Here is a 55,126-nt window from a genome sequence, read left to right as displayed (position 1 = left end):
CGGACGGGAAGGGGGAAGTAGCGTGGAGTCATGACGCTCGAGATCACGCGCATCGACCCGTTCGACACCGCGGAGGTGGACGCCTGGTGGGATGCCTATGCAGCCGCCGAACGTGCCGACCGCGGATCCGACATCCCGGTCTGGTCCCGCGAGGAGACGCGCAACGCGATGCAGCAGCAGTCCCAGACTCTCGAGCGACGCCCCCTCCTGCTGCGCGACGACGGCACTGTCGTCGGCGCAGCGGGCCTCGCACTCCCCCTCAAGGACAACACACACGTCGCGCACCTCGCCGTCCACGTGCCGCCGGCGCATCGACGGCGCGGAGTCGGCAGCACCGCCCTGGCCTTCCTCGAGGCAGAAGCCGCCGAGGCCGGACGCACCACCGCGCAGGGCGACACCTCGTGGCCGTACGAGCTCGGATCCGACGGCAAGGGCGCACCCGGTCGCGAGTTCGCCCGCCGCCACGGCTACGCGCTCGCGCTCGGGGACGTGCAGAACCGGCTCGCACTCCCGCTCGACCTCGAGGTGCTCGACCGGATCGACGCCGACATCGCTGCGGCGACCCGGGGCTACTCGGTCCGGAGCTGGATCGGACCGGTGCCGGTCGACGTCGTCGAAGGCTGGGCGATCCTCGACGCCTCGATCGATACCGAAGCCCCCAGCGGCGATCTCGACATCGCACCCGCGAAGCCCGACGTGGAGAGCATCCGCGAGCAGGAGGAGCTCCTCGTCCGGCAGAACCGTCTTCCGATCGGCACCGTCGCGCTGACGCCGGAGGGCCAGGTCGCCGCCTACACCCAGCTCGTCGTATCGGGCGACGACGGCAATGCGTACCAATGGGGCACGCTCGTGCGCCGGGCCGACCGCGGCCACCGCCTCGGCACGGCGGTGAAGATCGCGAACCTCCGCCTGTTGCAGCACCGAGCTCCTCACGCACCTGCCGTCTACACGTACAACGCGGAATCGAACGCACACATGCTCGCCGTGAACACGCTTCTCGGGTTCATTCCCACCGAGCGGATGGGCGAGCTGCAGAAACACCTGGCCTGACGTGCAGCGGGTGAGATCGGGCCTCACGCGCAAGAAGGCCTGCGATGCAGGCGCAAATTCCTAGAGAGGAGAAACTCGTCAGATCCCGTCTGAATCAAGGTTCTTGACCGCACCTTCGGCAATAAGTCTGACACAATCAAAGAAGTTCGCAGTGGATCGAAGGAGCATCGATGAACAACCTCTATCGACTCCCGCAGCCTGCATTCGATTCCGACCTCGTGCCGCTCCTCTTCGAAGTCGAGCGGCTCCGCGCCGACATCGGCACCGGCACGACTCACCGTGAGATCGTCACCGAACTGCATCTCCTCTTCGACACGGTGATGAGCGTGATCTCCGCGCGCATCGAAGGCAATCACACAACCGTGTACGAAGCCGTCGAGACCATCGGCGCGGCAGAAGCGCGATCATTCGATGATCACCTCGGCGAGATCTCCAACATCGTCGAGGCAGTGCGATACCTCGACACCCTCGATCCTTCCCTTCCGCTCACACATGGGCTCGTTCGAGATCTGCACGCACGCACCGTCGACGGGCTCATCAGAGAAGGGGATCCCACCCCGGGGGCCTACCGGGAGCAAGATGTGGCCATCTCCGGTTCGGGCCACGTGCCTCCATCCTGGGTGACGGTGCACGCCGAGATCTCAGACCTGCTCGCCTTCGCGAACCATGACCGTCCGATGCACGAGCAGATGATGCAGATCGCGCTCGCACATCACCGCTTCGTATGGATTCACCCGTTCCGCAATGGCAACGGACGCGTGTCCCGTCTCTTCACGTATGCGATGCTCCGCAAGACGGTATTCGCCACGCGCGGCTACAGCGCACTGAATCCGGCCGCGGTCTTCGGCAACGATCGGTCGGCCTACATCGCGGCCCTCGAATCCGCCGATGCGCTGGATGACGAGGGAACCGTCTCGTGGATCACTTTCTTCGCACGGGGCATCCGCGACGACCTCGCCCGACTCGTCCAGCTACAAGACCATGAGTTCGTCGAGGCGGCGCTCGTCGGCCCGGCGCTGACGCAGCTGACGCGGGACGGGGTCCTCAGCCGCGCCGATGAGACGGTGCTACGCGCGGTTCTCGCGGCCGGCGTCGTGAAGGCCGGCGATCTCGAATCGGTGATCCCCGGCACCGCCTCCCAACGCTCCCGGGTCATCCGCGCACTCCTCGATCGCGGGCTGCTCCGCCAGGCGCAAGACGGTCCCCGCTTCTATCTGCTCTCACTGAGCAGAGGACCACTCGCTTCACGCCTCATCCGCCGCCTCAACGAACTGGGGCATCTCCCCAAGATCCTGGAGAACGATTGACATGATCCCGCCGCTCTCAGACCTGCTCGACTCGGCCAGGGTCGTCGCCCTCCCGATGCACAGTCGCTTCCGCGGCGTCGACGTGCGGGAGGCACTGCTCTTCGAGGGGCCGGAGGGGTGGGCGGAGTTCTCACCGTTCGTGGAGTACGAAGACGCGGAGGCGGCCACATGGCTCGCGGCCGCGATCGACTTCGCATGGCGCGAGCAGCCGGAACCCCTACGGGATCGGATCGGCGTGAACGCCACGGTGCCCGCGATCGAGGCGTCGCGCGTGCCCGAGCTGCTGGCGCGATTCCCCGGATGCCGCACAGCGAAGGTCAAGGTCGCCGAGCCGGGGCAGACCCTCTCCGACGACGTGGCGCGCGTTCGCGCCGTGCGCGAGACGATGGGCCCCGAGGGCCGCATCAGGGTCGACGCGAACGGAGCCTGGAACGTCGACGAGGCCGAGCACGCCGTGCATGCGCTGGGCGAGTACGACCTGGAGTACGTGGAGCAGCCCTGCGCGACGGTGCCGGAGCTGGCGGATCTCCGCAGGCGCGTGAAGTACATGGGCATCCCGGTCGCCGCCGACGAGAGCGTGCGCAAGTCGTCCGATCCGCTCGCGGTCGCCCGTGCCGGCGCGGCCGACCTGCTCGTGATCAAGGCGCAGCCCCTCGGCGGCATCGCTCACGCGCTGCAGATCGTCACCGCCGCGGGGCTCCCCGTCGTGGTCTCGAGCGCCCTGGACACCGCGATCGGCCTGTCTCAGGGAGCCGCCCTCGCTGCGGCCCTCCCGACACTCGACTACGACTGCGGGCTCGGCACGGCGTCGCTGTTCCTCGACGACGTGGCCGACCTGCGCCCGGTCGACGGCTCGATCCCGGTCGGCCGCGTGACACCCGATGCGGAGGCACTCAGTCGTCTCGCCGCATCGGACGAACGACGCGAATGGTGGCTCGCGCGCCTCGCCCGCTGCCACTACGAGCTCTCGACCGCCGCACACTGAGGCCGACTGCCGCGGCGAGGACCCCGTCGCACGTCACCGCGGACGCCCGCCGAGCACCTCGGCGAGGTGGCGCGTGGCGAGGTCGGTGCTGCGCCGACCGTGGCCGCCTTCCGCGCCGAAGATCGTGAGGATCTCGGCGTCGTGCTCCCCATCGGCGCCGAACCAGTGCGGCGTGCGTGTATCGAACTCCGCGACCTCTCCGGCCTCGAGCATGATGTCGCGGTCACCCACGATGAGCCGGATGCGTCCGGTGAGCACATACATCCATGACGACCCCTCATGCGAGGTGAGCTTCGGCTCCGAGGCCTCGGAAGGCACGATGATCTTCCACGCATGCCTCTCGCCCGGCTGGCGTGTGAGCGCCACCACAGTGCGCCCGTTGACCCGCCGCGGGCGCAGCCGCACCCGCGGGTCGCCGGTCTCGGGAGCGCCCACGAGGTCGTCCAGCGACACCCGGTACATGCGCGCGAGCGGCAGGAGCAGCTCCAGGCTCGCGCGCCGCTGACCCGTCTCCAGGCGCGAGAGAGTGCTCTTCGAGATACCCGTGGCCGACGCGACCTCGGCGAGTGTCGTTCCTCGTCGAAGGCGCAGCGCCTGGAGCCTCGGACCGATCTGCTCCAGCGTCGCGTCGATGACCGCCTCGTGTTCGTCCATGGCCTCATCCCATCACCGCCATCCCGCTTTCGGCAACTCGTGTTGCTGTTCAGTGAAGACGCGATCGATGCTGAGGACATGACCGTGACCACGACTTCCCCCCTTCGCTCAGGCACGGCCGGGCTCGCTCTCAGCGTGCTGGTCGCGTCCCTCGGCACCAGCGCCGCCAACGTGGCGCTCCCCACGATCGCCCGAGACCTGGATGGCACCTTCTCCCAGACACAGTGGGTGGCGCTCGCGTACCTACTGGCGATGACAGCGACCAGCCTCACGGTGGGATACCTGGGCGACCTCCTCGGGCGAAGACGCATCCTGGGGATCGGCATCGTCATCTTCACCCTCGCTGCCGTGCTCTGCGCGCTCGCTCCGACGCTGGGGGTGCTGATCGGCGCCCGCGCTCTGCAGGGTGTCGGCGCTGCCGTGATGATGGCGCTCCCTCTCGCCCGTGCCCGCGACATGGTCGCGCCGGAGCGCCTCGGACGTGTCATGGGCCTGCTGGGGACGACGGCCGCAGTGGGCACCGCCTCAGGCCCCGCGCTCGGCGGCCTCCTGATCACGGTGGCGGGGTGGCCGGCGATCTTCGCAGCAATGGCGCCGCTCGGCGTGCTGGTCGCGGTTCTGACCGGCATGACAGATCGCGATACGTCCGCGGCGAGCGGGCCCCGACGCGGATTCGACATCGGCGGCGTGCTGCTGCTGACGGCGGCCGTCACCTTCTACACGCTCGGCGTGACCTCGCCCGGTGCCGACGGATCCTGGCCGACGATGCCGCTCCTCGGCGGCGCGATCGTCACTGCCGCTCTGTTCGCCCTCCGGGAGGCCCGCGCTTCCCATGCGCTCCTGCCGCCGGCTCTGCTCCGCAATCGCGACCTCTCGATCGGGGCCGTGCTCAACCTGATCGTGGGCACGGTCATGATGAGCACTCTCGTGGTCGGCCCGTTCTTCCTCGCGGGAGGGCTGCACCTCACTCCGGCCGCGATCGGGGCGACCATGGCCGCGGGACCGCTCGCCTCCATCTGCACCGGCGTGATCGCCGGCCGCGCGGTCGACCGGTTCGGTACGCGGCTCATGACCACGGCGGGGCTCTCGGCCATGGTCGTCGGAGCCCTCGCGCTCGCGTTGCTGCCCTCCTGGTGGGGGCTCATCGGATACATCACGGGCACTGTGCTGCTCGCCCCCGGGTACCAGCTGTTCCTGGCGGCGAACAACACCGGAGTCCTGAGTGCGACGCCGACAGAGCACCGCGGTGTGACGTCAGGATTGCTCGGCCTGTCCCGCAATCTCGGGCTCGTCACTGGCGCCTCCGTGCTCGCGGCACTCTTCGCCGCAGCCTCCGGCGCAGCAGAGATCGCGACCGCGTCTCCGGAGGCGCTCACCGCAGCACTGAAGGTGACGTTCCTCGTGACGGCTGCGCTCCTGGCCGGTGCCGCACTGCTCTCCCTCGCAGCGAGCCGTCAGACCTCGAGGGCCCGGGGAACGGCGACGCCGACTACGGCTCGATGAGCAGCTGCACCAGGCGGCCGAGCTCCTCGCCACCGGAGTGCCGAAGCTGCGCGTCGTCCTGGCCGGCCATCGCTCCTCGCACGGTCATGCCCTCCCAGATGATCATGAGCATGCGCGCGGCGATCTCGGCCGGGAGCCGCAGCCGCAGGAGACCCGCCGAGATGATGTCGTCGACGATCTGCGCGATGCTCGAGACCATCTCGCGCTCTTGGGCGAGATACGCCTCGCCGAACCTCGCGTCGCGCAGGGCACGGATGCGGATCTCGCTGAGCAGCATGACGCCGAGGCGGTCGTCTCCGCCGAGCTCCATGATCTGCTGCACGAGATCGATCGGATCGCACCCTTCGACGAGGGCACCGGCGGCGGTCAACTCCTCGACGCGGGTGCGCACCGCGTTCACGCGCACTTCGGAGACGCTGGCGGCGAGCATGAGGAACAGCTCGTCCTTGGACTCGAAGTTCGAGTAGAACGCGCCGCGGGTGAAGCCGGCTCGCTCGCAGACCGCTTCGACCGATGCTCCATCGAGCCCGACCTCGGCGAAGACCTGCGCCGCCGCTTCGAGCAGACGGGCACGCGTGTTCTCACGGCTGCGGGTTGCGGGTGTCGACATCGAAACCTCCTGACCCTTCACTCTCGCATGATTCACACCCTGCACACAGGCTTGGCCGGGCGGGTCACCTTACGATACATCTATGTATCGGATACACCTGTGTATCCACCCCGCACCCCTCGGAGGATCGCGTGTCCACACTCCTGTCCTCGCTCGGACGCTGGTCCTTCCGGCACCCGTGGCGAGTCCTCGTGTCCTGGCTGCTCGCGCTCGGCATCGCCGGCGCCGGGGCACTCGTGCTGGGAGCGGGAACAGACAACACGTTCTCCATCCCCGGAACCGAATCGCAGGCCGGTCTCGAGCAGCTCTCCCGTTCGTTCCCGCAGGTGAGCGGCACGAATGCGCAGTTCATCGTGGTCGCCGCCGACGGCGACAAGATCACGGATGACGACTACCGGGAACACATCGAGGACGCCGTCGACGAGCTGGGCGACCTCGACGGTGTGCTCGCCGCCACCTCGCCCTATGACGAGATGGTCAAGGGCATGATCAACGAGGACGACACGGCGGCCATCGTGCGCGTGCAGTTCGACGGCGAGGCCACCGACGTCTCGGACACGACGAAGGATGCGCTGCGCTCGGCCGTGAGCGACCTCGAGTCCGTGCTTCCTTCCGGCTCGCAGACCTCGCTCGGCGGCGACCTCTTCGCGATCTCGATCCCCGGCGTCACCCTCACCGAGGCGGTCGGGCTCCTCATCGCGCTCCTCGTGCTCATCGTCACGTTCCGTTCATTCGTGGTGGCCGGGCTCCCCCTGCTCACCGCGATCCTCGGCGTGGGCATCTCGATGGCCGGCATCTTCACCGCGACCGCCTTCGCCACCGTCTCCTCGACCACCCCGCTGCTGGCGCTCATGCTGGGACTCGCGGTCGGCATCGACTACGCGCTGTTCATCATGGCGCGACATCAGGACCAGGTGCGAGAGGGCGTGGATCCGGAGGAATCGGCATCCCGTGCCGTCGGTACCGCCGGATCGGCCGTCGTCTTCGCCGGCGTCACCGTGCTCATCGCACTGATCGGCCTCGGCTTCGCCGGCATCCCGTTCCTCACCACCATGGGTATCGCGGCCTCCGCCGCCGTCGCCGTCGCCGTCGCGATCGCCGTCACCCTGACCCCCGCTCTTCTCGGATTCATGAAGGGCAAGGTCGTCGGTCGCCCGAAGAAGGTCAAGGCGCCGAAGACGAAGAAGAGCGCGGCATCCGATGCCTCGGAGGAGCCGAAGCCCGTCACGGCCCCGGCGAAGGGCAGCGCCCGCTGGGTCGGCGGCGTCATGAAGCACCCGGTGCTGGTGTCGCTCGCCGTCGTCCTCGGACTCGGGATCGTGGCCGTGCCCGCGCTGAGCCTCGACCTCGCCCTCCCCAACGCCGGTGTGCTGCCGAAGGACGCCGAAGCCCGGCAGAACTACGACCTCGTCGGCGAGCAGTTCGGACCCGGGTTCAACGGTCCGCTGATCCTCACCGGCACGATCGTCACCTCCACCGACCCGCTCACTCTGATGGAAGACCTCGGCGACGCGGTCGCGAAGGTCCCCGGCGTGAAGGAGGTCGCCCTCGCGACGCCGAACGAGACCGCCGACACCGGCATCGTGCAGATCATCCCCGAGACCGCACCCGACGATCCGGCGACGGCCGACCTCGTGCGTGAGCTGCGCAGCCACCACGACGAGTGGCTCGACGAGTTCGGCATCGACCTCAAGGTCACCGGCTTCACCGCCGTCGGGATCGACATCTCCGACCAGCTCGGCAACGCGCTGCTGCCGTTCGGCATCTTCGTGATCGGCCTCTCGCTGATCCTGCTGACCATCGTGTTCCGCTCGCTGTGGGTGCCGATCACGGCTGCGGCCGGATACCTGCTCTCGATCGTCGCCGCCTTCGGCGTGGTCGGGGCGGTGTTCGAATGGGGATGGTTCGCCGACCTGCTGCACGTCGCCAAGGTCGGGCCGATCATCAGCTTCATGCCGATCATCCTGATGGGCGTGCTGTTCGGTCTGGCCATGGACTACCAGGTCTTCCTCGTCTCCCGCATGCGCGAGGACTTCGTGCACGACAAGGATGCGACGAGCCCGAACCGTGCCACCCGGCGGGCCGCCGCGCTCCGGGCCGTGCGCAGCGGTTTCACCGGCTCGGCGAAGGTCGTGACCGCAGCCGGGCTCATCATGTTCGCGGTGTTCGTCGCGTTCGTCCCCGAGGGCGACTCGTCGCTCAAGCCGATCGCGCTCGGCCTCGCCGCCGGCATCGCCTTCGACGCCTTCCTGGTGCGGATGACGCTGATCCCCGCGCTCATGGCGATCCTGGGCGAACGTGCCTGGGAGCTCCCGCGCTGGCTGGAGAAGGTCCTCCCCCGCGTCGACGTCGAGGGCGAGGCCGTCGAACGCGAACGACACCTGGCCGCATGGCCGGGCGACGGGTCGATCGTCGCCGCCGACGACCTCGAGATCAGCGCCGATGCGCCGCTCATCGAGGGTCTCTCGATGCGGATCCCCGAGGGCGGTGCCGTGATCGCGACCGGTGGCGACCTGCGCACCCGCCGGGCTTTGGCCCTGACGATCGCGGGACGCCTGACCCCCGCGGACGGCAAGCTGAGAGTCGCGGGGCACCTGCTCCCCGGACGCGCCGCCTGGGTACGCTCTCACGTCGGCTGCGTGCTGGTCGACGATGCGGATGCCGCGCTCGGCGACCTCACCGAAGCCCTGCGCGGAAAGTCGCAGATCGTCGTGATCGACGGGATCGACCGCCTGAGCGGCGGACAGCGCGACCAGGCGACGGCGATGCTGCGCGACGCCGCGGCCTCCCGCACGCTCGCGGTGTTCGCCACTGCCTCCGACGCCGATTCGGCACGGACCACCCTCGCCGAGGCCGGATGGCCCGACGCACAGACTCTCGACACGCGTGCTCCTCTCCGGAGCGCCGCAGAATCCACCGAGGTGACCGCATGACCCTCCCCATCGAGCGCGCGCGCTCCCGCAAGCCCATCACGTGGCTGACCATCCTCGGCGTGCTGCTGCTGCCGGCGGCGGTCGGCGGCATCCTGGTCGCGGCCCTGCAGAACCCGACGGAGCGCCTCGACTCCATGACCGCGGCCATCGTCAATCTCGACGAGCCTGTGACCATCGACGGGCAGATGACTCCGCTCGGGCGCCAGCTCGCCGCGGGTCTCGTGGAGGGGTCAGACGACCTCGACTCGAACCTCACCTGGGTGATCTCGAACAAGGACGACGCGGCCGACGGACTCGCCGACGGCTCCTACCAGGCCGTCATCACGATCCCCGAGGACTTCTCGACCGCCGCCACCTCGGCCGGCACCGCGATCTCTGACGGCGGAGGCAAGGCCGAGCAGGCCACCATCACGGTGACCACGCCGAAGGACGGACTCGTCGCCGACGACCTCATCACGGGTCAGCTCGCCGATGTCGCCGCGTCGACCATGGGCACGATGCTCTCCGAGGCGACGACCGAGAACATCCTGGTCGGCTTCACCACCATCGGCGACCAGATCGGCGACGCGGCAGACGGCGCGGTGAAGCTCGCGAGCGGGGCGCGGGATGCCGCCACCGGAGCCGCCGCGATCCCTGACGGCGCCACGAAGCTGGCCTCCGGGGCGGGCGAGCTCGGGACGGGTGCATCGTCGCTCGCCTCGGGCCTCGACACGATCGCGGGCAAGACGCGTGAGGCCGCGGCAGGTGCGGCGCAGATCGGATCCGGGCTGACGGCCGGCGGTGCCGCGCTGCAGCAGAACGGCCTCGTGCCGGATGCCCTGTCGGCCGGCGCCGATGGTTCTGCACAGCTCGCCGGCGGAGTCGCTACGGGCGTTTCCGAGTTGTCGAAAGGGCTCGATTCCCTCACGACGAACTGCTCCGCGGCAGCCACACAGGCATTCTGCGATCAGCTCGCCGCCCTTGCGACCTCGGCGGAGGGTCTCGTCGGTCCCGCCAACCAGTCTGCGGGCGCGGCCACGGGCACGGCTGCGGGTCTAACCGCATTTGACGCTCAGGCTTCGGTGGAACTCGCCGGGCAGTTGACGCAGGCCGGTGCGGGCGCCACCCAGCTGTCCTCCGGCCTCACTCAGCTCGCAGACCAGGGCATCGGCGCATCGGCCGCCGGAGCCCGTGGCCTCGCGTCCGGTGCGACCCAGCTCTCCAGCGGAGCGACCGCTCTCGCCGATGGTGCCACCGAGCTCACGACCGGGCTCGACACCCTGGCGACCGGTACGGGTGACCTCGCCGGCGGGCTGCGTACGGCATCCGATTCGCTCCCCTCGTTCAGCGACACCGAGTCGAAGTCTCTCGCCTCGGTGATCGCAGACCCGGTGTCGTCGAACTCGTCGATGAACACGATCTTCGGCCCGACCGCCATCCCGCTGCTCGCTGCGGTGGTGCTCTGGTTCGGCGGACTCGCGACCTTCGTGGTGATGCGCGCCCACACCGCTCGCACCCTCACCTCTCGCCGGTCGTCGGCCACGCTCACGCTGCGGCCATTCGCTCCCGCGGCACTGATCGGCGCGGGTCAGGGACTGCTGGTGTCGCTGATCGTGCAGGTCGTGGCCAGCTACGATGCCGGCACCTGGTGGGCCTTCGCAGGTACCGCCGTGCTCGCCGGTGTCGTGTTCGCCGCCGTGAACCAGGCGCTGGTCGCCCTGTTCGGCGGGATCGGACGCTGGATCTCGGCCCTGGTCGGAGTGCTCGCGGTCGCGACGGGTCTGGTCTCGACGGTGCCCGGCTGGCTCGCCGGTATCGGGGCCGCCCTCCCGACGGCTCCGGCCTTCGCGGGGTTGATCACCGCCAGCGGCTCGGCGGTCGCCGCTCTGGTCGTCTGGGGCGTGCTGTCTCTCGTGGCCACGACCCTCGCCGTGACGCTGCGGCGCACGACCTCGGCCAAGGCGGTCCTCGCCACGGCCTGACTCCTCGCCCCGCAGCGAAGACCATCCACGCCGGCCCGGCGCGTCGAAATATGACGAACCGGGCCGTTCGTGTGTCAGCCTCCGGTTTCGCACCCTCACAACGCGTCCTAGGCTCCTGACATGCGCCGGCCGTTCATGGACACCCCCGACCAACTCGCGAGCCTGGAGGGACAGCAGTACCTCGTGCTCCGGCCCACCGCGGCGGTCGGCACGGTCTATCGCGATGTCCAGGATGCCGCCGTCTCCCGCCTCGGCATCCCGGCACGGCGCCCGCACACCGGGCACGTCACACTGCGAGGGTTCTACGAGCCCGAGCGACGCGAGGCACTCACCGAGCTGATCCGCTCGTGGGCAGCGCAGCAGGGCCCGATCGAGATCATCGCCGAAGCCGTCGACGAGTTCCCCGTGCCCTGGCAGATCCTGATCGTGCGCCTCGCCCGCAGCCCCTCGCTCGTGTCGGCGTATTCGTCGCTGACCGCCGCACTGGATGCCACGGACTTCCGTCGTATCGGCGAGCTGCCTCTGGAGGATTGGACGTTCCACCTGTCGGTGCTCTACGGCAAGACCCTCGACGGAGCCGAGTGGTCGCGCTTCGCACAAGCCGAGTCACGACCCTTCGAGCCCGAGCCTTTCGAGAGGATCACCGAAGCCGAACTGGTCTGGTACCAGGACGGCATCGAGCACGCCGAGGTCATCCCGCTGCGCGGCTGACCCGAGTAAGCCGTCTCCGCGACGCTGGTGGCACCACGGGTCAGCTCAGCTCAGCTCAGCTCAGGCCGGAGTAGGCGTGCAGGCCCTTGAAGAAGACGTTCACGATCGTGAAGTTGAAGATCACGGCCGAGAAGCCGACGATCGCCAGCCACGCCGAGGGGTTGCCGCGCCAGCCGCGCGTCGCGCGAGCGTGGATGTATCCGGCGTAGATGACCCAGATCACGAAGGTCCAGGTCTCCTTCACGTCGAAGCCCCAGAAGCGGCTCCAGGCGTAGTAGGCCCAGATGGACCCGGCGATGAGCGTGAAGGTCCAGAGGATGAAGCCGATGATCGTGAACATGTACGCCAGGCTCTCCAGGCGCACCGCGTTCGGGAAGGTGCGGAGGAAGCCGGGACCGGTCTTCGTGGCGTTCTCGCCGAGGAGTCGCTCGCGGCGCGACTGCATGAGCTGGATCACCGAGAGCGCGAACGCGAGAGCGAAGAACGCGGTCGCGAGCGAGGCCACGAACACGTGGATGACGAGCCACACGCTCTTCAGCGGGTCCATCAGCGGTGAGACGTCGACGTAGAAGTTGGTCGCCCCGAGGCCGAGCAGCACCACGACGAGGCCCGTGATGAACGTGCCGAGGAACCGCAGGTCGATGCGGGTGAGCACGACGAGGAACACCGCGATGATGAGCAGCGTGCCCATCATGGCGAACTCGTACAGGTTGGCCCACGGGACTCGTCCGGCCGCGATGCCACGGGTGATCGCAGCGGCGAGGTGGAAGAGGAACCCGAGCACCGTGAGCGAGGTGCCGATCCGCGCCATCACGAACCGCTGCGGGGCGGAACCGGCACCGGACGTGCCTGCGGATGCGGCGACGCCCCCGCCACCTGCTCCGACGAGCACCGACTCGCGGACGTTCTGCGCGTCGGCTGTCGCCTGCGAGCGCCGTGCGAGATCGAAGGCGTAGGCAACGAAGGCCGCCGCGTAGATCGCGATCGCCGTCCAGAGCAGGACAGGCGAGATCACGTTGAGCTCGAGCATGGTGTCAGTCTACTTTCCGGGTGTCGGTTGCCGGGGCTTCCGGCTCGGCGGACTCGTCCGCGGTGTCATCGATCGTGGGGCGCGCCGTGGTGCCTCCGGCCGCGTCGAGCAGTCGGGCGTGCCCTGCGACGAGGTCTTCCACGGCTGCGGCGAGGGTCGGGTCCTCGCCTCGGGCGAGCGCGGCGTACTCGAGGGCGATCTCGCCGTCGTGCGCTGTGGCCTTGACCCACACACGGCGACGCGGCACGAACAGCGCGATCATGAGACCGCCGAGTGCGAGCAGCGCGAAACCGAGCACCCACACGCCGGACTCGTCGCGGTGGATCTGCAGCGAGGCGAAGCGCTTCACCGACTGGGAGGCGTCCGCTGCGCCGGCCGGAGACTCGTCCTCGAAGGTCACCGAGCCGAGGCCGTTCGGCAGCTGTGCGGTCTGCCCCGGTGCCAGCTCGATCGACTCGACGTCGGTGGTGCGGCCCGTGAGCTTGGTCATCCCCGTGGTGTCGAGCACGTAGACGGAACGCGGCACCCCCTCGTTGATCCCGAGGTCTCCGGTGTACACGTCGAGAGTGAGCGTCGGGTTCGTGAGGTCGCCGTAGGCGGAGAAGAACGCACCGCTCTCGAGCACGCCCGTGGTCGGGTAGAAGAACCCGACGAGTCCGACCTGCTCCGCAAGCCCGTCCGGCACCTTGAGCACACCGAGCGAGGTCATGTTGTTGTCCTGAGGAAGGAACGGCGTGCTGTTGGTGAACACCACGTTGCCCTCGGGGTCACGCACGGTCACGGTCGGCGCGTAGCCGTTGCCGAGGAGGAACACGTCGTCGTCGGCGACACCGAGGGGCTCGTTGACCTTGACGGAGCCGGTGCGCTCCTCGCCGTTCTCCTGCACCGTGACGTTGGCAGAGAAGTCTCCGGCCTGCCCGGAGCCGGGCTCACCGAACGGCTGGTACGTCACGTCGAAGGAGTCGAGGCGCATCGAGTACGGAGAGAACGCGTCGTCGCTTACGAAGCGTCCGCGGTTCATCGAGTCGTAGTCCAGGAGAGTGTTGGCGAAGGTCTCCCCCTCCACCAGCACGCGCTGACCGGTGTACGAGAACCCGCCGCCGATACCGACGGTGACCAGCACCCCCACGAGCGCGAGGTGGAAGAGCAGATTGCCGGTCTCGCGCCAGTAGCCGCGCTCCGCGGAGACCGAGAACGTGCAGCCGCGGTCGTAGCGCTCCACACGGTAGCCGAGAGCCTTGAGCTGTTTCGTGGCGACGTCGATCGATGCGGCGGCCTCGGCTTCGGCATCGCCGGTCTTCGTGCCGGAGTCTGCCGCAGGGTCCCGAGTGACCGCGCGGTAGTCCTCGAGCCGCTGCAGTCGCGCGGGGGTGCGCGGCGGGCGCGCACGCAGCGCCTTGGCGTGGTGCTTGATGCGCGGGATCACGCAACCGACGAGCGAGGCGAACAGCAGCAGGTAGATCGCCGAGAACCACGGCGACAGGTACACGTCGAACAGCTTCAGCGCGTCGAGCACCGGGAAGAGGTCGGGATTGTCGCGCTCCCACTGTGTGACGCCGTTCGGGTCGGCCATCCGCTGCGGGAAGATCGAGCCGGGGATCGCGGCGATCGCGAGCACGAGCAGCAGGATGAGCGCGGTGCGCATCGAGGTCAGCTGACGCCACCCCCAGCGCAGCCAGCCGACGAACCCGAGCCGCGGCTGGGTGATCGAGTCGTCGCCGTCGACGTGGTCCGACGGACGGAGCGGATCGCTGGAGTCGCTGTTCGCGGCGCCCTTGTTCTTGGTCATGGCCTTCTCAGTGCGGGGGTTCTTCTCGGGACGGGTGGGCTTGTCGGGACGGGAATCGGGTCGCGCGCCCACCTCCGGATCGTCAGAGCGGGAGGATGACACTGCCGATCACCGCCGTCAGTCTCGACATGATGTCGGTCCAGAGCCCGGTGACCATCAGCACGCCGAGGAGGAGAAGCATCACGCCACCGATGATGTTGACCACCCGGATGTGCCGACGCAGGAAACCGATCGCCTTCGTGGCCCAACCGAAGCCGAGGGCGACGAGCAGGAAGGGGATGCCGAGGCCGAGAGAGTAGGCGAGACCGAGGAAGCCCGCCCGCACAGGATCACCGGCGTTGAACGACAGCGCGAGGATCGCCGCGAGCGTCGGGCCCATGCAGGGAGCCCATCCGATGCCGAGCGCGATACCGAGGAGCGGGGCTCCGACGACGCCGACCTTCGAGTCGACGTGGAAGCGGAACTCCTTCTGCGCGAAACCGAAGAGCCCGAGGAACACCAGCCCCATCGCGATGATCACGACCCCCAGGATGCGCGTGATCAGGTCGCCCCACTGCAGCAGGAAGACCCCGGCCGTTCCGCCGAGCACGGTGTAGAGGATGAAGACGATCGTGAACCCGAGGATGAACAGCAGCACGCCCCCGACGAGTCGCCCTCGCGTCGCGGTCTCGGTCGTCTGCGTCGTCGTCCCGCCTTCCGCACCGGCAGCAGCGGTCGACCGAGGCGCGACGGCACCGCCGAGGAAGCCGAGGTAGCCGGGAACGAGGGGGAGCACGCACGGGGAGAGGAAAGAGACGAGTCCCGCGAGCATCGCGACCGGGATCGCGATCCAGAGGGCCCCGGAGCCGATGATCGCTTCGGGGTTCACAAGGCTCCCCTGATGGTCACGAGTCCTCCGCCAGGGCGTCCTTGACGAGCGTGGAGAGGATCGACTTGCCGTCGATCGGGCCGATGATGCGGGCAGCGACCCGGCCCTGCTTGTCGAGCACGAGGGTCGTCGGCGTCGCAGTGATCGGCGTGGCCTCCGCCTTCGCGAAGGCGAGCTTGGCCTGGGCGGTGTCGACATCGATCAGGCTGGGGTAGGTGACGCCGTACTCGTTCGCGAAGGCCACAGCGGTGTCTGCCTGGTCGCGGGTGTTGATGCCGACGAACGCGACGTCCTCATCGCTGAAGTCCTGCCACACCGCTTCCAGATCGGCGGCCTCGAGGCGGCACGGCGCACAGCCGGCGTACCAGAAGTTCACGACCGCGACCTGTCCGGCGATGTCGGCGCTGTCGAACTTCTCGCCCTCCTCGGTCACCCCGCTGAACACGACGGGTTCGCCGCGCTCGGAGACCGGGATCTCGACGATGGCACCGTCGGCGGCGACATAGCCCGTATTCTCGCCGTTCAGGAACGATTCGCTTACCGGATCGGGAGCGCAGGCGCTCAAGCCGATGGCGAGCACCGCAGCGAGCGCGGCACCGACCGCACGACGCGAACGCCGGGTGCGGGAGGAGCGGCCGCTGCGGATCTGACGGACCGTCGAATCGCTTGGCACGACTCCGAGTTTACGCAGAGGATCCTATGCGCGAGCCGGAAACGGGCGCCTCGCCGAGGGTCTCAGAAGCGTGCCAGAACGTCGTCCACACCCGCACGGAACCGCGGGCAGGTGGCGATGTCGTGCGCCCGGCAGCCCATCGCGTGCTCGGTCATCTCGCGGGATCGGCGCATCTCCTCCATACGCCGATCGATGTCGTCCAGATGCTGCTGCAGCACCTGGTGCCGCCCGGCGCTGCCGTCGTCGAGCAGCACCCCGATCTGTTCGAGCGTCATCCCCGCGGCCTTGCTGCGCTGGATCACGGCGATGCGCACGACCTCGTCTTCGCCGTAGCGCCGGCGCCCCGCGGAGTCTCGAGGCGGCCGGAGCAGACCCACCGATTCCCAGTGCCGCAGCACGTTCGTGGGCAGTTCGACGCGGGCGGCCACGTCGCCGACGGACCAGGGGTGCGCATCGCTTGACTTCATGTTGACATGAAGTCACAGACTGACGAGGAACGCAACAACGTCATCGGAAGGACCACCATGTACGACGCCATCGTGATCGGCGCAGGACCGGCAGGACTGCAGGCCGCTCTGACCCTCGGGCGGATGCACCGCTCCACGTTGCTCCTCGACTCGGGCGAGTACCGCAACGGCACCGTCCTGCACATGCACAACATGATCGGCGCGGACGGCACCGCCCCCGCCCAGCTCCGCGCGACCGCACGGGCAGAGCTCTCCGCCTACGACGACGTGGATATCCGCGACGCCGCAGCGATGAGCGTCTCGGGCGACGAGGACGCCTTCGTCGTCGGCATCTCCGATGGCTCCGTGGTCGAGGGGCGCCAGGTCATCCTCGCCACGGGCGTCGCCGACGACCTTCCCGACGTCCCCGGCCTGCAGGACCTGTGGGGCACACTCGCGTTCAGCTGCCCGTTCTGCGACGGACACGAGCACGCGGGAAGACCGATCGCCATCCTCGGCGCCGCACCTCGGGCCGCGCACCTCATCGGGCTGCTGGGCCGGATCGTCGGGGACATCACCGTGTTCCCCGTCGGGGAGATGTTCGCCGACGAAGACATCCAGATGCTCGAGGCTAAGGGCGTGCGGGTGAGCCCTGCCCCTGTCTCCTCCCTCGAGAAGGTCGACGGAGGCGTGCGCATCCGCACCCACCACGATGAGCGCGTGGTCGACGGCATCTTCGTCGCGGCGGGATCGATGCGCCAGCGGTCACCGTTGGCCGCGCAGCTCGACCTGCAGATGCTCGAGTCCGGCTGCATCGAGATCGACGAGTTCGGACGCACCTCGCTCCCCGGGGTCTTCGCCGCGGGCGATCTCGCCCACAGTGCGACCCTTCCCGGCCCGATGGCATCCGTGCTGCTGGCGGCCGCCGCCGGTCAGCTGGCCGCGGTCGGCATCATCCAGTCACTCCTGGCCGCCGAGCACTGAGCGGGGCGCGTCGCGAGGACCGGCTCAGACCGCGCCGACGTCCACGGCGCCGCCGGTCGCGGCGGGCTCGGCGTAGGCGACCTCTCGCCAGACGTCGCCGACGCGCTCGAACGAGGTGACACTCGACAGGGCGCAGCGACGCGTGCGCGGGTCGTGCTGCAAGGGCAGGCCCGCCACCCGGAGGTGGGTGATCCAGATCGGCGCCTGGTGCGAGACCATCACGACGTCGCCGTCCGGTGCCGCATCCCACGCTTCGTCCATGATGCCGAGCATCCGCTCCGCGATGGAGGAATACGGCTCACCCCAGCTGGGAACGGACGGCTGGCGCAGGTGCCACCAGTTCAGCGGGTTCATCAGGGAACGGCGCATCTGCGTCCCCTCGAACACGTTGGTCGGCTCGATCAGGCGGATGTCGACCTCGGGCACGAGGTCAAAGCGCTCCGCGAGCGGCTCGGCCGACTCCTGCGCACGCTCCAGCGGCGAGGAGTACAGCGCGCGCACGGGACGCTCGAGCGAGGCCACGTGGTCGGCCGCCGCTGCGGCCATCCCCCGGCCCGCCGTGCTCAGGTGGTAGTCGGGAAGACGACCGTAGAGCACGCGGGCCGGATTGTGCACCTCGCCGTGTCGGACGAGGTGCAACCGGGACGCCGTCATGTCACGCCTTGCTGTAGCGCGAATCCCCGAAGCCGAGGATCAGGTACCCGATGTACGGGAAGAGGAAAAGCAGGAAGAACGAGAAGAGCCCGCCCTTGTTGAAGCGCTCACCGAGCTTGAACGCGACGATGATCGCGAGGATCAGGTTCGCGACCGGGATGAGGTACAGCAGTGCGAACCAGCCGGACATTCCGGCGATCTTCACCAGGAAGACGAGGTTCACGATCGGGATGATCGCGAGGATGCCGGGGTATCCGGCCTTCGTGAACACCTTCCACAGCCCGATGGCGACGAGGATGTAGAAGACGAGCGCGATCAGGCCCGTAGTACCGGAGAAGATCGATGCGTAGAGATCGGCGATGCCGTTGTTGTCCACGGTGCATCCTTTCTGTGTAAGAGCTGTGTCGTGGCGATCCTACTGATATGCCGCCCCGGACGCCGCCGACGGGGCCGATGACCTCCCGACCGCCCCCGTAGAATGGGCGGGTTCCCCATTTCCCAGATCAGAAGGAATACTCCGTGCTTCGCACCCACTCGGCAGGCTCTCTGCGAGCCGAGCACATCGGTCAGACCGTCACCCTCTCGGGTTGGGTCGATCGCCGTCGTGACCACGGAGGAGTCGCTTTCATCGATCTGCGGGACGCCTCCGGCATCGCTCAGGTCGTCATCCGCGACGAGGAGATCGCGCACCCGCTGCGCAACGAATTCGTGCTGAAGGTGACCGGCGAAGTGTCGCTGCGCCCCGATGGCAACGCGAACCCGAACCTCCCCACCGGCGAGATCGAGCTCATCGCGACCGACGTCGAGGTGCTGAACGAGTCCGCTCCTCTCCCCTTCCAGGTCTCCACGGCGCTCGCCGACACCGAGACCGTGGGCGAGGAAGCCCGTCTCAAGTACCGCTACCTCGACCTGCGTCGTCCGGCCCCCGCATCCGCTCTGCGCCTGCGCTCGAACGTCTACAAGGCGATCCGCGACGTGCTGCACGCCGACGACTTCACCGAAGTCGAGACGCCCACCCTCACGCGCTCCACGCCCGAAGGCGCGCGCGACTTCCTGGTGCCGGCTCGCCTGAGCCCCGGCAGCTGGTACGCCCTGCCGCAGTCGCCGCAGCTGTTCAAGCAGCTGCTGATGGTCGGTGGCGTCGAGAAGTACTTCCAGATCGCCCGCTGCTACCGCGACGAGGACTTCCGCGCCGACCGTCAGCCGGAGTTCACGCAGCTCGACATCGAGATGAGCTTCGTCGACCAGGAAGACGTGATCACGCTCATGGAGTCGCTCATCGTGGCGATGTGGGCGACGATCGGTGTCGAGGTGGCCACGCCCCTGCCGCGCATGACCTACGCCGACGCCATGGCCAAGTACGGCTCCGACAAGCCCGACCTGCGCTTCGGACTCGAGCTCGTCGAGGCGACCGAGTACTTCAAGGACACCCCGTTCCGCGTCTTCCAGGCGGAGTACGTCGGCGCGGTGCGCATGCCCGGTGGCGCCTCGCAGCCCCGCAAGCAGCTCGACGCCTGGCAGGACTGGGCCAAGCAGCGCGGCGCCCGCGGCCTCGCCTACGTGCTGTTCAACGAGGACGGCACGCTCGGCGGCCCTGCCGCGAAGAACCTGTCCGAGGCCGAGCAGGCCGGACTCGCCGAGCTCGTCGGTGCCGAGACCGGCGACTGCGTCTTCTTCGCCGCCGGTTCCACCAAGGAGAGCCGTGCGCTGCTCGGTGCCGCGCGCGTCGAGATCGGCCGCCGCCTCGGCTACCTGAACCCCGATGAATTCGCCTTCACCTGGGTCGTCGACGCTCCGATGTTCGAGCCGGCAGCCGACGCCGTGGCCTCCGGTGACGTCGCCGTCGGCGCGGGCGCCTGGACGGCCGTGCACCACGCCTTCACCGGCCCCAAGCCCGAGTTCCAGGACACGTTCGACACCGACCCCGGATCCGCACTCGCCTACGCGTACGACATCGTGTGCAACGGCTCGGAGCTCGGTGGCGGCTCGATCCGCATCCACCGCGAAGACGTGCAGAAGCGCGTGTTCGAGGTCATGGGCATCAGCGACGAGCAGGCCGACGAGCAGTTCGGCTTCCTGCTCGACGCGTTCAAGTTCGGTGCCCCGCCCCACGGCGGGATCGCGCTCGGCATGGACCGCGTGCTGCAGCACCTGACCAAGACCGAGTCGATCCGCGAGGTCATCGCCTTCCCGAAGTCGGGCAACGGCTTCGACCCGCTCACCTCCGCTCCGGCGCCCATCACCGACGCGCAGCGCGCCGAGGCCGGCGTCGACTACGAGCCCGAGGACGACGAGGCCTGACGCCCACCGCCACGCGGACTCACGCCCGGGCCGCACGCAGTCCTCGGACTCGTGCGACCCGGGCGTTTTCGGTCGTTCAGCCGAGTGATGCGAAGGCGGGGAGGATGTTCTCGTTCCAGACGTCGACGCCGAGCTTGCCGATCAGGACGATCACGACCACGAGGAAGACGACCCGGATGAACGTGGTCCCGCGGGAGATCGCCATCCGCGACCCCAGGTAGCTGCCCGCGACGTTCGCGACGGCGAGGATGCCGCCGAGCAGCCACAGCACGGCACCGTGCGGGATGAACAGCATCAGTGCGCCCGCGTTCGTGGCGAGGTTGACGATCTTGGCCTTGGCGCTGGCCTGCAGGAAGTCGTAGCCGAGCAGTGCGACGAGCGTGATGACGAGGAAGGTACCCGTGCCCGGACCGATCATCCCGTCGTAGAAGCCGATGCCGAGTCCTGCCGCGCCCGCCATGATGTGGTGCTTGTGCCCGTGGAACCGCAGCTGGGTCGCCGCCCCCATCTGCGGCCGGAACGCGGTGAACAACGCCACCACGAGCAGGGCGATCACGATGATCGGCTTGAAGGCGGCCGGCGGCAGCACCGTCGCGACGGCCGCTCCCCCGAACGAGCCGATCAGTGCGACGATCGCCATCGGCACGGCGGTGCGGATGTCGGGTTTCGCGCGCCGATAGTAGGTGGCGCTGCTGGTCGCGGTGCCGAAGACCGAAGCGAGCTTGTTCGTCGCAAGGGCCTGCACCGGCGAGATACCGGGGATCAGCAGCAGCGCGGGCAGCTGTAGCAGTCCTCCCCCGCCGACGACGGCGTCGATCCAGCCGGCGCAGAACGCAGCGACGACGACGAGCAGGAGCATCCCCCACGTGAGCTGCTCCAGACCGAGCACGGCGCCGATATCCACCTCGCCATGATTCCAGAGAGTGGACGCCGCTCCGGCATCCGCTCCGTGCGCTGGCAGACTGGAGCCATGCTCGACGCCCTCCCGCTGCCCCACTCTTTCGAATCGCGCATCGGGACGGCGCTCCTGCGGCGTGCCACGGTCGATGACACGGATGCCGTGATCGCCCTGCTCGCCGACGACCCGATCAGCGCGGCCCGCGGCGATGTGGCCTCCGAGGAGGACCGACCGGCCTATCGACAGGGGCTCATCGAGATCCTGTCCGAACCGTCGAACGACCTGCTCGTCGTCGAGCTCGACGGCGCGATCGTCGGCACGCTGCAGCTCACCTCCATCCCCGGGATGGCACGTCGCGGCGCCCGACGGCTGCTGGTCGAGGCGGTCCGCGTACAGAGCAGCCTGCGCTCGTCGGGCATCGGCTCCGCCGTGATGCGCTGGGTGTCGGAGGCGGCGGCCCCTGCGGTCGGCGCGAGCATGGTGCAGCTCACCTCGGACGCCTCCCGCACCGACGCGCACCGTTTCTACGAGCGGCTGGGGTACGTCGGCTCGCACCGCGGCTTCAAGTACAGCGTCCCGCAGGGCTGAGACGCCGTAAGGAGGTCCCTGCCGGGCGCATCGCGCCGGGCGGGGACCTCCTCCATGCTCAGGCTGCGGTATAGCAACCCAGCGTGGCCCACTCGATGGTTCCACCGCCGAGTGCGTTGAGTTCGTAGTAGGTGGCGTATTTGAGTCCCGTGTAGACGCTCACGACGCCGGAGCCTGAGCGGACGTTGTTGAGCATCGTTCCGTGAATCCAGAGGTCCACGAACCGATATCCCGTAGAGGTTCCACCTGTGCGCTTCCACTGGAGCAGCACGTACTGGTCCCGCCCCGCGCACGTGTACGTGGGAGAGCCCGAGTTCCATACGACGGTCGCCGACCCGGCGCGCGCAGCGGCACTCGCTCCCGTCTGCGCAGCGGCAGTCGCTCCCGTCTGCGCCACCGCCGGCGATGACATCATGCTCGCGCACAGTGCGATAGCGATGGTGGCGATACCGAGTTTTGCCTTGTTCTTCATGCTGTACCACTCCTTCTCAGCCAGACCTGTTGAACCTTGCGCGATACATGCTATGGAGCGAGGGGGGGGACGCGATGTGGCCTCCGGAAGAACTGCATCTGAAGAATGAAGGTCCTGCCTGCCGGACCCGGTCGCTGCAGACTTCAGGGGAGGGAGGGTTCTCCCGCGGACTTCGACCGCTTCGATTTCGCAGCAGCCGACGACGAAGGGTTGAGGTTCGCCTCTCATACTGCACCGAGGTCAGAAACACGGCTGACCCCTCGCTCTTCCCCGGACCCTCGCCGAGCGCTAGCGTGAGGCCCGAGGGGCGGGGTTCCCTCCATCCGAGAGAGAAAGGACGCCTCATGGCAGGCAAGTTCGAGCTGTACACCGACAAGTCCGGCGAGTACCGGTTCCGTCTGAAGGCCGGCAACGGCGAGGTCATCGCGATCAGCGAGGGCTACTCGTCGAAGTCCGCCGCGCTGAACGGGATCGACTCCGTCCGCCGGAACGCCGCAGACGCCGAGGTCGTCGAAGCCGACTGACCTCCTTCCACGCTTCACGACGAGACCCCCTGTCGCAGATATCTGCGGCAGGGGGTCTCGTCGATCCCGGATCAGAGCACGCGCGAAAGGAAGTCCTTCGTGCGCGGGTGCTGCGGGTTGCCGAGAACCTCGCGCGGGTCGCCTTCCTCGACGATGTGTCCACCGTCCATGAAGATCAGGCGAGATCCGACCTCGCGCGCGAAGCCCATCTCGTGCGTGACGACGAGCATCGTCATCCCCTCATCGGCGAGCGAGCGCATGACCTGCAGCACCTCGCCGACCAGTTCGGGGTCGAGCGCCGATGTCGGCTCGTCGAACAGCATCATGTCGGGGTTCATGCACAGCGCACGCGCGATCGCCACACGCTGCTGCTGTCCTCCCGACAGATGCCCGGGGTAGGCATCGGCCTTCTCCGCCAGCCCGACGCGGGCGAGCATCTCCTTCGCGACCCTCGCCGCCTCAGCCTTCGAGCGCTTCTTCACGCGCTGCTGCGCGATCGTGAGGTTCCCCATCACATCGAGGTGCGGGAAGAGGTTGAAGCTCTGGAACACCATGCCGATGCGGGTGCGCACCCGGTCGATGTCGACGTCGGGGTCGGTGATGTCGATCCCCTCGATCAGCACCTTGCCGCCGGTCGGCTCCTCGAGCAGGTTCACCGACCGCAGCAGCGTCGACTTTCCCGAGCCCGAGGGTCCGATCACGCACACGACCTCGCCCTTGGTGACGGTGAGGTCGATGCCCTTGAGCACCTCGTTGTCGCCGAACGACTTCACGAGCCCCTGCACATCGATCGCGGGGGCGTGGACATCAATCAGATCGGTGATCATCGCTGCTTCGCCATCCGTCGTTCGAGCCACGCGCTGAAGCGCGTGAGCGGGATCGTCACGATCAGGTACAGGATCGCCGCCATGATCAGCGGCGTCGCGTTGGTGTTCTGCGTCGATGCATCACGGGCGAAGTTCGTCAGCTCCTTCGACCAGATGAAGGAACCAGCCACGAACAGCAGCGACGTGTCCTTCAGCAGCAGCACGAACTCGTTGGTCAGGGGCGGGATGATGATCCGGAACCCCTGCGGCACGATGATCCAGAACGTCGTCTTCATGGGCGACATGCCGAGCGAGCGCGCGGCCTCGGTCTGCCCCTTGGGAACGGCCTGGATACCGGCACGGATCGTCTCGGCCATGTACGCCGAAGCGACGAGGATGAGACCGATGAGTCCGAGCACGACCGGCCCACCGAGCTTCGTGCCGGGGACGCCCAGTGCGATCGGCAGGATGAAGGCGATGCCGAAGATCGTGAGGATCGCGGGAAGCCCGCGGAACAACTCGATCCACACCGTCGCGATCCACCGGAACGGCGCGATGGTCGACAGCTTCATCAGCGCCAGCACGACGCCGAGCAGCAGGCCGCCAGCGAAGGCCACGGCCGTGAACCACAGCGTGTTGACCAGGGCGGTCGTGATGATCCCGGGGAACATCTTCGCCGCGACCTCAGGATTGAAGAACAGCGGCCCGATCTTCGCCCAGTCGGTGCTCACGATCGCCCAGACGGCGATCGCGAGCAGCACGACGTAGACCGAGTACCGATACAGCTTGCTCTTGGTGGTACGCCTCAACGCCATCGTCGAGGTCCTCCCGTTCTACCGACGCCGCCGGTCACTTGGCCGCGAGGTACTTGTCGTAGATCTTCTGGTAGCCGCCGTCGTCCTGGAGCTCCTTGAGCGCCTTGTTGACGGCATCGCGCAGCTCGTCCTTCTCCCCCTTGGCGAAGGCGAAGCCGTACGACTCGTCGGTCGGGTACGTCTCGACGATCTTGTAGTCGGGGTCATCCTGCTCGTGCACGTAGTTGACGGGCTGGTCCTGCAGGATCGCGTCGATCTGACCCGCCTGCATGGCCGGCCACAGCTCACCGTCCGAGGGATACTGCACGAGCTGCGCGCCCGGAGCGTTCTCGCCCGCGTAGGTCTCGCCGGTCGTGCCCTGCTGCACACCGACGTTCTTGCCGTCGAGGTCGTCGATCGACTTGATGTCCGAGTCGGTACGCACGAGAAGCGACTGCAGCGAGTCGACGTACGGGTCGGAGAAGTCGAGGTTGGCCTTGCGCTCGTCGGTGATCGTCATCGCGGAGGCACCGATGTCGCACGTGCCGGCAGCAAGCGTGGTGCCCGACTGCAGGGCGTCGAAACCCACGTCCTGCACGGAGAGCTTCAGGTCGATCTTCTCGGCGATCGCGCCGAGCAGATCGATGTCGAATCCGGAATAGCCGGTCTCGCTGGACGGGTCCTCGACCTCGAACGGCGGGTAGGGAACATCTGAGCACACGGTGAGCGTTCCGGCCTCGACGAGACCGTACTTGTCGTCGGCGGCGGGAGCGTCACTGCTGCCCGCGTCGGATGATCCGGTGGCGCAGCCGGCGAGCGCGAGGGTGGCCGTCGCCACGAGGGCGAGACCGGCGATGAGGTTGCGACGAGGCATGTCGGCTCCTGTGAGTCGAGGGCACGAAGGCCCGCTGACGGATAGGAGTTCATCTAAACATGCGGCTCGTCGCGTGACCAATGGCATCGGCATAGACGCGCATTACGTTTGTGTTGCAAGTACGCCCCGGTCACGCGAAGAAACCGAATTCCGGGGCCGGCGCGACGCGGTCTCAGACCTCGAAGTCGACAGCGACGCGAGACGCGACCACGGTGCGGATGTACGCGGCCACCTCGGCGTGTGCGGGGTGCACCTGGTACTCCTCGATCGCCGCGATCGACGCGAAGTCCGCGACGAGCGTGACGTCCCAGTTCGCTTCCGGGTAGGCGACGTTCGCTCCCGCGGAGATGGAGAGGAGCTGCGGAACGACGCCGTCGAGGGCGTTCAGACGGCGAGCGACCTCAGCCGCCTGCGCACCGCGCTCTGCGACGTCTTCGGCGGCGAGCTTCCAGGTCACGACATGGCGGATGGTCACAGAGATTCCTTCGTTCCGGTCAGCGCGTCTGCGCGAAGAGAGTCCTCGAGCGCTTCGCGCAGCCGATCGGGCGCCACCCGCCAATGCGCGTGCAGCTCGCCGTCGATGAGCACGACCGGGATCTTCTCCCACCACAGCTCGTACAGCGCGGGGTCGTCCTGGATGGAGGCCTCGACGATCTCGATCTGCTCGGCCGCGGCATCGGGCAGCTCGGCGACGACGGCATCGATGACGTCGGAGGCGACGTCGCAGAGGTGACAGTCGGGCTTGCCGATCAGGGTCAGCGTGGTCACGCCGACGGCACCTCGACCTGGCGCCCCTGGGCGATCCACTCGCCGGTCCCGCCTTCGACGTTCGTGGCGTCGTAGCCGCGCGACTCCAGCGCCTCGACCACACGCGCCGACCGCCCACCCGCCTGGCAGATGACGTCGAACGCCTCCGCGGGGAGCTCTTCCAGCCGGTTGCCGATCTCGGACATCGGGATGTTGACGGCCCCGGGCACGTGGCCTGCGGCGAACTCGTCCACCTCCCGCACATCGATGAGCGGGATACCGGTGCGCTCGGCGAGCTCGGTGACGGTGATCGACTTCATGACATCCTCTCGGCGGGACGGAGATGCGGCCGGAGACACAAAGCGCCCGTCCGAAGACAGGCGCTCGTGTCTGGTCGCTTACTTCTTGTTGCGACGCTGGTGGCGAGTCTTACGAAGCAGCTTGCGGTGCTTCTTCTTCGCCATGCGCTTGCGGCGCTTCTTGATGACAGAACCCACGGAAACCTCACTAAGTCAGTGGCTGGGTGTCGCCGAAATCGGACACCCGGGTACGGGCACGGAAAATGCCTCGGGTCAGTCTAGCAAACCCGAAGGCATGGGCTGTCACGCATCCTTCGCCCGGGGCGACGGAGTTCGAGACAGCCGGCGACGTCAGCCGACGTCGGCGATCGGGCGCTGCAGCGCGTCGGCTACGGCAGACTCGGGCACGCGATAGCTGCGCCCGAAACGGACGGCCGGCAGCTCGCCCGCGTGAACGAGCCGATACACGGTCATCTTGGACACGCGCATCAGCTCTGCGACCTCAGCAACCGTGAGGAATCGGACGTCAGGAACTTCGGGCATCCCACGTACCCCTTTCTCGATGAGCACACTCTATGGGGTAGCTGGGACGCGTGTAAACCTCTGTGGCTCGTGTGATCAGTGGGACGACACCGCCGACGAGCGCGCTCCGCCGGGCAGCCGTCCCAGCACAGACATAGACGTTCTGCGGCATTCGCTCATCCCGCACTGCGATCGTGATCTCAGGGCTCGCGCCGGCACCGCCGAGTCCGCCCCGGGTGTGGGGACCCGCACCTCGCCCCTGACGACAAGCCCCCCTGTCGTCAGGGGCGAGTCGTTGCGGGTCTGCGCCAGCTGACGGGGAGGTCGCGCATCACGAGGGCACTGTCGATCTGCGCAGCCCCTCGCGGAAGCCCGTCGAAGAACGACGACCCGACCTCGTTCACGCGCCCCGCCTCCGCGACCCACCGCGTCGTCGACAGCTCCACCGCCTCCGCTCCTCTGCCGTCCCGCCGCGGCGACCAGCCGATCGAGCCCGCACGGTAGAACTGCGAGGCGTCGTCGACCGTCGGGAAGAGCGTGCTCTCCCATCCGTCGGTCACCTCGACGTCAGCGAACACGCTCGCGTCGGACGCCTCCATCCCGACCCGGAATCTGGCACCGGTCTCCTCGATCACGAACCGTGCGCGCCGCTGGATTCCCGGGAAGAACCTGCCGCCCCCGACGACCGGCACGATGTCGGAGGAGTGCCGTTCGATGACGTACACGCCCGTGTGCGTCGCCCCGCCCTCGTCCCACTCGACCGCGAATCGGTGCGCGGCGTTCTCCGTGGAGATGCCCCAGCGCGGACGCACCCAGCCGGGACGCAACTCCGTCAGCGCGATCAGGCACACTCCCCCGACGGCGCTCCCGTCGACGAGTTGGGGTCGAAAGGGGGCAGGGATGATCCCGCCCGCGACCGCGGGATCGACCCGATAGGTCAGCAGCAGACGGCGCCGCATCCGGCCACGGAGAGTGCGCAGGAGAAGGTTCATGCCTTCAATTTAACAGCTTCGCTAAATAGCTACAAGCCTTCAGCGAGAGGGGGCCGGCCACTCGGCCGTCAGGCTCCGAGCCGCTTGAGGGCGTTGGCGACGACGTGCTTCGCGGATGCCGCCGCACGTCCGACGACCTCGGCCGCATGGGTGGCGCTTTCGTTGAGCGGGATGCCCGGGTAGACGATGTCGGGAGCACCGTCGCCGAAAGCGTCGACCAGGAACGGCACCAGCCAGTCGTCCACGGCCTCCAGCGGCTCGACCGCGAGACTGTAGAAGCGGCGCTGGCCGTCTTCGCGCACGGTGACGAGCTCGGCGTCGCGCAGCACCTTCAGGTGCTTGGACACGGTGGGCTGGCTGATGCCCAGATCGGCGACGATCTGGCTGACGCTCGTGCCCGCCTCTCCTTCGGTCGTGCGCCGCAGCAGGAGCTGGAGGATGTCTCGCCTCGTACCGTCTGCGATCACGTCGAAGATGTCCGTCATGAGTTCAGGGTAGTCGTCCCCGGCACGGAGTACCATGACGAAGGCTCGGCGACAGGCGCCGTGCGGCCGCTGTGCGCGGCCGAAGGAGAAACCACAGGGGGCAGCGATGTCGGGCATCGTTTCGGCGTCGTCCCCGCGGCAGAGCCTCAAGAGCGCGGCCGGTTGGGTCAAGCACCTCGTCACCTCTTCGCCGTCACGCTTCGCGATCGTCATCTTCGCGCTGCTGATCCTGGTCTTCACCGTGCTGCTCTCCCTGCCGATCGCCTCCGCGAGCGGAACCGTGACGCCGCTGAGCGATGCCCTCTTCACCGCCGTCTCCACCATCTGCGTCACCGGACTCGCGACCGTCGACATGGCCAACTACTGGTCGCCGTTCGGTCATGTCGTGGTGTTCCTCGGCGTGAACATCGGCGCACTGGGTGTCCTCACCCTCGCCTCGCTCATGGGCATGCTGATCTCGAAGCGCCTCGGCCTGCGCGCCAAGCTGATGGCCGCCGGCGACACCAATCCGATGCGGGCGCACGGCGGCGTGGTCAACGAGAGCCAGACCGTGCGGCTCGGCGAGGTCGGCCAGCTGCTGACCACGGTCGCCGTGTCAGCGCTGATCATCGAGGCCTCGCTCGCGATACTCCTCTACCCCGCGCTCGTGATGGCCGAGGTCGACCCGATCGCGGCACTCTGGGAGGCTCCCTACTTCGCGGCGATGGCGTTCACGAACACCGGGTTCGCACCGAACGACGGCGGCGTCGCCGTGTTCGCCGACGACTACCTCGTGCTCTCGCTCCTCATGGTGGGCGTCTTCCTCGGCAGCATCGGCTTCCCCGTCATCTACACCCTCGCCAAGCACGTCTGGCATGTGAAGCGCTGGTCGCTGCACACCAAGCTCACGCTCGTCACCACCATCCTGCTGTTCATCCTGGGTGCCGCCGTGTTCGTGGTCCTCGAGTTCAACAACCCCAAGACGTTCGGGTCGATGGATGCCACCGACACCACGTTCCAGGCCTTCTTCCTCTCGGCGATGACCCGCTCCGGTGGCTTCAACGTCATCGAGATGGACGATCTGAACGGCTCATCCCTGCTCGCCGCGAGCATGCTGATGTTCGTCGGCGGCGGCTCCGCCTCGACCGCCGGCGGCATCAAGGTGACCACTCTCGCGGTGCTGGCGATCGCCGTGTGGTCCGAGGCCAAGGGGCGCCAGTCGGTCGAGGCCTTCGGCCGCCGCATCCCGAGCGATGTGCAGCGCGTCGCCCTCAGCGTCGTCGCATGGGGCGCGACCATCGTCGCCCTGTCGACGATCGTGATCGCCCAGATCACCAAGGCGGACATCAGCCATGTCCTGTTCGATGTCATCTCGGCGTTCGGCACTGTGGGGCTGTCGACAGGGCTCACCGCAGAGCTCCCCGATTCGGCGTCGTACGTCATGGCCGCGACCATCTTCATGGGCCGCGTTGGTACAGTGACTCTCGCCGCGGCAGTCGCCGCGACATCACGAACGCAGTACTACTCACTGCCCGCGGAAAGGCCGATCGTTGGTTGAAGTCCTCCGGGGCGACGCTCCCGTCCTCGTCATCGGCCTCGGCCGGTTCGGCGCCGCCTGCGCCGGAGAGCTCGACCGCCTCGACCGCGAGGTGCTCGCGATCGACGACAACCTCGAGCTCGTGCAGAAGTGGTCCGAGCGCGTCACGCACACCGTGCAGGCCGATGCGAAGAACATCGATGCCCTCCGGCAGATCGGCGCACAGGACTTCCAGGTCGCCGTCGTCGCGGTGGGTTCCTCGATCGAGGCATCGGTGCTGATCACGGCCAACCTCGTCGACCTGAAGGTGCCGCAGATCTGGGCCAAGGCCGTCTCGCAGTCGCACGGCAAGATCCTCGCCCGCGTCGGCGCCAACCACGTCATCTATCCCGAGCGCGAGGCCGGCGAGCGCGTGGCGCACCTCGTGAGCGGACGGATGCTCGACTTCATCCGCTTCGACGACGACTTCGTCCTCGCCAAGATGTACCCGCCGAAGTTCATCCGCGGTGTCGGTCTGAACGAGTCGGGCGTACGCTCGAAGTACAAGGTCACCGTCGTGGGCGTGAAGAGCCCCGGCAAGCCGTTCCGCTATGCCGAGGCGAACACGATCGTCACGAACCACGACCTCATCATCGTCTCGGGCACCAACAGCGACATCGAGCGCTTCGCCGGCCTCGATCGCTGACGCCGCCCCGGCTTCGTTTCCCGGCTCCCCCTCGCGGCGGATGTGCGGGGCCGCACAGCCGTGGTGGGATGGGATTCATGACCGACCCCACAGCGGCCCCTCCCGTCCTCGCCCTTCGCGGGCTTCGCAAGCAGTTCGGGCAGAAGGTCGCCGTCGACGGTCTCTCCCTCGATGTGCCCGCCGGATCCATGCTCGGCCTGCTCGGCCCGAACGGCGCCGGCAAGACCACGACGCTCGCGATGGCCACGGGCCTGCTGCGTCCGGATGCGGGAACCGCCTGGGTGCTCGGTGCGGACGTGTGGCAGAACCCCGCAGAGGCGAAAGCGCGCATGGGTGTGCTCCCCGACGGCATCCGCATGCTCGACCGGCTGACCGGCGCCGAGCTGCTGCGTTACACCGGGCTGCTGCGCGGAATGGCCGAGACGGAGGTCGTCTCGCGGACCGGTGATCTCCTCGATGCGCTGGGGCTCGCCGATGCGCGGGACACGCTCGTCGTCGACTACTCCGCCGGCATGCGCAAGAAGATCGGGCTCGCCTGCGCGCTGATCCACGCACCTCGACTGCTCATCCTCGACGAGCCGCTGGAGGCGGTCGACCCGGTATCGGGCGAGACGATCCGTCAGATCCTGCGCTCCTTCGTCGACGGCGGCGGCACGGTCGTGCTGTCCAGCCACGTGATGGAGCTCGTCGAGTCGATGTGCGACAGGGTCGCCATCGTCGCCGAAGGACGCCTGCTCGCGCACGGCCCGCTCGACGAGGTGCGCGCCGGCCTCTCGCTGCAGCAGCGATTCCTCACGCTCGTGGGGGCGCACGACCTCGGGACGGAGACGCTCGCATGGTTGCGCTCCTCGTAAGCCTGCGCTGGCGGCAGCTGCGTCATCAGCTGTCCCGCAATCCCTGGATGATCGTCACCCTCATCATCACCGGGATGATCGCCCTCGGCCTCCTGGCCGTTCTCACCGCCGGGCTCGTCGCTCTGCGATTCGCCGCGCCGGAGGGTGCCGTCACCGCCCTCGTGCTCACCGGGGCCGCGATCGTCATCGGATGGTGGATCGGCTCGATCCTGGTCAGCGCCGACGACTCACTCGCTCCCGAGCGCTTCGCGCTGCTGCCCGTGACCGCGCCCGCACTGCTGCCCGGATTCGTGATCGCAGGGGCCACGACCATCGGCGGCATCGGCACCACGGTCGCACTGCTGCTGATGCTGGTGGGCTGGTCGGTGAGCCTGCCGGCACTGTTCACCGCCCTCCTCATGATCCCCGTGGCCGTCGTCACCTGCGTGCTCGGTGCGCGCGTGGTGAGCGGCCTGCTCGCCGGCTGGCTCGCGCGTCGCAGCACGCGTGATCTGGTGCTGACTCTCGGTGTGCTGCTCGCCGCCTCGTCCGGGCTGATCCTCAACCTCGGGATCGGTGCGCTCACCACGGTGACCGACGTCGGCGGAGCCTTCTCCATGGTCGCGGACATCGTCGGATGGACACCGGTCGGCGCTGTGTTCGGGGTTTCCGCATCGGCCGCGCAGGGCGACGTCGTCACCGCGGCGCTTCGCCTGGTGATCGCCCTCGCGACTGTGTTCGTCCTATGGTTCGCGTCGCAGCGCCTTCTGGCCGCGCGTCTCGTCTCGCCGATCCAGAGCAGCGGTGGCGGACGAGTGCGCTCCGGTGGCCTGCTCGATCGGATGCTGCCGGCGAACTCGACGGGCGCGGTCGCTGCACGGTCTCTGCGCTACTTCCGCCGCGATCCGCGACAGCTCGTCAACATCGTGATGCTCCTGCTGCTGCCGGCGATCTTCATCGGTATCGCCCTCATGAACGGTCTGCAGGAGGAGGCGATCGGCTTCGCCCCCGCGATCACCCTGATCCCCGCGATCAACGCCCTGCTCACCGGAACGATCGTGCAGATGGCGATCGCCTACGACAACGACGCCGTCGCCATGCACATCCTTACCGGAGTCACCGGGGCCGCCGACCGCGCGGGGCGCCTGCTCGGCTTCGGACTGATCGCGGTACCGGTCACGGTCGCGCTGTGCGTGGCGACCTGCCTGCTCGCAGGACGGCCGGACCTGCTGCCCGGCAGCCTCGGTGCGTCGCTCGGCCTCACGGCGATCGCCGCCGGCGCCGGAGCGTGGGTGGGCAGTTTCCTCCCCGGGCGGGCACCGGCCCCGGAGGCGAACCCCTTCGGCCGCGGATCCTCCGGCGGAGCTCAGTCGCTGCTCGCGATGATCATCATCGGCCCGATCACGCTCGTGCTCGGTGCACCGGCGCTCGGATTCGCCATCGCAGCGATCTGGAATCCCGGGCTGGGGTGGATCAGCCTCGCCTGCGGCATCGTCTTCGGCGGTCTGGCGCTCTGGGGCGGAACCGTGCTCGGCGGGAAGATCCTGGATCGTCGCTGGCCCGAGGTGCTCGCCGACGTGTCCAGCGAGAGCTGACCGCGGCGGACCGGGTCAGGCGTCGATGTCGAGCACGATCTCGATCACCAGATCGCACCCTCGATCCGCAGTCGCATGGCTCAGGCTCCGGCGGCGAGCTCCCTGGCCCGTGCGAGTGCGGCGTCCGCAGCCTGGGCGAAAGTGCGATCGAGGTGCGCGTCCTGCAGCACGGCGATCGCCCGCTCGGTCGTTCCCTTCGGGCTCGTGACGCGACGGCGCAACTCTGCCGGCTCCTCGCCCGAGGCATCGAGCAGGGCTGTCGCCCCGATGAACGTCTGCTCGACCATGAGCCGCGCATCGGCATCGGCGAATCCCATGCCGACGGCGGCCTTCGTGAACTCCTCGATCAGCAGGTAGACGTAAGCGGGCCCTGAGCCCGAGATCGTCGACAACGCATCGATCTGAGACTCCGGCACCTCGACGACAGCCCCGACGGTCTCGAAGAGGCGGCGGACGAGAGCGAGATCCTCGGCCGGGATCGCAGCGCCGGCGGCGAGACCGGTGACGCCCTTGCGCACGGTCGACGGAGTGTTGGGCATCGAGCGGATGACTCGGGCTTCAGGACCGAGCACATCGGCGAAGGTCTGCAACGTGACGCCGGCGGCGACACTCACCACGATCGCGTCGGCGGCGAGGTGCGGGGCGATCTCGCGCAACAGATCGGGCACCATCGCCGGCTTCACGCCGACCAGCACGATCCGCGCTCCCGCGGCTGCCTCGACGTTGCCCTCCGGACGCTCGGCGAGGGCGACGCTCGTGACGCCGTCGAGGTCGGCGAACGCCTCCGCCTTCTCCGCAGTGCGGTTCGTCGCGGTGATCCCGCCGTCGATCCGGATGCCCGAGGCGACCACTCCGCGCAGGATCGCACCGCCCATCGAGCCGGCACCGAGGAAAGCGAGGGAAGGAAGCGAGTCAGCCATGTCGTCATCCTACGGCGGGCACTCCGACATCCTCAGGCGGGCGGTTCTAGACTCATCCCATGAGTGCATCCGGAGGCAACAAGGCCATCGTCGCGGCGTTCCTGGCGAACATGGGCATCGCCCTCGCGAAGTTCATCGCCTGGGCTCTCTCCGGATCCGCCTCGATGCTCGCCGAGGCCATCCACTCCGTCGCCGACTCGGGCAACCAGCTGCTGCTGATGCTGGGCGGACGCAAGGCCCGGCGCGAGGCCGACCGAGCGCACCCGTTCGGCTACGGCCGGGAGCGCTACGTGTACGCCTTCGTCGTCTCGATCATCCTCTTCTCGGTCGGTGGCCTCTTCGCGATCTACGAGGGCGTCGAGAAGCTCACGAACCCGCACGAGCTCGACAAGACATGGTGGTGGCTGCCGCTCGTGGTGCTCGTCGTCGCCATCGGACTCGAGTCGTTCTCGCTGCGCACCGCCATGCGCGAGAGCAACCTCGTGCGCGAGAAGGGCCAGTCGTGGGTGTCGTTCGTGCGCCGCTCGAAGGCACCGGAGCTTCCCGTCGTGCTGCTGGAGGACGTGGGCGCACTCACCGGCCTCACGTTCGCGCTGCTCGGCGTCGGCCTCACCCTCATCACCGGCAACCCGATGTTCGACGCGCTCGGCACCGTCATGATCGGTGTGCTGCTGGTGCTGATCGCGATCGTGCTGGGCGTGGAGACGAAGAGCCTCCTGGTCGGAGAAGGCGCCACCCAGGCCGACCACGACCGCATCGTGGACGCGATCAACGCGGGCGATGAGATCGAGAAGATCATCCACATGAAGACCCTCTACCTCGGCCCCGACGAGCTGATGGTCGCGGCGAAGATCGCCCTCAACGCCGACAAGCCGCTGCGCGAGGCCGCCGACGACATCGATGCGATCGAGGCGCGGATCCGCGAGGCCGTGCCGGTGGCACGGATCGTCTACATCGAGCCGGACGTCTACCGCCCCGCGATCGATCCCGAGCCCTCGACCGACGTCTTCGTGCTCAAGTCCTCGGACTGACCGCGGGAGCGCTCAGCGCCGCTGCTCGAAGAACGAGCGAAGGAGCGCCGTCGCCGCATCGGCCGCGACACCGCCGATGACCTCGGCACGGTAGGGCAGCCGCCGGTCGCGCAACACGTCGTACATCGAGCCCGCCGCGCCCGCCTTGTCGTCCCAGGCACCGAAAACCACGCGACCGATACGGGCCTGCAGGACCGCCCCGGCACACATGACGCACGGTTCGAGAGTCACCACGAGCGTGTGCCCCTCGAGATTCCAGGAGCCGACCACTGCCGCGGCACGTCGGAGCGCTTCGATCTCGGCGTGACCCGTCGGATCGTGGGTCTCCTCGCGAGTGTTGCGACCCTCGGCGATGATCCGCCCGTCGGGGTCGAGGACCACCGCGCCGACGGGGATCTCCGAGGCCGCCGCAGCCTCGGCCGCGAGCACGAGGGCGCGCGCCATCGCGAGGTCGTCGGCAGCGGTCATGCGTCGAGCCTACGACAGCCGCCGAGCGCGGCCGGAGCACCCGATGTCGTGCCTGGCCCCGCAGCGCATTACCCTGTATCCATGCGTGTTCACGTGGCCGACCACCCTCTCATCACCCACAAGCTCTCGGTGCTGCGCGACGCGCGCACGCCGTCGCCGGTCTTCCGGCAGCTCACAGAGGAGCTCGTCACGCTGCTCGCGTACGAGGCGACTCGCAACGTGAAGGTCAGCCCGATCGAGATCACGACCCCGGTGACGACCACGATGGGTGTGAAGATCTCGGAGCCCCGCCCGATCGTGGTGCCGATCCTGCGCGCCGGTCTCGGCATGCTCGAAGGCCTCGTGAAGCTGCTCCCGACGGCCGAAGTCGGCTTCCTCGGCATGGTGCGCGACGAGACGACGTTCGAGCCGACGACCTATGCCGAGCGCCTGCCCGACGATCTGAGCGATCGCCAGTGCTTCGCGATCGACCCGATGCTGGCTACCGGTGGCTCGCTCGCCGCGGCGATCCAGTTCCTGTTCGACCGCGGCGCGAAGGACGTGACCGCGATCTGCCTGCTCGGAACCCCCGAGGGCGTCGCCGCGATCGAGGCCATGGCGGGCGACCGCGACGTGACTCTCGTGCTCGGCGCACTCGACGAGCGCCTCGACGAGAAGGGCTACATCGTTCCCGGGCTCGGCGACGCCGGCGACAGGCTCTACGGCACCGTCTGATTCGGCTCTACGCCGCCGGATTCAGGCGGTACGCCCGTTCATCGCCGTAGTGGGTGAATCCGGCGCGGGCCAGGATGGGCGCCGATGTCGAGATGCGACCCTTCACGAGGGCCGTCTTCGCTCCCCAGGTGGCACTCCGGCGCAGTCGCTCCGCGAGCACCGCACGGTACGCCCCCCGACCGCGGTCCGTCGCAAGCGTGGATGCACCCCAGAGTCGGACGAATCCGTCGTCGATGGTGCACCCTCCGGTGCTGACAGCGCGGTCGCCGATCCGCGCGAGGACCCGGAACCCCTCGCGTGCCTCGAGTGCTGCGGTCACTTCGGCGAACTCGGCCCGCAGACCTTCCGCGTCGAGCGGTCGTTGCTGCCACACCGGCACGTTGACGGTGTCCACAGCGCGCACCTGCTCCAGCGTGCGCACGACCTCGACGGTCACATCCGCCGGCACGTCAACGGTTGCACCGTCGAGAGGGCGAGCGAATACCGCCACCGTGTCGATGTGTTCTGCGCCGCGCCGACGCAGTTCCTCCTCGAGGTCAGGGCGGTCGGCGGAGCTCGTCCAGATTGTGAATCGCTGCGCGCCCCACGCTCTCGTCCGCTCCAGCGCATGATCGACCACCTCCGCGGGGCTGAGACTCGATTCCACCTGGGAACCGCGCACCCCGCCGCCGAACCTCTCCGGATCACGCACGAGCAGCAGGTGCTCGCGCACATGCTCACTGTCGCGGGGGAACCAGACCCATGCGGCCGAGGCGGCCAGGATCTCGTCGACCGTGTGGGCGCTCATCCCGCTGCCCCGACGAGACGGGCGAAGGCGCTGAGGCGAGCCACACCCTCCGGCGTGTACGGCAGATCGTCCAGCAACGCGGGCGAATGGATCAGGTAGGCGACGACCTGAGCGCGGGAGATCGCCACGTTGAGTCGATTCTGCAACAGCAGGAATTCGGGCCCGCGTGGCGCATCCCGACCGCTCGATGCTGCCAGGGAGGTGATGGAGACGACGGCCTCCTTGCCCTGGAAGTTGTCGACGGTGCCCACCGGGACGTCGGGGAACCCGGCATCGGCGAGCGCATCGAGGACCAGCTGACGCTGCGCGTTGTAAGGGGTGACGACGATCATGTCGGACTGCGTGAGAGGCCGCTTCGAGGCGCCGGGGTCGTTGTCCGTGAAGGTGCGCCCGACCAGGTCGGCGACGAGTCGCACGACCTCCGCGGCCTCTTCGGGCGATTGGGTCGCATTGCCGCGATGACGAAGAGGCATGACATGAAGGCCCGGGTCGATGCCGTCGAGCGATCGGAGCTCCGTGCCAGGGGCCGAGGCGAGCTGTCCGGCATAGGCGAGCTTCGATACGGGCGCGGCGACGAAGGGATGCATCCGCCACGATCGCGCGAGGAAGTAGCCGTACTCGGGACGCACGACCGGATCGCCGTCCATCACCCAGCCGAGGGCGGATGTGTCCACCGGCTCGGGGTGGGCTCCCTGACTCACCTGCGGCAGCTGCTGCGGATCGCCGAGGAGGAGCAGCCGCTTCGCCCCGGCCGCGACAGCGATCGTCGAGGCGAGCGAGAACTGCCCCGCTTCATCGATCACGAGGAGGTCGAGTCCTGCCCGACCGACGCGCTGGGTGTTGCTGAAATCCCACGCCGTACCGCCGACGACGGCCCCCTCGCCGGCGTGCTCCGCGAGGAACGACGCCATGCCGCTCTTGGGGATCACGGTGTAGGGCGGATCCGCATCCGGGTCCTTCGGCGCCTTCGCCACCTGTGCCGGCGAGACGCCGTCGGCGACGACCCTTGCCAGGAGAGTCTCGATGATGGCATGCGACTGCGCGACGACACCCACCTTGAAGCCGTGCTCATTCACCAGGCGTGCGATCACCCGCGATCCTGTATAGGTCTTGCCTGTGCCGGGAGGACCCTGCACGGCGAGATAGCTGCGGTCGAGATCGAGCACACCGCGCACGATGGCATCGACGGTGTCATCGCCGGCCTCCGGCAGTGCGCGTCCCGACACCGTGCGTGGCGGGATACGGCGCAGGATGTCGGTCGCGGCGTCTTCCGGGAAACCGGGAGCGGCCAGGTGCACGGCGTCGGCCCACTCGTCGATGGCCCCCTGGAGCGAGACCACACGCGGGGGCGCCGCCGGTGTGAGCGCGAGCGGCAGCTCGTCCCAGGTCTGGCCCTGCACGGCCGTCTCGGTGACGAGGTAGCCGTCATCGAGCACCTCGGAGACCGTGACCGTGTGCGGCACATGGACCGCACGAGACGGCACCTCGGTGTCGAACGGAGCCGGGACCTCGTAGAGCGCGAACGGCTGAGCCCCCGGGCCGAGCGTCGTGCCGGGTGACACCTCGCCGCGGATCTCGATGTCGCGCGACATCACCCGTCGCCCCTCGCCGATGCTCCACTCCCGACGCACGACCGATGACGGACGGTCGATCCGCACCACGTCTCGCGTGCCGTCCCACATCGTCACCGTTTCGCGCAGCCGCTGGAAGTGCGACACCCAGAAGCTCTTCGCCTCGCGGGGGAAGTAGTCGATGGCCGCAGCGGCGATCCGGTGCACCAACCCGTCGTCGCCGGCCTCGACAGCACGTTCCGCGTCGGCGAGGAGCGCGACCGAGCGGGGCGACGGCTCGTAGATGATCTCGTCGGCATCGTCGGGCGGTGCGGGCGTCACGCCCTGCTGTCGGGCGATGTCGATGAGCCAGTTGCGCAACCGCCGCGTCGAGACGCAGTCGTAGCGGTTGTAGTCGGCGAGGTCGGCCAGGACGGCGTCTGCCTCGGCCCTCTCCCCCGCCGCCGCGAGCTCGCGGGCCGCGACGTACTGCACGATGGAATCGTCGCCCTTCTGCACGTCGCTGGTGCGCACGTCTTCGCCCATGTAGAGCGGTTCGAGCTTCTTGATCGAGTACGAGCGGGACCCGACCCGCACCGTCCGCAGCACGAGCGGGTAGAGGTCGACGAACACCCCCTCGCGCAGCAGCCGGTCGACCTCACCCTCGCGCACACCGTGCCTCGCAGCCATGGCCACCAGGTGCGAGGTCTCGTAAGGCGCATAGTGGTAGATGTGCATGCCGGGGTGTGCGAGCCTGCGTGCGTTCACGAAGTCGAGGAAGTCCTCGAGCGCGCGCTTCTCGTCGGCGAACGTGTGCGCCCACAAGGCCGAGTACTGGTCGGCGTTGTCCACCCAGCCGAACAGGTAGTCGATCCCCCAGTGGGCCTCGCCGTCGGGAGCAGGCTCGGTGTACAGCGGATCGCCCTCGAAGTCGAAGAAGATGTCGCCGTGACTGGGCAGCGGAAGAGTGTGGATCGCCTGCGCGTAGTGAACGTCGAACGTCGGCACCCCCTCGGCGTCTGCCTGCAACTGCAGACGGGCCTGTGCGCGAAGGGTCTCGAAGGTGTCGGCGTTCATGCCCGCCGGCGCCTCGACGGCCGCAGCCAGTGCGTCGATCGTCTCGAGGCCGGAGGCCCGCAACCGGGCCCGCTGCACCGGTCGCATCCGCGCGACCATGAGAAGGTCGCGGTGCGCGAGCACCTGCTCCTCGCAGGTGGCGCAGCGCCCGCAGGCCACGACCTGGAGGTCGCCGCGATCGTCGCCCCACGCCAGCGGAGCGCCCGTCGCACCGTCGGCGATACGCCGATCGGCGATGAGTGCGCGCAGCCGCGCGCGTCGCACCTGGAACAGCGGGAGGAGATCGTCGACGGCATGCGTGCTGAGCGTGCCGTCGCCGAGGATGAGGTCGACCTCATCGGCGCGCGGGATGCCGAGGCGATCGAGCTGGTCGACATATGCCGCGAGCTGCATGAGGGCGGTGACACGCGCCTTGCGCGCCAGCTTCGAGTCCTGCACCCGCCAGCGCCCGTCGTCGTCTCTACGGAGGAAATCGGCGAAGCCGACGAACTCCTCGGTTGCGAAAGCGGCCTGGAAGACGACCTGTACGTCTGAGCGCAGCGCGGTCACCGTCTCATCGATCGCCGCGGCCAGTGCTTCGGCGTCGACCGACGAGACCTTCTCGACACGGTGGACGTTCTCGTCACCGAGATCGTCGATGTAGTGGGCGAGCACGTTCTGCTCGTGCACATCGCCGAGCTGCGCCGCGCGCTTCAGCGTGGCGTCTTCCGGTTCTTCGACGGCCGGCACCCGCCCCAGCTTCGCGTCGATCGCCCGACACCATGCGAACTCGCATTCGGCGGCCGCCTTGAGGTCGCTCGCGCTCCAGATGACGCGCTGCGCCTGAGTGTCGATCCGCACGATGCTCCCGTTCTGTCGGATCCTTCGACACTATCCGCGGCATCCGACACGGGCGAACGCGTGCGCCTGTCGAGACGACCGGCGTCAGCGCCACCAGGTGTCGTCGGGAGTCACCGGAAGATGCCGCTTGTGCTGCGTCGCGAGGTACCTCGCCTCGATGCGGCCGGCGACCTCGGGGTCGACGTCGCGCCCTTCGAGGAAGTCGTCGATCTGCTCGTAGGTGAGTCCGAGCTCATCCTCATCGGCGCGCCCCGGTTGACCGTCGAGCAGGTCGGCGGTCGGCACCTTGAACGCCAGCCGATCCGGAGCGTCGAGGAACTGCAGCATCGAGCGCCCCTGCCGCTTGCTGAGCCCGGAGAGCGGGAGGATGTCGGCCGCGCCGTCGCCGAACTTCGTGTAGAAGCCGGTCACAGCCTCGGCGGCGTGGTCCGTGCCGATCACCAGCATCCCGTCATGGCCGGCGAGCGCGTACTGCGTGACCATGCGGACACGCGCCTTGATATTGCCCCGGTTGAAGTCGCTGATGTCGCTCGTGACCGCGAACTCGATGTCTTCCTCGACACCGTCGACGCCGTTCTGGATGTTGACCTCGACCGAGGAGTCGGGCGCGATGAAGTCGAGGGCGGCCTCGGCGTCTGCGGCATCGTGCTGCACACGGTAAGGCAGGCGCACGGCGAGGAACTTCGCCTCCCCTCCCTCCGCCCGCACCCGCTCGACGGCGAGCTGCGCGAGGCGTCCGGCCAGCGTCGAGTCCTGCCCACCGGAGATCCCGAGCACGTAGCCCTTCGCCCCGGTCGTTCGGAGGTAGTCGACGAGGAATCCGACCCGACGCTCGACCTCGGACTCGGGGTCGATCTCGGGCCTGACGCCGAGGTCTTCAGAGATCTGCTTCTGCAACGACATGTCATCCTCCGTCTTGTCCTCGAATCAGTATCGCCCTTCCGTGTTACACCCGGGTGACGCCGCGGCGTGCGCATGCTCCTGCCAGCGAAGACCTGAGAGAATGGGCCAGTGAAACTGCTGCTCGCTGCCCTCGAATCCGAACTGTCCGCATTCCCTGAGGAGCTCGACGGCTTCGACCGTCTCGTGAGCGGCCCCGGCAAGCTCCAGGCGACCTACGCCCTGACTCGCGCGCTCGACGCCAAGGTCTACGACGAGATCGTGGTCGTGGGCACGGCCGGCGCGATCGATCCCGACCTCGCGGCGACCGTCCACGAAGTCGGCACCGCGTTTCAGCATGACGTGACCGATCTCGACGGCATCTCGGGCCAGCACGTGTCGCTGCCAGCACGTGTCTCGACCGGGCGCGACGGCGTGCTGATCGCCACCGGTGACCACTTCGTCGAGGACGCCGAGGTCACCGCCGTGATCCGTCCCTCGGGCGCGGCCCTGGTCGACATGGAGACCTACGCCTACATCTGGGTCGCCGGACAGTTCGATGTCCCGATCCGCGTGTTCCGCGCGGTGTCCGATCAGGCCGAAGACGGGGCGTTGACGGATTGGCGTGAGGCCGTCGCGCGCTGCAGCGTGCAGTTGCGCGAATTCATCCGCAGCGAGTACGGCGTCTGAGAGCGCGGGGACGCCTGTCCCCGCGTTTCGACTCAGCCGGCCTGCACTCAGCCGTACACGACTCAGCGGGCCACGATTGACTCAGCGCGCCTGCCTCAGCGGGCCTCGATGATGCTGGGCCCGTTCGGCAGCGCTCGCACCGTGAGCTGAGCGGGAATCTGCTCCTGCATGGCCTCGACGTGGCTGATGATCCCGACCGTCCGGCCTCCCTGTCGCAGCTCGTCGAGCGTGCGCATCGCGACGTCGAGCGTGTCTCCATCGAGGGAGCCGAATCCCTCGTCGATGAAGAGGGTGTCCAGGCGGATCCCGCCCGCGCGTGCGGTGACAACCTCGGCCAGTCCCAGAGCGAGGGCGAGGGATGTGAGGAACGTCTCGCCCCCCGACAGCGACTGCGGCGGTCGGGTCTGACCGGTGAAGGCATCGGAGACCACGATCCCGAGACCGGACGCAGCACCTCGAGCCGCCAGTGCATCGGAGTGCTGCAGTTGGTAGCGGCCCGTCGACATGTCGTGCAACCGGCGGTTGGCCGCCTCGACGATCTCTTCGAGCTCGGCGGCGAGGACGAAGGTCTCGAGCGTCATCTTGCGGGTGTTCGCGCCTCTGCCCGCGATCGTGTCGGCCAGGTTCTGCAGCACCTCGAACTCCGCGGCGTCGTCGGCGGTGCGGGCATGCTCGGTCGAGGCCGACTCGATCAGGCCTCCGAGCCGTTCCGCTGTGCCGGCCGCCCTCGCCGCTTCGTCGACGGCCGCCGTCCAGGCGCCGCGGGCGGCGGCAGATGCCTGCTCAGCCGGCTCCAGGTCGATCGGATCCTCGGGCAGCGTACGCAGTTCGAGATCGAACAGGACGGCCCGTTCCTTCTCCCGCTGCACGGCATGCCGGGCGATCCTCGCGTCGAGGGCCTCCTGCTCCGCCATCGAACGCAGCGCCCCCTCGGCGGCGGCCACGTCGTCGAACACGGATTCTGCGAGCGCCGCGTCCCGCTCCGTCTCCGCCTCGACGAGCGCCTCGGCCCTGCGCGTGCGCTCCGTGATGGCCTGGATGAGCGCGTGCGCTGCGGCAATCCTCGACTCCGTGTCGGCGAGCCGGGCGGCGACGGTGTCGAATCCACCCCGCGCCTCGACGATCAGTTCGTGCGCCTCGGCGCTCCGCTGCCGCAGTAGAGCGTGCTGTTCTCGTGCTTCCGCAAGGGCTCGCGCATCCTCTTCCCGTTCGGCATCGAGCCGCTCGGCACGGGCGACGAGCTCGCCCAGCTGGATGTCGAGCGCCGTGAGGTCTTCCAGGGCCGCACGGGAGATCGAGAGCGCCGCAGCGGCGTCGGCGTACTCACTCTCGGCCTGTTCGATGTCCCGCCCGTCGGCGCGGGCGGTGGCGGCGGCCGACTCGGCGCGCAGCGTCGAGGAGGTCGACGCCAGCTGCCGCTCCTTCTGCGCCGCGGCATCTCGCGCTTCTTCCGCGAGGGCGATGTCCTCGAGCGAGACGGGGTCGGAATGCGTGGCCGGTGCCGGGTGATCGAGCGAGCCGCAGACAGGGCAGGGATGTTCCTGTCGGAGTGTCGATGCGAGCTCTCCGGCCATGCCGTCGGTTCGCCGTTGACGCAGCTGAGACAGGGCCGACTGCGCAGCCGCATGCAGCGCTGTGGCCTGCGTGAGCTCGAGGTCGAGTGCGCTCTCGGCGGCACGCAGCCGTTCCGCCTCCCGCGCGGCCTCTCGACGCACGTCTGCCGCCGCCAAGGCCGCCTGTCGGTCGTCCACACGGTCGGCGAGGCGCCGGGTCTCGTCTCGTCTCGTCGTCAGCGCGGCGATCTCGTCGGGAAGTGCGGTGCGCTTCGCGTCCGCGGCTTCGATGCGTAGAGTCGCTGCTTCGACCGCGGCCTCTGCCGATCGCACCTCGGCGTCGAGTGCCGGCGCCGCCTCTTCGAGTTCTCGCGCCCGCTGCCAGGCTCCGCTCTCCCGGGTGCGCTCCGCCGTCCACGCGTCCAGGTCGCCATCCACAGCGAGCCCGAGGGCCTCTCCTGCCGCACGGGCGCTCTGTTCGTCTCGGGATGCGCTCGCGAACGCCGTATGCGCGCGTGCCGCGGCGGCGATCGTCGAGCGGAGCGCTTCGGCGGCGCGCGCCGCGGTGAGCTCCGCACGGGCCTCCTCGATGACGGGCACCTCGGAGTCGAGGCGTTCGAGCGCAGCCCTGGCGCGGTCGCGCTCACGCTGCGCGCGCTGCTCCTCGCGCGTCGCAGCGAGCGCCTCATCGGCTGCCGCCGATTGCTTCTCCGCGTCGATGCGCTCCGATGCTCGGCGCTCTGCACGATAGTCGGCGCGGGCCTTCGCCCGTCGGAGGGCGCCGAGACGCTCATCGATTGACGACGACACGTGCGGAGCCTCGGGCTCTGTGTCATCGCCGTCTCCCGACAACCCATCGGCGGCCACAAGGCGCTCGGCCTCGTCGACACGGGCCTCGACGGTCGCGAGCCGAGTGCCGAGCGCCTGCTCCGCCTCCCGACGACGCTCATCGAACCGCGCCTGCACATCTTCGAAACGCTGCGTGCCGAACAGCCTGCGCAGCAGCGCCTGCCGGTCGCGGCTCCCCGCGAGCAGGAACTCCGAGAACCTGTTCTGCGCGAGCAGGATCACCTGTAGGAACTGCTCGCGGCTGAGCTGGAGGATCTCGTCGAGCTCGCCTGCGACATCGACCGCGCGTGCGGCGCGTCCGACCCACCCTGCATCCGTCCACTCGTCGAGGGCCACGGCCGACGCCTGCTTGGTCATGCCGCCGCCGCGCTTGGCCGGGCGCAGATACTCGGGCGAACGGGTCACCCGGAACCGGCCGGTGGGAGTGCTGAACTCGACGACCACCTCTGAGGGATCGTCGGGCTCGCAGTGGTCGCTCCGAAGGCGCTTCTCGCCGCCGTCGTATCGTGGCACTCCGCCGTAGAGACCGAAGCAGACGGCGTCGAGGATGCTGGATTTGCCCGCCCCGGTCCGTCCGGCGATCAGGAAGATGCCATCGTCGGCGAACGCGTCGAAGTCGACCGTCTGACGCGAGCGGAAGGGGCCGAAGCCCTCGACCTCCAGGCGATGAAGACGCATCTAGACGAGCGCCTCGGCGCGCACACGCTCGTCGAGGATCGCCCGGATCAGGTCGCGCTCGGCCACCGTCGGTCCCTGACCCGCCCGCACATGTTCGAGGAAGGCATCGATGCGGTCGGCATCGGTCACCGCGTTGCGCAGACGCTGCACGTAGGAGCGCTCGTCTGCTTCGGCCCTGACCTCGGGCTGATGTTGCACCATGGCGCAGTAGGGGTAGCTCTCGCGGAGGCGGCGCATCGGCTCGGTCTGCGGCACGGCGTCGGTGTACACGGCGCAGACCCAGTCGTCTGCGTGCGTGGCGACGCTCTCGGCGGAAAGGAGCTCGTCGAGCGGGCCGGTGAGCGTGACCAGGCGGCGCGGCACCGGCAGCTCGAGCCACTCGACCTCGGCGAGTCCATCGGCATCGACGTCGACGAGCCACGACCCGCGAGGCTTGTCCTGCTCTCCGAAGCTGTAGTGCAGAGGCGCCCCCGCGTAGCGGACCCGATCACTGAGCTTCTGACGCCCGTGGATGTGGCCGAGCGCCACGTAGTCAGGACCGTCGAACACACTCAGCGGTACGACATCGAGGCCGCCCTGACGCACCTCGCGCTCGAGCCCGACCGTCGCGTCGACACCGGCGGCGAAGCAATGGGCGATCGCCACCGAGCGCCCCTCGTGTCGCGCCATCCCGGCGCGCACGAGGTCCATCGCATGCGCCATGGTCTGCGCCTGCGTGCGCAGCTGACGCCCTGAGCCATCGCCCTCGGGCCAGTGCTGGCGCACGATCGCCGGCTCGAGATAGGGAATTCCGAAGAAGTGCACCGGCCCATGCGCATCGGCGACGGTGACGGGGACGCCGACCGCCAGCGGGTCGGTCAACACGTGGATGCCTTCGCGGAGCAGACGGGCCTGGAAGCCGAGCCGTGCGGCCGAGTCGTGGTTGCCGCTGGTGACGATGACACGGGCACCCGTCTCGTGCAGGGCCACCAGCGCATCGCCCAGCAGGGTGTAGGCGGCGCCGGACGGAGTGGCGGAATCGAACACGTCTCCCGCGATGACGACGACATCGACCGCGTTGTCGCGAACCTGTGCGGTGAGCGCTCCGAGAACCTCGGCGAGAGCGTCCATGGTCGAGTTGCCATGGAACGTCCGGCCGATGTGCCAGTCAGAGGTGTGCAGGATGCGCATACTCACACGGTACGAAGCCCCTCCGACATTCCGTCCGAGGCGTGCCGCAGCACACCCGGACGCCCCGGTGGAAGAAGAAGCGGAAGGTCCCCTGACCCACCCTCGTCACGATGATCGGCACGCGGTGATGCGAGATGCACTGTGCACCTTCACCTGTGCGGCGTGCGGGGCTGCGCGATGCGATATCGGGGCTGCCCTCCGCCCGACAGGTGCCGGCTTGCCCCGCCGGCTGGGGGTTGTGCCCGCTTCCTCGTGACTACCGACTTCCGCTCTCCTCCTCCAGATCGTTCGACCAGTTCGCCTGCTGGATCCGGTTGTCGAGCTCGCGCAGCTCCTGGGCCACGGCGTCGGCCTGCGAGCGCAGCTGCGCCACCGGGAGCGCCGCGACCTGCCGCAGCTCCGATCGCATCTGGCGCAGGAACTGGTCGTTGGACCCGGATGCCGCGGCCGCGGCATCGGTCAGCACGGAGTGCCGCAGACGCAGCACGTCGCGCGCGGCGAGCGCGTCGGTCATGGTGCCGTCGGCCCCCAGATCGAGACGTGCGTTGGTGGCGTTGATGCGCCGGATGAGGTCGCGAAGCTGCGTGAGCGCGGCATCCGCCTCCACGATCAGGGCGGCGGCATCCTCCGCCGGCTCCTCACCTTCCTGGTAGCGGGCGTTCGCGACGATGCGCGCCCGCAGCTGCTCGATGCGGCGCTGCAGGTCGGCGCGTGCGGTGAGGGCTTCGGCGAGTTTCATGACGTCATCCTCGCAGGGAGCGACCGTAACAGTTCGTCATACGACCGGAGAGTCAGCGGGTGCGGAGCAGACCGGCACGCTCCGGGTGGGCGGAGAACCAGTCGGCGACGTACCAGCAGACGGCGTCGACCTTGCGATCACCTCGCTCCTCGATGTCGGCCACAGCTCCCTCGACGACCTTCCCCGCATAGCCGTTGCCGCGGAAAGTCGGGACGGTGAACGCCCTGGTGAGCGCGATCGTCCGGCCATCGTCACGGTAGTCGAGCACGCTCACGAGCTTGCCGTCGCGCATGAGCGTGTACCGCGAGGCGTCCTTCTCGTCGGTCAGGATGAAGCCGTCGACAGTGTGCGAGATCGTCATTCGAACCACGTTACGCCCGCTCCGAGCGCCCGGGCGTTTTGACATGGGGCGTCACGATCAGACATAATCCCCCCATGACCACCAACGCAAGCCCTTTGTCCGCCCAGGAGGCGAACAGGACTGCCGGGATGATGATGCCCGGTCGCGTCGGTATGTGTTGCCGAATGTGTCGCTGAACGAACAGCCACCCCGCCTGACCTGAACTCCTCGCCATCTGCGAGGTCAGTGTCTCCGAGCATCCACCCTCGCTCGCTTCCCGGCTCCGCCGGTCATTCATGCAACGCATCAGAGCCCCGTTCGATTCGGGCTCACGTCCTGAGGACTTCATCATCATGTCGAACACCGCACTTCTCGAGCGTCCCGCCACCACCGCCGCGACCCGCACCCAGCCGGAGCCCGCCGCACCGCTCCCCGCAGCGGGAGCCGACCTTCCCGCCGTGCGCTCGCCCCGTGGCTTCGCCCTCTACGTCGGGCTGGACGAGATCAAGGCCGCAGAGGCCGGGGTCAGCCTCCCCCTCCTCGTCGACGCACTGCGCCGCACCCTCGCCGAGCTCGCGCCCGGAGCGGAGACCCACGCCACCGTCGCGCTCGCACCGCACGGCTCGGGCGGCCGTGACCTCGATGTGGTCCGGCTCGCGCTGCAGGAGCCGGGCGCCATCGCCCGCACCAAGGCCGCCGCCGAGGAGGACACCACCGACGAGGAGAGCGGCGTGACCGTGGACATCTCCCGCAAGCGCGTGCTGATCGACGGCGAGTCCGCCGCGTTCACGTACAAGGAGTTCGAGCTGCTGCAGTACCTCGTGCTCCGCGAGGGCCGCACCATCGAGCGCAGCGAGCTGGTCTCCGCCCTCTGGCAGGCACAGGACGACGAGACTCCCGGCGAGCGCACCATCGACGTGCACGTGCGTCGCCTCCGCGCGAAGCTCGGTCGCTACGAGGACATCGTCCGCACCGTGCGCGGCATCGGATACCGCTTCGACCGGCACGCCGACGTCGTCATCCGCTACGGCCACGGCACCCCCTCGCCCGACCGCTTCTGAGCCGCCGGGAGTCGGTGTCAGAACCGGCGCGTAGGGTGGGCGCATGACCCTCATCGCGCATCCCGCCGCGGCCGACGCCGCATCCGCGGATGCTCGCCGAGAGACCGTCTACCGACCACCGCACCCCCTGGACCTGCGTCGCACGGTCGGCATGCTCCGCCGCGGCGGCAACGATCCGACGACCATCATCGACGGGACGGTGATCTGGCGTGCCATGCGCACCCCGCACGGCCCGACGACACTCGCGGTCCGTATGTCAGGCGACGAGGTCCGAGCCTCGGCCTGGGGTCCCGGCGCCGAGCACGCTCTCGACAGCGTGCCCGCGCTCTGCGGTGCCCACGACGATTCCGGAGACTTCGATGCCACGCTCCACCCGCTCACCGCGGAGTCCGCGCGACGACACCCGGGCCTGCGTCTGACCCGCACCGACGAGGTGTTCGACGCGCTCGCGTGCGCGATCCTCGAGCAGAAGGTGACCGGCATGCAGGCCTTCGGCGCGTGGCGCTGGCTGGTGTCCCGCTTCGGCGCACGGGCGCCGGGCCCGACACCGCGCCCGATGTTCGCCGCTCCCTCCCCCGAGCAGTGGTTCCGCATCCCCTCCTGGGCCTGGCACCGCGCCGGGGTCGAACCGCCCCAGTCGCGCACCATCGTGCGCGCGGCCGAGCGCGGCGACCGCATCGCCCGCGCTGTGGGAGCCGCCGTCACAGGAGCCGACCGCGACCGCGTGCTCACGAGCCTTCCCGGCGTGGGGGTGTGGACCTCGGCGGAGACCCGCATCCGCGCACTCGGAGACCCGGATGCGGTCAGTATCGGCGACTATCACCTCGCTCACCAGGTCGGCTACGCGCTGACGGGAAAGCGCACCGACGACGACGGCATGGTCGAGCTCCTCGCCCCCTGGGCCGGACAGCGGCAACGGGTCGTGCGCCTCATCCACGCCAGCGGTGTGCAGGAGCCACGAAGGGGTCCCCGCCTCGCACCCGAAGATCATCGTGGGCACTGAGGACGCCACCTAAGCTGAGGCCATGTCACGTTCTCTGCTACGCATCCTCGTCACCGTCGGCCTGCTGATCGTCGGCGTCGTGATCGGGCTGATCTTCCAGAACGTCTGGCTCGGTGTGCTGCTCGCGGCGATCGTGTGGCTCGGCTGGTTCCTCGGCTACGAGTCGCGCCGGGGCAACAACGCCGGCGTCAACGACGAAGACCACGGCATCGAGCTCTGAGGGGCCCGCTCAGTAGTAGACGGCAAGCGGCCCGGACGGACCGTCGACGACGCGCACAGGAGTGTCGAACACGCGGGTGAGCACCTCATCCGTCATGATCGCGGCCGGGGACCCGAACTCCACCACCGCACCGTCCTTCATGGCGCAGATGTGGTCGGCGTAGTGCCCGGCGAAGTTGATGTCGTGCAGGACGATGACGATCGTGCGCCCCAGCTCCTCCGCCGCCCGCCGAAGATGCTTCATCATCTGCACGGCGTGCCGCATGTCGAGGTTGTTCAGCGGCTCGTCCAGCAGGACGAACTCGGTGTCCTGCGCCAGGACCATCGCGACGTACGCGCGCTGGCGCTGACCGCCGGAGAGCTCGTCCAGATAGCGGCCCTCCAAGGCGCCGAGGTCGAGGAAGTCGATGGCCCGACTGATGATCTCCTCGTCACCGCGATTCAGCCGCCCCTTCGAGTGCGGGAAGCGCCCGAAGCCGACGAGCTGGCGCACGGTGAGCCGGGTCACGAAGTGGTTCTCCTGACGCAGGATCGACACGACCTTCGCCAGGTCCTTCGACTTGGTGGAGGCCACGTCGAGTCCCGCGATCTCGATCGCACCGGCGTCCATTCCACTGAGACGACCGATCATCGTGAGCAGGGTCGACTTGCCCGCCCCGTTCGGACCGATGAGGGCGGTGATGCCGCCGGCGGGTATCTCGAGGTCGACGGGGCCGATCGCGACCTCGCTGCTGTAGTCCCGGCGAACGCCGTCGAGAGCGATCACAGTCTGCCCTTTCTGAGGATGACGATGAGGAAGACGGTGCCGCCGACGAGCTCGATGAGGATCGACACCATCCCCTGCGCGTAGAAGACGTTCTTCATCACGAAGTAGGCCCCGGCCAGGATCGTGAAGGCCGTGAGCACCGCGACGGGGAAGATCAGCCGATGGTCGTGCGTGTCGGCGAACTGGTAGGCGAGCGTGGCCACCAGGAAGCCGAGGAACGTCATCGGTCCCACCAGAGCCGTCGATGTCGCCATCAGCACGGCGACGAGGAACAGCACGATGAACAGCTCACGGCGATGATCGACGCCCAGGGAGCGCGCGGCATCGGGCCCGAGCGCCATCAGGTTGAGCCGACGCGAGCGGAGCCACAGCAGCGCAGACGCCGCCACGACCAGTGGGATCGCCAACGGCAGGTACGAGGAGTCGGCGTTGGAGACATTGCCGAACAGGCGCGCGGCCAGGACGTCGAACTCGCTGGGCGTGAGCAGGCGCTGCATGAAGGTGGAGATCGCCCCGAGGCCTCCCCCGATCACGATGCCCACCAGGAGCATGATCTGCAGATTGCCGTAGCGGCCGGACAGCAGCCAACCGTAGAGGGCGACGGCGAGAGCGACCATGATCGCGACCTGGATCGCGAACTGCCCGATGCCCTGGATCGCCACGATCCCTGCCACGCCGAACAGGTACACGGTCGAGGTCTGCACCACGCGGTACAGCGATTCGAAACCCATGATCGACGGGGTGATGATGCGGTTGTTGGTGACGGTCTGGAAGCTCACCGTGGCGATGGCCTGCGCGACCGCGACGAGCGCCATGACCGTGACGTCGGTCGCCCGGTGCTGGGCGATCCGCCAGAACCCGGTGGAGCCGACCGGCATCGGATTCGCCCACGCCAGCAGGCCGAAGCCCGAGACGGCGGCGAGGACGAGAAGGGTCCCGAGCACGACGAAGTAGCGACGGCGCGCACGCGGGGTCGTGAACGAGCCCGCCGACCGCAGCGGGCCGGTGGTCGCCACCTCGCTCATCACGCCGCTAGCCACGTCGACGCTGCCTGAGCAGGAGGAGCACGAACACCACGGCACCGACCACCCCGAGGATCAGCGACACCGGCACCTCGAACGGCATGATGATGGTGCGTCCGATGATGTCGCACACCGTGACGATCGCGATGCCGAGCAGGCACACCCACGGCAGGTTGCTGCGCAGGTCGTCGCCGCGCACCATCGAGACGATGTTCGGCACGATGAGCCCGAGGAAGGGAAGATTGCCGACGACCACGGTGACCACACCGGTGGTGACCGCGATCAGCACCGTTCCGAGCAGGATGATCCTGTTGTAGTTCACGCCGACGTTGGTGGCGACCTCTTCGCCGAGGCCGGCGATGGTGAGTCGATCGGCGACGATGAACACGATCACGCCGACGATCGCCACGATCCAGAGCATCTCGTACTGGCCGCGCATCACCGAGGTGAAGCTGCCTGCGAACCAGACGCCGATGATCTGCAGCGAGTTCGTCGCCAGCGCGAGGTACGTCGACAGCGCGCCGACGACCGCACCGAGCATGATCCCGACGATCGGCACGATGAGGGAGGACTTGAGGGCGACCCGCCGCAGGAACGCGAAGAACACCATCGTGCCGACGAAGGCCGCGAGCACCGCACCGGCCATCCGCAGCGAGAGCGACGGCTGCGGCACGAGGATCATGACCAACAGGAGTCCGAGCCCCGCCCACTCGGTCGTTCCGGTCGTCGTCGGCTCGACGAAGCGGTTCTGGGTGAGCAGCTGCATCACCAGACCCGCCATGGCCATCGAGGCGCCGGCCAGGACGAGGGCGATCGTGCGGGGAACGCGCGTGATCTGGAACATCTGCGCGCCGTCTTCCGCGCCGGTGACGTCGTACACCCCGGTGAAGAGCGAGATCACGAGGAGCACGGCGACGACGAGCACGCCGATGAGCAGTTTCACGTCGAAGAGCCGCCCGGCGTTGCGGGGCGGCGAAGCGATGTCGGTGGAGACCATGACGACGATGCGGCGGCATCCGGGTCACCCGGATGCCGCCGCAGTACCTCAGTTCTTCGCGCTCTTCTCGAGGGCGTCTGCGAGGTCGTTGAGGAATGCCGTGTACGTCTGGATGCCCTCGTTCAGGTAGGTGTCGGTGGGCATGTAGACGAGCTGCTTCTCCTTGACGGCGGTGACGCCGGCAAGCGCCTCCGAGCTCTCGAGGATCTCGGCCGCCTGCACGTAGTCGGGGGTCTCGGCGGCGAACACGGCGTCGCGGTCGAGCACGAGGATCCAATCGGGGTTCGAGGTGGCGATCGCCTCGACCGAGATCTCGTCGCCCTGGTGGTCGTCGGTCGCGTCGTCGACCTCGAGTGCGGGGGTCAGCCCGAGGATGTCGTAGATCGGTCCGAGCGAGCGTCCGACGGTCGGGGCGAGGTAGCCGATCTCGCCGCCGGAGGTGTTCACGGCCATGACGGTGTCGGCGTCGTCGTAGGCGGCCTTGGCGCGCTCGACGGCAGCATCGAAGTCGTCGACGAGCTTGTCGGCCTCGTCCTGCTTGCCGAAGATCTCACCGAGCACGGTGACCTGACGCTTGAGCTCCTCGTCGAAGGGCTCACCCTCGCGCGGCTCGAGGTCGATGATCGTGGCGTCGGGCACGAGGTCCGCGATCGCCGTGTTGTGCTGCGTGAACCGCTGGCCGCTGATGATCAGGTCGGGCTCGACGGCGACGACCGCTTCGAGGTCGGGCTCGCTGTGGAGTCCGATGTCGACGATCGCGTCGTCCTTCACGTACGACACGGTCTCCGGCATGAGCGCGACGGCGGCGGCGGAGAGTTCGACGCCCCAGTCGGAGAGCGTCTGGAATGTGCGGTTGTCGAGGGCCACGACAGACGCGGGAGGCGTCGGGATCTCGTGCGTGCCGGTGTTGTCCTCGATCGTGACGGATGCTGCCGCGGGTTCGGTCTTCTCCGGTTCCGCCGAGCCGCCGGAAGCGCACCCGGCGAGGGCGAGGAGGCCGACGAGAGCGACGCTCGTGGCGGTGAGGGTTCTGGGCACGGACATGGAGAGACTCCTGTTCTGCGGGATCGGTGCGCACACGATGGGCGCCGGGGTGACGAGCAGGGATCACCTTCGCCCGTCACATTTAGGTTAGCCTTACTTTATGAGCGATACGAAATCCGGTTTCTCGATCGAGCGTCGCGGCCTGGAGCTGCGCTTCCGCAACGTCACGCTGAGTGCCCGCGAATGGCTGGCACCGGACTTCGTGCGCGTGCGGCTGACCGGTGCAGACCTCGCGGGCTTCGACTCCCCCGGCTCCGACGACCACATGCGCCTGTTCTTCCCCGCAGGCCCGACCGGGTCCGTCGAAGAGCTGCGAGCATCCCCGAGTCGCGAGTACACCCCTCTCGCATGGGGCGAGGACTGGCTCGACGTCGAGTTCGCCGTGCACGGCGACCAGGGCGTCGCGGCCCCCTGGGCTGCGACGGCACCGATCGGATCCACGATCGGCGTCGGCGGTCCGCGCGGATCGGCCGTCCTGGCCGGCGACCCCGGCTCCTGGCTGCTGGTCGGCGACGAGACCGCCATCCCCGCCATCCGCCGCTTCGCCGCGCTCATTCCGTCAGGCACCCCGGCACGCATCGTGGTGGAGACCGTGAACCAGGGGCGCGAGATCGACATCGAGGCACCGGTCGACGTCGAGTGGCTGCACCGCGGGGAAGCTCCCTCCGGTTCCGCACTCATCGCCCTCATCGAGACGCTGACCGCCGAAGACGTGGTCGGACCCGACCCCTTCGTCTTCATCGCCGCCGAGCAGTCGATCGTCAAACCCGGCAGGGCGCTCCTCGAGCGCTGGGGTGTCGACACCGCGAACGCCGTCGTGAAGGGCTACTGGAAGCGCGACGAAGCCGAGTACCACGCGCCGCACTAGTGCGACGTCGGCGGCACCTGGAAGACTCGGCGCATGGCTCTTCTGGATCACCTGGGCATCACCGTCGGCGACCTCGAGCGCGGCCGGGCGCAGTTCCACCCCGTCCTCGCCGCTCTCGGATATCAGAGCGGGGGTGCGGACGACCACTCCATCTCGTGGCACAACGGCGACGAGACCGAGATCATCCTCTACACCTGGGATGATGACTCCACCCCGCACCGTCATGGTCGTATCGGCTGGCAGCACATCGCCTTCGCGGTGCCGACGCGCGAGCAGGTCGAGCACCTTCATGCCGTCGCGCTCGAGGCCGGGTGGACAGCGATCCGCGAGCCCAAGGAGTACCCGCGCTATTCGGAGCGCTACTACGCCTCGTTCGTCGAAGACGTCGACGGCATCCGGGTCGAGTTCATGTACAACCCTCCTCGCGAGAAGGCTTGACGCCGGGGCGACCTATCCTCCACAAGCGCGCAGAGAAGCACGTTGTGCGCGTCTTTCAGACGACCGATATCTTCGCCTCCCGCGCTCTGGCAGGCTTGCCGAATCGATGCGACGATGAGGGAGTGGGATTCATGAATGACGCGCAGATCTGGACCATGATCGGGTCGTTCACCGTGCTGATGTTCAGCACGCTCACCGTGGTGTCGACCTTGTTCGTCCGGATCCTCCGCAGCGAGATCGGCGGCCTGCGTACCGAGATGAACGACCAGATCGACGGGCTGCGCATCGAGATGAACGCCCGCTTCGATTCCGTGAACACCCGCTTCGATTCCGT

The 55,126-nt window shown here is 68.4% G+C and carries 58 protein-coding genes (1 of these 58 cut by a window edge); 24 read left to right on the top strand and 34 right to left on the bottom strand.

Annotated elements, in window-relative coordinates; genetic code table 11:
* Nucleotides 1–30 precede the first annotated feature (30 nt).
* From ASD13_RS13415 to ASD13_RS13405, 3 genes are all read left to right on the top strand, one after another.
* Entirely contained in the window at nt 31–1,050 is a 1,020-nt protein-coding gene (locus ASD13_RS13415) for a GNAT family N-acetyltransferase (RefSeq protein ID WP_055870055.1), read from the top strand.
* A 170-nt stretch (nt 1,051–1,220) separates the two neighbouring features.
* Nucleotides 1,221–2,357 (top strand): Fic family protein, encoded by a 1,137-nt coding sequence (locus ASD13_RS13410; protein ID WP_055870053.1) that lies wholly within the window; start codon nt 1,221–1,223, stop codon nt 2,355–2,357.
* Nucleotide 2,358: 1 nt separating this feature from the next.
* Nucleotides 2,359–3,342 (top strand): o-succinylbenzoate synthase, encoded by a 984-nt coding sequence (locus tag ASD13_RS13405; RefSeq protein WP_055870050.1) that lies wholly within the window; start codon nt 2,359–2,361, stop codon nt 3,340–3,342.
* A gap of 33 nt (nt 3,343–3,375) precedes the next feature.
* Here ASD13_RS13405 and ASD13_RS13400 read toward each other — a convergent pair whose 3' ends face one another.
* Nucleotides 3,376–3,996: a helix-turn-helix domain-containing protein gene (locus tag ASD13_RS13400; RefSeq protein WP_055870048.1), complete on the bottom strand. Its 621-nt coding sequence runs from the start codon at nt 3,994–3,996 to the stop codon at nt 3,376–3,378.
* An 84-nt stretch (nt 3,997–4,080) separates the two neighbouring features.
* Between ASD13_RS13400 and ASD13_RS13395 the strand changes: the two genes are divergently transcribed.
* A complete protein-coding gene (locus ASD13_RS13395; RefSeq protein ID WP_200942484.1) occupies nt 4,081–5,499 on the top strand; it encodes an MFS transporter in 1,419 nt (472 codons plus the stop codon).
* Here ASD13_RS13395 and ASD13_RS13390 read toward each other — a convergent pair.
* Nucleotides 5,486–6,109: a TetR/AcrR family transcriptional regulator gene (locus tag ASD13_RS13390; protein WP_055870043.1), complete on the bottom strand. Its 624-nt coding sequence runs from the start codon at nt 6,107–6,109 to the stop codon at nt 5,486–5,488. The two genes, ASD13_RS13395 and ASD13_RS13390, sit on opposite strands and share 14 nt — an antisense overlap.
* A gap of 131 nt (nt 6,110–6,240) precedes the next feature.
* On the opposite strand from ASD13_RS13390, the gene ASD13_RS13385 reads away from it, so the two are divergent.
* The 3 genes from ASD13_RS13385 (at nt 6,241) to ASD13_RS13375 (ending at nt 11,714) form a co-directional block, all read left to right on the top strand.
* The gene (locus tag ASD13_RS13385; RefSeq protein WP_055870040.1) at nt 6,241–9,042 is read left to right on the top strand and encodes an MMPL family transporter; all 2,802 of its coding nucleotides are present in this window, start codon (nt 6,241–6,243) and stop codon (nt 9,040–9,042) included.
* Nucleotides 9,039–11,003 carry a YhgE/Pip family protein gene (locus tag ASD13_RS13380; RefSeq protein WP_055870039.1) on the top strand — a complete coding sequence of 655 codons (1,965 nt, stop codon included), beginning with the start codon at nt 9,039–9,041 and terminating at the stop codon, nt 11,001–11,003. Before ASD13_RS13385 ends, ASD13_RS13380 begins: the two co-directional genes overlap by 4 nt.
* 120 nt (nt 11,004–11,123) lie before the next feature.
* The gene (locus ASD13_RS13375) at nt 11,124–11,714 is read left to right on the top strand and encodes a 2'-5' RNA ligase family protein (protein WP_235562592.1); all 591 of its coding nucleotides are present in this window, start codon (nt 11,124–11,126) and stop codon (nt 11,712–11,714) included.
* A gap of 55 nt (nt 11,715–11,769) precedes the next feature.
* On the opposite strand, the gene ccsB is transcribed toward ASD13_RS13375, so the two are convergent.
* The 5 genes from ccsB to ASD13_RS13350 all read right to left on the bottom strand — a co-directional run bounded on the left by ccsB (nt 11,770) and on the right by ASD13_RS13350 (nt 16,541).
* Entirely contained in the window at nt 11,770–12,744 is a 975-nt protein-coding gene (gene ccsB / locus ASD13_RS13370; protein WP_055870035.1) for a c-type cytochrome biogenesis protein CcsB, read from the bottom strand.
* A gap of 4 nt (nt 12,745–12,748) precedes the next feature.
* Nucleotides 12,749–14,533 (bottom strand): cytochrome c biogenesis protein ResB, encoded by a 1,785-nt coding sequence (gene resB / locus ASD13_RS13365; protein ID WP_055871160.1) that lies wholly within the window; start codon nt 14,531–14,533, stop codon nt 12,749–12,751.
* A gap of 82 nt (nt 14,534–14,615) precedes the next feature.
* Nucleotides 14,616–15,401 (bottom strand): cytochrome c biogenesis CcdA family protein, encoded by a 786-nt coding sequence (locus tag ASD13_RS13360; protein ID WP_017828142.1) that lies wholly within the window; start codon nt 15,399–15,401, stop codon nt 14,616–14,618.
* A 16-nt stretch (nt 15,402–15,417) separates the two neighbouring features.
* Nucleotides 15,418–16,074, bottom strand: coding sequence for a TlpA family protein disulfide reductase (locus ASD13_RS13355; protein WP_082531512.1), 657 nt, complete (start codon nt 16,072–16,074; stop codon nt 15,418–15,420).
* 62 nt (nt 16,075–16,136) lie between these two features.
* Nucleotides 16,137–16,541 carry a MerR family transcriptional regulator gene (locus ASD13_RS13350; protein WP_055870033.1) on the bottom strand — a complete coding sequence of 135 codons (405 nt, stop codon included), beginning with the start codon at nt 16,539–16,541 and terminating at the stop codon, nt 16,137–16,139.
* Nucleotides 16,542–16,547: 6 nt separating this feature from the next.
* Here ASD13_RS13350 and ASD13_RS13345 point away from each other — a divergent pair, with 6 nt between their 5' ends.
* Nucleotides 16,548–17,504 carry an NAD(P)/FAD-dependent oxidoreductase gene (locus tag ASD13_RS13345; protein WP_235562590.1) on the top strand — a complete coding sequence of 319 codons (957 nt, stop codon included), beginning with the start codon at nt 16,548–16,550 and terminating at the stop codon, nt 17,502–17,504.
* A gap of 24 nt (nt 17,505–17,528) precedes the next feature.
* Here the strand turns inward: ASD13_RS13345 and ASD13_RS13340 are convergent, their stop codons facing one another.
* A complete protein-coding gene (locus tag ASD13_RS13340) occupies nt 17,529–18,158 on the bottom strand; it encodes a histidine phosphatase family protein (protein ID WP_055870030.1) in 630 nt (209 codons plus the stop codon).
* 1 nt (nt 18,159) lies between these two features.
* Nucleotides 18,160–18,534, bottom strand: a complete 375-nt coding sequence (locus ASD13_RS13335) for a DUF5684 domain-containing protein (RefSeq protein ID WP_017828137.1) — start codon at nt 18,532–18,534, stop codon at nt 18,160–18,162.
* 143 nt (nt 18,535–18,677) lie between these two features.
* On the opposite strand from ASD13_RS13335, the gene aspS reads away from it, so the two are divergent.
* Complete coding sequence (gene aspS, locus ASD13_RS13330) at nt 18,678–20,459, top strand: aspartate--tRNA ligase (RefSeq protein WP_055870027.1); 1,782 nt, start codon at nt 18,678–18,680, stop codon at nt 20,457–20,459.
* A gap of 76 nt (nt 20,460–20,535) precedes the next feature.
* On the opposite strand, the gene ASD13_RS13325 is transcribed toward aspS, so the two are convergent.
* Nucleotides 20,536–21,318, bottom strand: coding sequence for a sulfite exporter TauE/SafE family protein (locus ASD13_RS13325; protein ID WP_055871151.1), 783 nt, complete (start codon nt 21,316–21,318; stop codon nt 20,536–20,538).
* Nucleotides 21,319–21,429: 111 nt separating this feature from the next.
* Here ASD13_RS13325 and ASD13_RS13320 point away from each other — a divergent pair, with 111 nt between their 5' ends.
* Nucleotides 21,430–21,945 carry a GNAT family N-acetyltransferase gene (locus ASD13_RS13320; RefSeq protein WP_055870026.1) on the top strand — a complete coding sequence of 172 codons (516 nt, stop codon included), beginning with the start codon at nt 21,430–21,432 and terminating at the stop codon, nt 21,943–21,945.
* A gap of 58 nt (nt 21,946–22,003) precedes the next feature.
* Here ASD13_RS13320 and ASD13_RS13315 read toward each other — a convergent pair whose 3' ends face one another.
* Entirely contained in the window at nt 22,004–22,417 is a 414-nt protein-coding gene (locus ASD13_RS13315; protein ID WP_055870024.1) for a hypothetical protein, read from the bottom strand.
* Between the two features lie 344 nt (nt 22,418–22,761).
* Between ASD13_RS13315 and ASD13_RS13310 the strand changes: the two genes are divergently transcribed.
* Nucleotides 22,762–22,941, top strand: a complete 180-nt coding sequence (locus ASD13_RS13310; protein WP_021198051.1) for a YegP family protein — start codon at nt 22,762–22,764, stop codon at nt 22,939–22,941.
* Between the two features lie 71 nt (nt 22,942–23,012).
* Here the strand turns inward: ASD13_RS13310 and ASD13_RS13305 are convergent, their stop codons facing one another.
* From ASD13_RS13305 to ASD13_RS13265, 10 genes are all read right to left on the bottom strand, one after another.
* Nucleotides 23,013–23,768, bottom strand: a complete 756-nt coding sequence (locus ASD13_RS13305; RefSeq protein ID WP_017828128.1) for an amino acid ABC transporter ATP-binding protein — start codon at nt 23,766–23,768, stop codon at nt 23,013–23,015.
* A complete protein-coding gene (locus ASD13_RS13300) occupies nt 23,765–24,562 on the bottom strand; it encodes an amino acid ABC transporter permease (protein ID WP_055870022.1) in 798 nt (265 codons plus the stop codon). The genes ASD13_RS13305 and ASD13_RS13300 overlap by 4 nt, the downstream gene beginning before the upstream one ends.
* A gap of 34 nt (nt 24,563–24,596) precedes the next feature.
* Entirely contained in the window at nt 24,597–25,415 is an 819-nt protein-coding gene (locus tag ASD13_RS13295; RefSeq protein WP_055870021.1) for a basic amino acid ABC transporter substrate-binding protein, read from the bottom strand.
* A 172-nt stretch (nt 25,416–25,587) separates the two neighbouring features.
* Complete coding sequence (locus ASD13_RS13290) at nt 25,588–25,890, bottom strand: Dabb family protein (protein ID WP_055870019.1); 303 nt, start codon at nt 25,888–25,890, stop codon at nt 25,588–25,590.
* Nucleotides 25,887–26,183, bottom strand: a complete 297-nt coding sequence (locus ASD13_RS13285) for a glutaredoxin family protein (protein WP_055870017.1) — start codon at nt 26,181–26,183, stop codon at nt 25,887–25,889. Before ASD13_RS13285 ends, ASD13_RS13290 begins: the two co-directional genes overlap by 4 nt.
* Entirely contained in the window at nt 26,180–26,482 is a 303-nt protein-coding gene (locus ASD13_RS13280; protein WP_017828123.1) for a rhodanese-like domain-containing protein, read from the bottom strand. Before ASD13_RS13280 ends, ASD13_RS13285 begins: the two co-directional genes overlap by 4 nt.
* Before the next feature lie 78 nt (nt 26,483–26,560).
* The gene (locus tag ASD13_RS17250) at nt 26,561–26,659 is read right to left on the bottom strand and encodes a 30S ribosomal protein bS22 (RefSeq protein WP_003792170.1); all 99 of its coding nucleotides are present in this window, start codon (nt 26,657–26,659) and stop codon (nt 26,561–26,563) included.
* 153 nt (nt 26,660–26,812) lie between these two features.
* The gene (locus ASD13_RS13275) at nt 26,813–27,004 is read right to left on the bottom strand and encodes a helix-turn-helix domain-containing protein (protein ID WP_017204627.1); all 192 of its coding nucleotides are present in this window, start codon (nt 27,002–27,004) and stop codon (nt 26,813–26,815) included.
* Between the two features lie 260 nt (nt 27,005–27,264).
* Complete coding sequence (locus ASD13_RS13270; RefSeq protein ID WP_055870015.1) at nt 27,265–27,975, bottom strand: DUF2071 domain-containing protein; 711 nt, start codon at nt 27,973–27,975, stop codon at nt 27,265–27,267.
* A gap of 68 nt (nt 27,976–28,043) precedes the next feature.
* Complete coding sequence (locus tag ASD13_RS13265) at nt 28,044–28,460, bottom strand: ArsR/SmtB family transcription factor (protein WP_055871149.1); 417 nt, start codon at nt 28,458–28,460, stop codon at nt 28,044–28,046.
* A gap of 106 nt (nt 28,461–28,566) precedes the next feature.
* Between ASD13_RS13265 and ASD13_RS13260 the strand changes: the two genes are divergently transcribed.
* From ASD13_RS13260 to ASD13_RS13245, 4 genes are all read left to right on the top strand, one after another.
* Complete coding sequence (locus tag ASD13_RS13260) at nt 28,567–29,997, top strand: TrkH family potassium uptake protein (protein ID WP_055870011.1); 1,431 nt, start codon at nt 28,567–28,569, stop codon at nt 29,995–29,997.
* A complete protein-coding gene (locus ASD13_RS13255; protein WP_017828119.1) occupies nt 29,990–30,661 on the top strand; it encodes a potassium channel family protein in 672 nt (223 codons plus the stop codon). The genes ASD13_RS13260 and ASD13_RS13255 overlap by 8 nt, the downstream gene beginning before the upstream one ends.
* 77 nt (nt 30,662–30,738) lie before the next feature.
* Nucleotides 30,739–31,515, top strand: a complete 777-nt coding sequence (locus ASD13_RS13250) for an ABC transporter ATP-binding protein (RefSeq protein WP_055871145.1) — start codon at nt 30,739–30,741, stop codon at nt 31,513–31,515.
* Nucleotides 31,497–33,089: a hypothetical protein gene (locus tag ASD13_RS13245; RefSeq protein WP_055870008.1), complete on the top strand. Its 1,593-nt coding sequence runs from the start codon at nt 31,497–31,499 to the stop codon at nt 33,087–33,089. Before ASD13_RS13250 ends, ASD13_RS13245 begins: the two co-directional genes overlap by 19 nt.
* 80 nt (nt 33,090–33,169) lie before the next feature.
* On the opposite strand, the gene proC is transcribed toward ASD13_RS13245, so the two are convergent.
* The gene (gene proC, locus ASD13_RS13240; protein ID WP_055870005.1) at nt 33,170–34,009 is read right to left on the bottom strand and encodes a pyrroline-5-carboxylate reductase; all 840 of its coding nucleotides are present in this window, start codon (nt 34,007–34,009) and stop codon (nt 33,170–33,172) included.
* A gap of 59 nt (nt 34,010–34,068) precedes the next feature.
* Here proC and ASD13_RS13235 point away from each other — a divergent pair, with 59 nt between their 5' ends.
* Nucleotides 34,069–35,040, top strand: a complete 972-nt coding sequence (locus tag ASD13_RS13235; RefSeq protein ID WP_055870002.1) for a cation diffusion facilitator family transporter — start codon at nt 34,069–34,071, stop codon at nt 35,038–35,040.
* A gap of 12 nt (nt 35,041–35,052) precedes the next feature.
* Here ASD13_RS13235 and tadA read toward each other — a convergent pair whose 3' ends face one another.
* The gene (gene tadA, locus ASD13_RS13230) at nt 35,053–35,508 is read right to left on the bottom strand and encodes a tRNA adenosine(34) deaminase TadA (RefSeq protein ID WP_055870000.1); all 456 of its coding nucleotides are present in this window, start codon (nt 35,506–35,508) and stop codon (nt 35,053–35,055) included.
* An 81-nt stretch (nt 35,509–35,589) separates the two neighbouring features.
* Here tadA and upp point away from each other — a divergent pair, with 81 nt between their 5' ends.
* Entirely contained in the window at nt 35,590–36,222 is a 633-nt protein-coding gene (gene upp / locus ASD13_RS13225; RefSeq protein ID WP_017828113.1) for a uracil phosphoribosyltransferase, read from the top strand.
* A gap of 7 nt (nt 36,223–36,229) precedes the next feature.
* Here upp and ASD13_RS13220 read toward each other — a convergent pair whose 3' ends face one another.
* From ASD13_RS13220 to nadE, 3 genes are all read right to left on the bottom strand, one after another.
* The gene (locus ASD13_RS13220) at nt 36,230–37,009 is read right to left on the bottom strand and encodes a hypothetical protein (RefSeq protein ID WP_055869998.1); all 780 of its coding nucleotides are present in this window, start codon (nt 37,007–37,009) and stop codon (nt 36,230–36,232) included.
* Nucleotides 37,006–40,476: a TM0106 family RecB-like putative nuclease gene (locus ASD13_RS13215; RefSeq protein ID WP_055869986.1), complete on the bottom strand. Its 3,471-nt coding sequence runs from the start codon at nt 40,474–40,476 to the stop codon at nt 37,006–37,008. Before ASD13_RS13215 ends, ASD13_RS13220 begins: the two co-directional genes overlap by 4 nt.
* Before the next feature lie 84 nt (nt 40,477–40,560).
* Nucleotides 40,561–41,379 (bottom strand): ammonia-dependent NAD(+) synthetase, encoded by an 819-nt coding sequence (nadE, locus tag ASD13_RS13210; protein ID WP_017828110.1) that lies wholly within the window; start codon nt 41,377–41,379, stop codon nt 40,561–40,563.
* 108 nt (nt 41,380–41,487) lie between these two features.
* Between nadE and ASD13_RS13205 the strand changes: the two genes are divergently transcribed.
* Nucleotides 41,488–42,045 (top strand): phosphorylase family protein, encoded by a 558-nt coding sequence (locus ASD13_RS13205; RefSeq protein WP_055869983.1) that lies wholly within the window; start codon nt 41,488–41,490, stop codon nt 42,043–42,045.
* Nucleotides 42,046–42,140: 95 nt separating this feature from the next.
* Here ASD13_RS13205 and ASD13_RS13200 read toward each other — a convergent pair whose 3' ends face one another.
* The 4 genes from ASD13_RS13200 to ASD13_RS13185 form a co-directional block, all read right to left on the bottom strand.
* Nucleotides 42,141–45,125 (bottom strand): AAA family ATPase, encoded by a 2,985-nt coding sequence (locus ASD13_RS13200; RefSeq protein ID WP_055869980.1) that lies wholly within the window; start codon nt 45,123–45,125, stop codon nt 42,141–42,143.
* On the bottom strand, nt 45,126–46,295 hold the full coding sequence (locus ASD13_RS13195; RefSeq protein ID WP_055869977.1) for an exonuclease SbcCD subunit D: 1,170 nt from the start codon (nt 46,293–46,295) through the stop codon (nt 45,126–45,128).
* A 256-nt stretch (nt 46,296–46,551) separates the two neighbouring features.
* Entirely contained in the window at nt 46,552–47,034 is a 483-nt protein-coding gene (locus ASD13_RS13190; protein WP_017828106.1) for a DIP1984 family protein, read from the bottom strand.
* A gap of 52 nt (nt 47,035–47,086) precedes the next feature.
* Entirely contained in the window at nt 47,087–47,395 is a 309-nt protein-coding gene (locus ASD13_RS13185; protein WP_017828105.1) for a GNAT family N-acetyltransferase, read from the bottom strand.
* A gap of 332 nt (nt 47,396–47,727) precedes the next feature.
* Between ASD13_RS13185 and ASD13_RS13180 the strand changes: the two genes are divergently transcribed.
* From ASD13_RS13180 to ASD13_RS13170, 3 genes are read left to right on the top strand one after another with little or no spacing between them, the layout of a single operon-like run.
* Nucleotides 47,728–48,435 carry a winged helix-turn-helix domain-containing protein gene (locus ASD13_RS13180; protein ID WP_017828103.1) on the top strand — a complete coding sequence of 236 codons (708 nt, stop codon included), beginning with the start codon at nt 47,728–47,730 and terminating at the stop codon, nt 48,433–48,435.
* A 43-nt stretch (nt 48,436–48,478) separates the two neighbouring features.
* Nucleotides 48,479–49,438, top strand: coding sequence for a DNA-3-methyladenine glycosylase family protein (locus tag ASD13_RS13175; RefSeq protein WP_055869972.1), 960 nt, complete (start codon nt 48,479–48,481; stop codon nt 49,436–49,438).
* Nucleotides 49,439–49,460: 22 nt separating this feature from the next.
* Nucleotides 49,461–49,658 (top strand): hypothetical protein, encoded by a 198-nt coding sequence (locus tag ASD13_RS13170; protein ID WP_017828101.1) that lies wholly within the window; start codon nt 49,461–49,463, stop codon nt 49,656–49,658.
* 9 nt (nt 49,659–49,667) lie between these two features.
* Here the strand turns inward: ASD13_RS13170 and ASD13_RS13165 are convergent, their stop codons facing one another.
* From ASD13_RS13165 to ASD13_RS13150, 4 genes are read right to left on the bottom strand one after another with little or no spacing between them, the layout of a single operon-like run.
* The gene (locus tag ASD13_RS13165) at nt 49,668–50,423 is read right to left on the bottom strand and encodes an iron ABC transporter ATP-binding protein (protein ID WP_017828100.1); all 756 of its coding nucleotides are present in this window, start codon (nt 50,421–50,423) and stop codon (nt 49,668–49,670) included.
* Complete coding sequence (locus ASD13_RS13160; RefSeq protein WP_055869969.1) at nt 50,420–51,448, bottom strand: iron chelate uptake ABC transporter family permease subunit; 1,029 nt, start codon at nt 51,446–51,448, stop codon at nt 50,420–50,422. The genes ASD13_RS13165 and ASD13_RS13160 overlap by 4 nt, the downstream gene beginning before the upstream one ends.
* A gap of 7 nt (nt 51,449–51,455) precedes the next feature.
* Nucleotides 51,456–52,442 carry an ABC transporter permease gene (locus ASD13_RS13155; RefSeq protein WP_055869965.1) on the bottom strand — a complete coding sequence of 329 codons (987 nt, stop codon included), beginning with the start codon at nt 52,440–52,442 and terminating at the stop codon, nt 51,456–51,458.
* A gap of 48 nt (nt 52,443–52,490) precedes the next feature.
* Entirely contained in the window at nt 52,491–53,486 is a 996-nt protein-coding gene (locus ASD13_RS13150; protein WP_055869962.1) for a siderophore ABC transporter substrate-binding protein, read from the bottom strand.
* Nucleotides 53,487–53,586: 100 nt separating this feature from the next.
* On the opposite strand from ASD13_RS13150, the gene ASD13_RS13145 reads away from it, so the two are divergent.
* The 3 genes from ASD13_RS13145 to ASD13_RS13135 form a co-directional block, all read left to right on the top strand.
* Nucleotides 53,587–54,354, top strand: coding sequence for a siderophore-interacting protein (locus ASD13_RS13145; protein ID WP_055869957.1), 768 nt, complete (start codon nt 53,587–53,589; stop codon nt 54,352–54,354).
* Nucleotides 54,355–54,387: 33 nt separating this feature from the next.
* The gene (locus tag ASD13_RS13140) at nt 54,388–54,792 is read left to right on the top strand and encodes a VOC family protein (protein ID WP_055869954.1); all 405 of its coding nucleotides are present in this window, start codon (nt 54,388–54,390) and stop codon (nt 54,790–54,792) included.
* Nucleotides 54,793–54,923: 131 nt separating this feature from the next.
* Nucleotides 54,924–55,126, top strand: partial view of a hypothetical protein gene (locus ASD13_RS13135; protein ID WP_235562588.1) — the 5' portion only. 76 nt of this gene lie beyond the right edge of the window; only the first 203 of its 279 coding nucleotides appear in the window; its start codon is at nt 54,924–54,926; its stop codon lies beyond the right edge, outside the window.

The sequence above is a fragment of the Microbacterium sp. Root1433D1 genome, assembly GCF_001426835.1.
Taxonomy (GTDB): domain Bacteria; phylum Actinomycetota; class Actinomycetes; order Actinomycetales; family Microbacteriaceae; genus Microbacterium; species Microbacterium maritypicum.
The sequence above is the reverse complement of the archived record's forward strand: the minus strand, read 5'-3'. Positions and strand labels throughout refer to the sequence as shown.

Excerpts from the sequence above, each read along its gene's own strand:
- ASD13_RS13415 (WP_055870055.1), top strand. The coding sequence starts at position 31 with ATGACGCTCGAGATCACGCGCATCGACCCGTTCGACACCGCGGAGGTG.
- ASD13_RS13320 (WP_055870026.1), top strand. The coding sequence starts at position 21,430 with ATGCTCGACGCCCTCCCGCTGCCCCACTCTTTCGAATCGCGCATCGGG.
- ASD13_RS13185 (WP_017828105.1), bottom strand. The coding sequence starts at position 47,395 with ATGACGATCTCGCACACTGTCGACGGCTTCATCCTGACCGACGAGAAG.
- ASD13_RS13375 (WP_235562592.1), top strand. The coding sequence starts at position 11,124 with ATGCGCCGGCCGTTCATGGACACCCCCGACCAACTCGCGAGCCTGGAG.
- upp (WP_017828113.1), top strand. The coding sequence starts at position 35,590 with ATGCGTGTTCACGTGGCCGACCACCCTCTCATCACCCACAAGCTCTCG.
- ASD13_RS13300 (WP_055870022.1), bottom strand. The coding sequence starts at position 24,562 with ATGGCGTTGAGGCGTACCACCAAGAGCAAGCTGTATCGGTACTCGGTC.
- ASD13_RS13220 (WP_055869998.1), bottom strand. The coding sequence starts at position 37,009 with ATGAGCGCCCACACGGTCGACGAGATCCTGGCCGCCTCGGCCGCATGG.
- proC (WP_055870005.1), bottom strand. The coding sequence starts at position 34,009 with ATGGCTGACTCGCTTCCTTCCCTCGCTTTCCTCGGTGCCGGCTCGATG.
- ASD13_RS13390 (WP_055870043.1), bottom strand. The coding sequence starts at position 6,109 with ATGTCGACACCCGCAACCCGCAGCCGTGAGAACACGCGTGCCCGTCTG.
- ASD13_RS13350 (WP_055870033.1), bottom strand. The coding sequence starts at position 16,541 with ATGAAGTCAAGCGATGCGCACCCCTGGTCCGTCGGCGACGTGGCCGCC.
- ASD13_RS13265 (WP_055871149.1), bottom strand. The coding sequence starts at position 28,460 with ATGACGGACATCTTCGACGTGATCGCAGACGGTACGAGGCGAGACATC.
- nadE (WP_017828110.1), bottom strand. The coding sequence starts at position 41,379 with ATGTCGTTGCAGAAGCAGATCTCTGAAGACCTCGGCGTCAGGCCCGAG.
- ASD13_RS13150 (WP_055869962.1), bottom strand. The coding sequence starts at position 53,486 with ATGTCCGTGCCCAGAACCCTCACCGCCACGAGCGTCGCTCTCGTCGGC.
- ASD13_RS13325 (WP_055871151.1), bottom strand. The coding sequence starts at position 21,318 with ATGCTCCTGCTCGTCGTCGTCGCTGCGTTCTGCGCCGGCTGGATCGAC.
- ASD13_RS13340 (WP_055870030.1), bottom strand. The coding sequence starts at position 18,158 with ATGACGGCGTCCCGGTTGCACCTCGTCCGACACGGCGAGGTGCACAAT.
- ASD13_RS13160 (WP_055869969.1), bottom strand. The coding sequence starts at position 51,448 with ATGAGCGAGGTGGCGACCACCGGCCCGCTGCGGTCGGCGGGCTCGTTC.
- ASD13_RS13245 (WP_055870008.1), top strand. The coding sequence starts at position 31,497 with ATGGTTGCGCTCCTCGTAAGCCTGCGCTGGCGGCAGCTGCGTCATCAG.
- ASD13_RS13250 (WP_055871145.1), top strand. The coding sequence starts at position 30,739 with ATGACCGACCCCACAGCGGCCCCTCCCGTCCTCGCCCTTCGCGGGCTT.
- ASD13_RS13200 (WP_055869980.1), bottom strand. The coding sequence starts at position 45,125 with ATGCGTCTTCATCGCCTGGAGGTCGAGGGCTTCGGCCCCTTCCGCTCG.
- ASD13_RS13315 (WP_055870024.1), bottom strand. The coding sequence starts at position 22,417 with ATGAAGAACAAGGCAAAACTCGGTATCGCCACCATCGCTATCGCACTG.
- resB (WP_055871160.1), bottom strand. The coding sequence starts at position 14,533 with ATGACCAAGAACAAGGGCGCCGCGAACAGCGACTCCAGCGATCCGCTC.
- ASD13_RS13195 (WP_055869977.1), bottom strand. The coding sequence starts at position 46,295 with ATGCGCATCCTGCACACCTCTGACTGGCACATCGGCCGGACGTTCCAT.
- ASD13_RS13175 (WP_055869972.1), top strand. The coding sequence starts at position 48,479 with ATGACCCTCATCGCGCATCCCGCCGCGGCCGACGCCGCATCCGCGGAT.
- ASD13_RS13140 (WP_055869954.1), top strand. The coding sequence starts at position 54,388 with ATGGCTCTTCTGGATCACCTGGGCATCACCGTCGGCGACCTCGAGCGC.
- ASD13_RS13180 (WP_017828103.1), top strand. The coding sequence starts at position 47,728 with ATGTCGAACACCGCACTTCTCGAGCGTCCCGCCACCACCGCCGCGACC.
- ASD13_RS13235 (WP_055870002.1), top strand. The coding sequence starts at position 34,069 with ATGAGTGCATCCGGAGGCAACAAGGCCATCGTCGCGGCGTTCCTGGCG.
- tadA (WP_055870000.1), bottom strand. The coding sequence starts at position 35,508 with ATGACCGCTGCCGACGACCTCGCGATGGCGCGCGCCCTCGTGCTCGCG.
- ASD13_RS13275 (WP_017204627.1), bottom strand. The coding sequence starts at position 27,004 with ATGCCCGAAGTTCCTGACGTCCGATTCCTCACGGTTGCTGAGGTCGCA.
- ccsB (WP_055870035.1), bottom strand. The coding sequence starts at position 12,744 with ATGCTCGAGCTCAACGTGATCTCGCCTGTCCTGCTCTGGACGGCGATC.
- ASD13_RS13260 (WP_055870011.1), top strand. The coding sequence starts at position 28,567 with ATGTCGGGCATCGTTTCGGCGTCGTCCCCGCGGCAGAGCCTCAAGAGC.
- ASD13_RS13400 (WP_055870048.1), bottom strand. The coding sequence starts at position 3,996 with ATGGACGAACACGAGGCGGTCATCGACGCGACGCTGGAGCAGATCGGT.
- ASD13_RS13295 (WP_055870021.1), bottom strand. The coding sequence starts at position 25,415 with ATGCCTCGTCGCAACCTCATCGCCGGTCTCGCCCTCGTGGCGACGGCC.
- ASD13_RS13310 (WP_021198051.1), top strand. The coding sequence starts at position 22,762 with ATGGCAGGCAAGTTCGAGCTGTACACCGACAAGTCCGGCGAGTACCGG.
- ASD13_RS13380 (WP_055870039.1), top strand. The coding sequence starts at position 9,039 with ATGACCCTCCCCATCGAGCGCGCGCGCTCCCGCAAGCCCATCACGTGG.
- ASD13_RS13155 (WP_055869965.1), bottom strand. The coding sequence starts at position 52,442 with ATGGTCTCCACCGACATCGCTTCGCCGCCCCGCAACGCCGGGCGGCTC.
- ASD13_RS13170 (WP_017828101.1), top strand. The coding sequence starts at position 49,461 with ATGTCACGTTCTCTGCTACGCATCCTCGTCACCGTCGGCCTGCTGATC.
- ASD13_RS13405 (WP_055870050.1), top strand. The coding sequence starts at position 2,359 with ATGATCCCGCCGCTCTCAGACCTGCTCGACTCGGCCAGGGTCGTCGCC.
- ASD13_RS13145 (WP_055869957.1), top strand. The coding sequence starts at position 53,587 with ATGAGCGATACGAAATCCGGTTTCTCGATCGAGCGTCGCGGCCTGGAG.
- ASD13_RS13190 (WP_017828106.1), bottom strand. The coding sequence starts at position 47,034 with ATGAAACTCGCCGAAGCCCTCACCGCACGCGCCGACCTGCAGCGCCGC.
- ASD13_RS13305 (WP_017828128.1), bottom strand. The coding sequence starts at position 23,768 with ATGATCACCGATCTGATTGATGTCCACGCCCCCGCGATCGATGTGCAG.
- ASD13_RS13270 (WP_055870015.1), bottom strand. The coding sequence starts at position 27,975 with ATGAACCTTCTCCTGCGCACTCTCCGTGGCCGGATGCGGCGCCGTCTG.
- ASD13_RS13345 (WP_235562590.1), top strand. The coding sequence starts at position 16,548 with ATGAAGTCACAGACTGACGAGGAACGCAACAACGTCATCGGAAGGACC.
- ASD13_RS13410 (WP_055870053.1), top strand. The coding sequence starts at position 1,221 with ATGAACAACCTCTATCGACTCCCGCAGCCTGCATTCGATTCCGACCTC.
- ASD13_RS13280 (WP_017828123.1), bottom strand. The coding sequence starts at position 26,482 with ATGAAGTCGATCACCGTCACCGAGCTCGCCGAGCGCACCGGTATCCCG.